Consider the following 57,671-nt stretch of genomic DNA (forward strand, 5'->3'; position numbering starts at 1 on the left):
GCAAGAGCGGCTATGCGTTGATCGCTAAAGTGAGCAACAAAACCTCGGATCTGGTGAGCCAGGCCATCATTACTAAATTAAACCCCATGACCCCACTCGTTAAAACCCTGACTTTTGACAACGGGAAGGAATTTGCCGAACACAGCAGAATTGATACTGCCCTCAAATCCACTACTTACTTTGCTGATCCTTTTGCTAGTTGGCAACGCGGATCGAATGAAAACTTCAATGGCTTGCTTAGGCAATACATCCCCAAGAAAAGACTGTTATCGACTGTGACTGACGAGGAGCTTAGAATGATCCAAGACCGATTAAACAACCGACCCAGAAAACGATTAGGATTTAAAACACCGAGTGAAGTCTTTATGCAATCTTTAAACCGTGTTGCACTTCGTGTTTGAATTCACCTTTTAAATATGATTGCTTAGTTATAAATTTAGCGCCAGCCTAAAGAATATTTTATGATTCATATAGTATCTTAAAAAAATAATTGCTATTAAATTTAATTTATTTTCTGGTGGTCATGCTGATTTAGATTGATGGTTGGCCTCTGGCAACCTAGGATCAAAGCTAAACAGTGTTTTTCTGCAATAAAGCATTGCGGCGAAATTGAGGGTCTCTTAAAGTAACACTCAAATAGTTCGAATCCCTAAGGCCCGTACCGGACACATGCTTTACGTCTGGTACCGACCACATGGTTTACACGCCGATAAAGCCCATCTTCGTACTTTCATTCCACGGCATAGAGTGGTCCCTCCTATGCCAAAAACTGTAAAGTATGTGTCCGGTATAAAGTGTTAACTATGTGTCGAGTCGTACATATTAAGCCTCGCTCTGCGGGGTTTTTTTATTTTCCAAACTATTAGGCATGGATTGTGATTCTCATACCTAAGGCACCAAGGACCTTGGATACAGTATCAAAGCGAGGTTTTGTATTAGGCTTTAGAGCTTTATATAAGGCTTCTCTAGTAATGCCGCTTGATTTAGAAATCTCAGCCATGCCTTTTGCCCTAGCGATATGTCCCAAGGCAGTCGCCAATTCGGCATCATCACCATCAGCAATAACTTGATTCAAATACTCAGTCATCGCGCGCTTACTTTTCAGATGGCGAGTCATGTCAAATTCAGCTAAACCACTGACTTTTATTTTCTTTTCTGTTTTGACGGTTTTCATTTAATCCTCCAATAGCTTGGCTAATTTTTTTACCACTTTAATATCATTCGATTGACTGGACTTATCCCCGCCACCCAGCATCACAATAATCGTTTTCCCCCTCAATACGTAATACATGCGCCAACCAGGCCCAAACTTTTCCCGCATTTCATAAACGCCATCAGTCAAAGCCTTAACATTACGCTTTATCAATGCCGATCTCATTGCCGCTGGCCTAGCGCCCTTTGACCCTGAATCCATTTCATTCAAAGCAGCTCGGTTGATGTTAAACGAATTAGATGAACATGCTAAAGCTGGAGAAAGCTTTGCTTTTGAGACCACTTTATTGGAGCTCATTACCACTCAACGTATTCAGGAATGGAGAGATTTGGGCTATGACGTCAAACTCTGGTTTATTGCACTAAGCTCCCCTGAATTAGCCATCTCTCGCGTAGCTGAGCGGGTGGCACAGGGAGGTCACAATATTCCTGAAGATGTTATTCGAAGGCGATATAAGGCGGGATTAGAAAATCTCTCAAAATATCAAAAAGTTGTAAAATCATGGGTATTGTTAAATGGCGACAAAACTCCACCGGAGCAAATTGACCAAGGTTAACTATGACTATTCCAAATAACGACATTCGTAATTCACCAGATCCCGATATCGCTGGATCCTACTATGCTATGCAACGCGCCGGTCAAGCAGCGATTGACCTAGCCATTCAAACGAACACCGCAATCGTAACCATGGTTGATGGCAAGATAGTTCGGATCCCAGCTTCTGAGCTCATTAAAAAGCGCCAGCCTGGCGTCTAAGTACCGTTGGCCGCGAGTTCGACTTTGAGCAAAGCGAAAAGCGGTGGACACTAACTTTGTGTAGCAAAGTTATGTGGAAGTCAATCCCGCCCGACCCACTAAGCTGGAACTCAAGCAATAAATTTGTCGGTTTACCCAACCTACCAGATATATGAAAGCCCCTTGAGAAAAATAAACCTATCGTTATTGATAGGTTTTTTCTTTTAAAGGCATTTGTAGAACTAGTAATTCAGCATAGCCATCTAATACTTTTATTTCAAAGGGCTTTTCTTTGGCCGAGGCAAAAATATTTTGCTTAGCACCAATAACAACACCATCAATATAGACTGCTCCACCAATTACAACTAAAAATATTCCATCTACATTATCTGCAGGCCTTACTAAATAAGATGTGAAGCTAGGCATCCTTAGTAAACCAATGCCAAGACCAACATCAACCTCAAAATGATCCCAAGAAAATTCGGGAGACTTCAGACCCCATATCGATTGGGGTACCGATGGTAAAAATTGCCTGCTAGTAAAATGATGTTTTGGCCCTTGAATAAATTGACTCTTTTTTTCCGGCAAGAATTTTGCCCCTGGATCATGCATGGATCTCAACGTTAAGTAATCGAGACCCAATGGGCCGGCAACTATCGGGCCATATCCAGTGTAGGCACCAGCATAATGAACAATGTATGGTCCTATGGCATGCCGACCAAAATATCCAGAGCCCTCTATAAATACCTGGAATTGATTCTGCACATGAAAATGGAGAGGGTTAGTAATGTTAGGCAGTTGCTTGATTAAATATGACTGAGGAGATCGACTATCGTCAATCTCCCTCTCAAAATAATCCTGCCGATAATATTTAAGACCGTTAGGTTGCTCATGATATGAAAGAGCCTCCTCTTGGTTTGCAATCTTTATCATTAAGATTCTTTCAGATATTTACTCTATTTTGGCGCCTGAGTCTCGAACTCTTTGCCCCCACTTCGTGTACTCCGTCTGAATGAATGCTGAAAATTCTGCTGGACTATTACTCTTAAGAGACTCAGATCCGAGTTCATTCAATCGCTTAATTACATCTGGGTCGTCCAAGATGGCATTTAATTCCTTATGTAGCTTATCAATAATGGGCTTAGGGGTTCCGGCAGGCGCCAAAAGGCCTAACCAAGCACCACCATTAAAACCAGTAAGGCCCTGCTCATCTAAAGTTGGCACATCTTGCGCAAACTGTGAACGAGTCAGACCACCCGTTGCTACAGCCTTTAATTTCCCAGCCTTAATATGTGGCATCAGAGTTAACATCGTGTCAAAGGTCATATCGACCTGTCCAGACATTACATCAATTTGAGACTGTGCACTTCCTTTGTAGGGAATATGTGTAACATTAATTCCAGCTTGGCGCGTCAACATACTCATCAATAAGTGACTAGTACTTCCATTACCAATCGATGCATAGGTTAGCTGACCTGGATTTGCCTTGGCCTTTTCAGTTAATTGCTGAATTGTATTAATGCCAGTTTTAGGGCTAGTGACAACTACATATGGTAACCATGACACCAATCCAATAGGAGCAAAGTTCTTACGTGGATCATAGGTAAGATTGGTGTATAGATTAGGGTTAATCGCTAACGGGGCAGTTGCACTCAATACCAAGGTGTACCCATCTGGCGCTGCTTTGGCAACAAATGCAGAACCCATACTCCCACCTTGGCCCGCTTTGTTGTCAACAATAAAAGTCTTGCCAAATTTATTGGTAAATCTTTCTGCCAAAACACGAGCAACAGTATCGGTAGCAGTACCCGGGGGAAATCCAACTATGATAGTAACCGTTCTATCAGGATAATTTGCAATCGACTGCGCGGCAACATTACCACCAAACAAAAGAATGCAGCTGATTACTACAAAAGATTTTATTAGCCTCATATACGCCCCTTTTTTTAGGATTTTATTTACTTTCTACTATCGCCACAATTTGTCCTTCTGCAACCGTATCTTCCTCGGAAACCTTTAATTCAATTAATGTCCCTGGCTCTTCAGCAATCACTGGAATCTCCATTTTCATGGACTCAAGAATCATAATAATGTCACCCTCCAGAATTTCTTCTCCAACTTGTTTTTTTATTTTCCATACTGAACCAGTTACCTCAGAGCATAATTCATTTTTTTTCATCATATCCTCTTAATTGTTATTTTTAGCCATAATTTCAGATAGCGAGTTCGTGTGAATCTTTCCACACTTAAATTCACTAGAATTTAAGGCCTGCAATAAAGCAGGGATATTATTTTTAACACCCTCGATTTCAAATTCCTTTAAAGCCTCTTTTAGACTTAATATTGCTTGCTCTCTTGTATTTTCGTACGCAATGACCTTAGCAATCATCGGATCATAAAAAGGCGTTACATCTCGGCCTTGTGCATATCCAGTCTCTACACGGATATTTTTGCTTGTCGGGGGACGAAAAATAGTCAATTTACCAGGTGATGGGAAAAAACGTTTGGGGTCTTCCGCATAGACTCTTGCCTGTATTGCATGACCTTCAATAGAAATATCTTTTGGCAAAACTACGTCCAATCTTGCACCTGCAGCTAATAGGATTTGTGATTGCACTAAATCCACACCCGTGACCTCCTCTGTAACGCCATGCTCCACCTGAAGGCGAGTATTCATTTCCAGAAAGGCGAAAGATTTATCTTCGCCCATTAGCATTTCCACAGTACCAATGTTGTCATACTGCATCTCGCTCATCACTCGAGTCACATTATCAGCAACCGAATCAATTACTTCCCTATTTATTCCTGGGGCACCAGCCTCTTCTATTACCTTTTGATGCCTTCTCTGAATAGAGCAATCACGTTCATATAAGTGACGTACCGAACCGTATTGATCGCCTAATATTTGTATTTCTATATGCCTTGGGCGCTCCAGGAGCTTTTCTAAATACACTTCGGGGTTGGAAAAGCCTCTTTCAGCCATAGATCTCGCTCGCTCAACTGCCTCAAATAATTGAGCTTCATCATAAGCTGGAAGCATACCTATGCCGCCGCCGCCAGCAGCTGGCTTAACTAAAACGGGATATCCAATCTTGCGCGCTGCTGCTGCAACTTTCGCCTGGTCAGGGGGTAGAACCTCTGAACCTTGCCCTACTGGTAATCCATATTGTCGAGCCAATTCTCTTGCTTTTGTCTTATGCCCCATCGCCTCAATCCATTTTGGACTAGGCCCTATAAATACTTTATCTAAGGCGACTACACCTGAGGCAAACCCAAAATTCTCAGATAAGAATCCATAACCAGGATGAATCGCATCAGCATTTGATTCTTGTAAAACTTTTAATATCCGGTCCTGATTAAGATAACTCTCTTTTGCGGGTGAGGCTCCAATATAATAGCTTTCTGAAGCATAAGCCAAATAGGGCGCTCCAGCATCAGCTTCAGAATAGACGGCAACTGAGGGAATCGACATTTCATTCAATGCTCGTAATACCCTAGCGGCAACCGCACCTCTATTAGCAACCAAGACCTTATTTAATATCATAAATTTAATATGCTGTAGGCCATGTGCGCATTAAATGCTCACCTACGCCATTACTCAAACGCATACGATGCACTTCAAGCATGCGAATAAGGTAATCGCGGGTTTCGCTCGGTAAGACTACGGATTGAACTGCATACATTGAGGCAATATCCCAAACATTACTCCCCTTAGCCATCTCAGTAACAGCTTCTTCATAGCCATCATCCCCTGGATTTAAGCCATGGACAATGCTAGTCGCAAAATTTGGATCCATAAAACTAATCTCAGCAGTTGGCCAGGCTGCAAATTCATCAGAATTTCTCCCGCCACCCATATTCAGATAAGCCTGTCCATAACTCTTACGCATAACTACTGTGATTTTTGGGACTGTTGTGAGTGATACTGCGCTCATAAAATTAATAATTTTTCCTGGCGCGCGTTTACGCTCCGCATCTAATCCAATAATGAATCCAGGTGTATCAACCAGCATAACAATTGGGATATTGAAGGAATCGCACATCACGATAAAATTTGTTGCCTTCTCGCAAGCTTCGGTATCCATCGCACCACCCTTCACCAAAGGATTATTAGCAATAATCCCAACTGAATACCCATTTAAGCGCGTTAGCGCTGTTACTAAGACCTTACCAAAACGAGGTTTCAATTCAAAATAACTGCCAGTATCAACAATTGTCAGGATTACTTTGCGAACGTCATATACCTGAGTTCTTTTTTCTGGCAACAAATCCAAAATATTAGTCATTTGACTACCAGAATCTTTCGGCACAGGATAAACAGGTGGAGCTTGTTTATGATGGGCTGGCATATAAGATAAGAATTCCTTGATTGCATCCAAAGCTTCCTCATCTGTTTCTGCAACTCTATCAATGAGTCCAGTCGTTTCGCTATGAAGCTTCCATCCACCAATTTCCTCTGGATCAACTTGCTCTTTAATTGCCAAAGAGACCAGCTGAGGACTAGATACGGCCATAATGGCGCCTTTGCGCATCACACTAAAGTCGGAATACCCCGTATACCAAGTAGAAGATCCGTAGCAATATCCCAACACAGCACTTGCCCAAGGTGTTTCGCGCATTCTTCGGTATTGTGTAGGGTCATTACCCAACATAGAGCCCATACCTTTTGAACCCATCGTATCTGGCATCCTTGCACCCGAGGATTCGCCGAGAAAAACAATTGGCAAACCTCTTTGGGTTGCCACTCGCTTCATTTGCCCAATCTTTTTGCCGTTTGTAGCACTACTTGAAGCACCCTTTACTGTAAAGTCATTTGAGACAACTGCAACATCTCGACCGTCAATTTTTGCGTATCCAGTGATCTTCCCATCTGCTGGGGTCTTTTCTCTATCGGACTCAACAGCTGATGATGTCCCAAAGAGTCCAGACTCTATAAAACTATCCTGATCTACCAAATAAGAGATTCTCTCTCTTGCATTTAGGATGCCATCGTTTTTTCTTTGCTCAAGCTTTGCAGCAGACCCCATGGCCAAGGCTTTTATTTTTTTCTCATTATATTCTTGCAAAATTTTTTCAAATGCCATTGCTTTAATCCTGTTCTACGTTAAATTTTCATGTGCATAAATAATATGGTTTGCTTGAAGGCGGCTTAATTCCTCTTTCGAAAAACCACCAACTCGAGCAAGCACGGAAAGAGTATCTTCACCAATACGCTTTCCTGTATGCCGTATTTCCCCAGGAGTTCTTGAAAGTCGCGGGACTGGTGCAGCCATAGCAACTGCCCCTAGCTCCTCATCACTCACTTTTGATATCGCGTCTCTATCCTTGTAGTGAGAATCCTGGAAGATATCCGCCATATCAAAAATACGAATTCCTGGGACACTTGTAGAGTTGAGTTTTTCTTCAACAGCGTCAACACTCAAACTACTGGTCCATTGATTGATTAGGCGATCCAATTCCAAATAATTTTTAGAGCGTTCTATTGCGCTATAAAAACGAGGGTCACTAACTAATTCTGGTTGCCTCATGCAATCTTCAGCTAATCTTTTAAATAAAGAATTTCCCATTGCCGTGATATGAACAAAGTGACCATCATTCGTTTCATATAAATTATTTGGAGTACTTCCTGGCAAACGAGAGCCTGTTCTATTAGCTATAACACCTAATTGGTCAAATGCTGAAATATGGGGCTCCATAAAACTAAAGGCGCACTCATATAACGCAGTATCTATAGTCTGCCCTTGCCCATCTTTAGCTCTTGCCAATAGTGACATCACTACGCCAAATGCTGCATAAAGCCCGGTGATGTAATCAGTCAAAGAGACTCCAACCCTTGTAGGAGGGCGATCAGGATCTCCAGTGATATGCCTTAATCCACTAAGCGCTTCACCAATCACACCGTATCCAGTCCGCTGGCTATATGGGCCCGTTTGACCAAATCCACTAATCCTTGCCATGATCAAGCTGGGATTAATAGTCTTTAGATCCTCATAGCCTAAACCCCACTTCTCTAGACCGCCAGGTCTAAAGTTTTCAACGATCACGTCGATCTTTGGAATCAGCTTTCGAATAACTTCTTGACCTTCAGATGTTCTAAGATCAACTGAGATAAGTGACTTATTTCTAAAAATACTAGATGCATATAGTGACTTATCTTTAACGTGATGTCCCATCGTACGAACTGCATCTCCTTCAAAGGGCTCAACCTTAATTACCTCAGCCCCAAAATCGGCCAATAATCTTCCACAAAAAGGACCAGCAATAGTTGATCCCATTTCGAGAACTCTATATCCCGATAATGGTCCACAGGTTTGATCTAATTTATTCATATTTAGCCCTACAAGACGAAACTTTCGTATCGTCGTAATGCATCCTTAGCGCTGCGAATGTTTTGTCTTCTTAATTGTTCTGCAAGATCGGCATCACCACTTCGCATAGCTCCTAAAACAGCTTGGTGCTCCATTAGACCTATAGAAGCGCGTCCGGGTAAGATTAGAATTCTGCGGATAATTGCTTGGGTTTTTTCATAAACCATATCGAGCATATTGGTTAAAACCGGATTATTTGCAGCTAATAACATGCGTCTTCTAAATAGTCCATAGCCCGCTAAAAATGATTCGTAATCCTGATTCTCAATGTAGCGCATCATTTTGCCGTTAAAAAGATCCACGAGATCTTGCCATGAATCTGGAGAAGCATTTTGGGTTGCTAATCGAGCGCACAGTCCCTCTAAAACCTCTCGGGCGTCATAAATTTCGAATACTTGAGAAAGGTCTAGGCGAATTACAACTGCGCCACGGTTTGGAATACGCTCAATTAATCCGCGTTGCTCTAAGCCAATAAAAGCCTCGCGAATAATATTACGGGGCACTAGAAACTCTTCGGCTAACTCACTCTCTCCTAATTTAGCGCCAGGTGCAATCTCTTGCTTAGCGATGCGTTCACGCAAGATATTCTGAATATCCAAACTTCTTTTATTCGAAACAACAAGACCCAGAGCCGGCTTATCTTTGCCCGCTCTGATATTGCTCTGCGTTCCTTTTTCTTTGGAAATGACCATTTGTTTACCTTTTAGCCACTTTAATATTTTGATAACAATATTGTCAACAATTTTGTTAATATTTTGAGAAAGATCAATTATCCACCCTTATATTGATTTTTTACTTGCTAAGCTATTGTTTTTAATGAATTTATTATTTAGAGAAACATCTAGGTTCAGTTGATAATTTGTCGGTTTACCCGACAAACTAGCATCGATGCCACCTGACTCCAATATTCCGCTTTCTGCTCCCAAAAGACCCACTGTCTATGCCTCACCCAAGACCAGGCAGAAATAGGCCAATATCTTGCGTACTTTTTTAAAACAATTAGACATCTTTTAATCCGTTGGTCGTGGGATCGACTTTGAGCAAAGCGAAAAGCGGTGGACACTAACTTTGTGTAGCAAAATTATGTGAAAGCCAATCCCGCCCGACCCACCAGCATTACCGAAGCCTCACTTCTGCAGGGCTTTTATTGCTTACATCATCCCTCCAAATAGCTCTTTAAAGCCTGTTTTAGAGCTATTTTTTGGCTAGGAAATCAACCCCAAATCCATTAAAAAAATAGACATGCCGATCTGGAAGAAACTAAACAACGTTATGTCACGTTACGACGCGGATGACACTTACTACTACCTTGGTGCAGAAGTAATTCGAAATAATGCAGATTCTCTTTAACCATTACTTAAGTAACCTCAAGAATGAGGTTGCCCTCTGTGCTGCCTCGTCGTAACTTGGCCTGTAATTCAGTACATCAATTTCAGAAAACTGGGCTTTTAGCACTGCCGCCCTGCTAGCAATTTGGTTAATAAATTGCTCAGCATTCTTTCGCAAGAACTTAGCCGCTTTTACTAAGGCTTCAGGCTCGCGCTCAATAACTAAAGACAGATCAAATAAATCACGGGCAGTAGTCCTGTCACCTCGATGCCATAATTTCTTTGCCACAATCTCTGTAGCAGTTTCTACTCGAATAGGCTGCCCACTAATATTCCATATTTCAAATGGCGCTTCAGTTAAGTTTGGGGATACCACAAAGTCGATCTCCCCTTCTGGACGAATTAACTTAACGAAAGTGCTTTGATCTTCAACATAGTCCGTACTTACCGCTGCAGCGACATCGCTTAAGCGCGGAGTAACAAACCCTAGATACTGAGGGTCTGGCATAAAGATATCAATATCTTTGCTAAGGCGATGCTGATAGCGAATCATCAACACTGTGCCTCCGCCAAAAGTCCAGTATGGATCAGGAGTTCCGTGATTCTTGATATCTTCAATAATCGAAAGCGCATGGGGTAATAAATCTTTCCACACACCTTCAGGAAGCTCGCTCTCTATAAAATTACTCATAGATTAAGCCCAAGCCGATCTTGGTGAATGCATCTCATGCGCCCACCGATTAATATTTTTCCAGATGAACTTAGGCGCCACATGATTCATCGCTGCCGCCTCTTCAACTGCAGCCACAATAATTTCTAATGGCGCTTCATCCAATAAAGTTGCTACATGGGGGTAGATGCTCTCGGGTAACTCTCCACATGCCAACGAATGAGATAAGTTCCTGCTTTGCAACTTAGTCTTATAACTAACACTAGCCGTCTTACTGGCCATATCTAAGCCACGATGTTTTTTACTGTGCTCTTGAGTAATCACATCCAAACCCAGCAACGATAGCAAAGATAGCAACTTAGCTGCGCCCAAATCATTCAAACTACCCTTCTCCAGATGATGGATAGTCGATCTTGAAAGGCCGCAAAGCTTTGCCAACCGGTCTTGGGATAAACCCAGATCAGTACGACGCTGCCCGACTTTGAGACCGATTTCGCGTAAGTTCATAAATGTACTATAGCATAAATTGTGTAATATATTACACATTATTTTAATGAGGTTGATCCAGCAATCACCAAGACTTTGAACTTTGCACCAATTTACAATCGCACACTCATTTTTTGTCGTATAGAACAATGATTTATATAGGGTGTTGAATTGCACGCAAACTAATCCAATTAGCGCCCTAATTTGCTACCAATTTCAGCCCAGTATCCGCTCAATATAGGCTGCCACTCACAGATAACCTGATCATTTAGATGGATTAAAGTTAAATACAAATGCTAGATCAGCTTTGGACGCAAATTAACATATCGATGGGCACCGATTTAATAAAAACCATAGAATAGCGTTAATTTCTATTTTTTGAGAGTTTATTCATGAATCATTATCTAGATAGCTGCTTAATTACTTCACCTATTTTTAGCCGAGCAAAAGTATGGTTAAAGCTACGTGAAAGCGCCTTCCAATGAAAGCACCTGATAAGCGCTGCTGCGGATCGGGTGTTTGCATTATTAATGATCTGGGCGAGTGCTGGTGCGGCCAGGTATGGAATGGAGAGAAGATGGTCGCCCCTAGTTTAGGCATAGATACGATCAGCAAACAAACACAAGAATCAGATCCCAAGAAATTGACGTCCAAGTCTTAAATAACTGCACCCTATATTCAAATAAATTACGATTATGTATGTTAAAAAAGGAATGTCACTATCCTGAACTTGCTTTTGTTGATATTGAAACTACGGGATCTCATTTTGAGCGTGATCGGATTACAGAAATAGGGATCAAAACCTTAGCTAACGAAGAAATCAGCACGTGGGAGGCATTAGTCAACCCACAAATTTTTATTCCTCAGCATATTCAACGTCTTACCGGTATATCACCATTAATGGTGGCAGATCAACCTATTTTTGAGGAACTTGCTACAAAAATAAAAGAGGGGTTACAGGGTAAAGTCTTTGTGGCACATAACGCCCGTTTTGACTATGGATTTATCAAAGCCTCTTTCAAGCGAATAGGTATTGAATTTAAGCCTAAAGTTTTATGCACTGTAAAGCTTTCAAGGCTACTATTTCCTGATCAGCCGCGCCATAATTTGGATACCATCATCAACGTACATCAATTGAGCGTGAGCGCTAGACATCGTGCATTGGGAGATGCGGACTTACTTTTACAGTTTTGGCGAGTATGTGAGCAAGCAGTTGGAAAAGAGCGCCTTCTTGAGGCCTTAAATCAATTAATAGGTAACGCTAGTTTGCCATCAAATATAGATCAAGTATTAATTGACTCAATTCCAGATGGCCCAGGCTGCTATATCTTTTATGGCGAAAATAAGAATCCACTTTATATTGGGAAAAGCATTGCTATGCGAAGTAGGGTAATGGGACATTTTCAAAGCGCCTTAACACAACGTAAGGAAATGAAGCTTTCACTCCAAGTTAGAGACATAGATTGGATTGAAACTAGCGGAGAATTAAGCGCTCTAATTTTAGAGTCAAGATTAATCAAAGAACGTATGCCTAGCATGAATATAAAGTTACGTCGCTCTAAGGACCTATGCGCTTGGAGTTTAGAGAGGGATGCAATTGGAGTACTCAGGCCATCACTAATAACTCACCATAATTTATCTCCAGGACTGCAAGAAAACTTATATGGTTTGTTTTATAGCAAGAGGGATGCAAATGCTTATTTAAAGGCAATTTCGAAAAAGTATCGACTTTGCGAGGCATTACTTTGCCTAGAGAAGCAGATTGAAGGCAAGTCTTGTTTTGGATATCAAGTAAAACAATGTAGCGGAGCTTGTGTAGGTGTCGTACCAATCGAAATACATAACCTACAGTTAAAAACAGCTATGGATTTATATAAGGTTCAAATCTGGCCTTATTCTGGAGCGATAGCAATTCAAGAGGGCAATGAAATGATCGTAATTGATAAATGGTGCTACCTAGGTGTCGCTATTAATCAAGATGAGCTATACGAATTAGCCGCTTTTGGGGATGCCGAATTTGATCTTGATATTTATAAAATTATTAAGAAAGCTTTATCTGGGCGATATAAAAAACAAGTAATACTCTTAGATTTAAAGCAAAATAGCGACAACTAATACAAAGTAGTTAGTTTATTTTGAGACGAGCGCTTTTACGGGTTTTTTCATAAAAGTAATTAGGTTTAGATTTGACCCAACTAATAAATTTTTTAATTTCAGCTTGGTTCCTAAGGCTTGAGGCGTTATTTAATTCTTTTGCTAATTCAGTTTCTGTAAAGTGAGCATGAATTTGTTGGTGGCAAATACGGTGCAGGTATTCAGTCGTTTTGCCACCTTTAGATTTTGGAACCAAATGATGGGCATCTTTTTGTGAATCGGGAATAGGACGCTCACAAATTGGACAAATTAATTCGTATATCTGCTTATTAATGGGTGATGAATGCAAAATCATTTTCTGACGAATTTTCCCGATCATTTAGAATTTTTTTAATTAGGAATTGAAGGGTTTAGCAGTTTATGGGGGTTTTAGGCCATTTTTCTATACCGTACTAGTTTAGTAAATAAGTCTTAAACTTGCACGATGCCAAAATTTTGCGTTAATTGATGTATTTCTGGAAAAAATGAAAAATTTAAATAGGCTGATCTTAATTCTGGGCGATCAATTAGATCTTCAGGGGTCGGCGCTCAAAGACTTCAACGCAAAAAATGATGAAATCATCATGATTGAATCGATAAACGAGGCCCAGTATGTTTGGTCACATAAGGCTAAAATTGCATTATTTTTATCTGCCATGCGGCATTTTGCGCAGGCCCTAGAAGAGCGGCAATATCCCCTTACCTACATAAAGGAATCTACGCTACCCATTGTGGAGGTCTTGCGGCAGCAGCTTATTCATAAAAAAATTTCACGCCTAGTTTGCGTTCTGCCAGGGGAGTGGCGCTTAAAGGTTGCTATAACAGAGCTAGCACAGGACTTAAGCTTAGAACTTGAGATGCGGGAGGATGAACATTTCTTTTGTTCACGCCAAGATTTCGTCAACTGGACTGCTGGTAAAAAAGAATTAAGGCTCGAATACTTCTACCGTTTGATGCGTAAAACTCACGGCATCTTGGTCGATGCTGACGGCAATCCCGAGGGCGGGCAATGGAATTTTGACCAAGATAATCGTAAACCCTATCCTAAAAAGGGCCCTGGAATAATTGATCCTCCACCTACATTTGAGCCAGATCCGCTCACTCGGAAGGTCTTGGCTTATGTAAATAAGAAATATAAAGATCATCCTGGAAATTTAGATCAATTTTATTGGCCCGTAACAAGAGATCAGGCCCTAAAGGCCTTAAATTATTTTGTTAAATATCGCTTGCAGAATTTTGGAACTTTTCAAGATGCCATGTGGACTGACACCCCGTTTGGTTGGCATTCACTGCTGTCTAGCGCACTGAATCTTAAGTTACTGAATCCGCGCGAGGTTATTGCGACCGTATTAATTGCTTGGAAAAAATATGGCTTAGATTTATCTACTGTTGAAGGATTTATAAGACAGATTTTGGGTTGGAGAGAATTTGTACGAGGCATGTATTACCTTGACATGCCACAAATGAGCCAAGCTAATTATTACAACCATCAGCGTCCTTTACCGAAGTGGTATTGGTCGGGTAAAACTAGTATGGCCTGCATGAACGATACGATTAAACAAACACTTGAGTATGGCTATGCACACCATATTCAGCGTTTAATGGTTACTGGTAACTTTGCTTTGCTAGCCGAAATACTCCCAAGTGAAGTTAGTAATTGGTATTTAGCTATTTATGTTGATGCCATTGAGTGGGTTGAGCTTCCTAATACAGTTGGCATGGCTTTATTTGCTAATGGGGGAAGATTTACAAGTAAACCCTATATTGCGAGCGGTGCATATATTAAGCGAATGAGTAATTATTGTGGTTCATGCAAATATAAACCAGAGGTTCGTTTTGGTGAAACTGCTTGTCCAATAACAACGCTCTATTGGAATTTTCTGATCAAGCATCGCGCACAGTTTGATGCAAACCCTCGGACTAGATTAATGACGGCGAATTTAAAAAAGATTAGTGATCCCGATCAAAAGGCTATAAAAAAGCATGCTCAAGAATTATTAAGTCAGTTGGATGGGCTTTAATCTAGCTACCAGCCAATTTAGTAAATAAGTTTTACACTTACTAATTAATGTCCTTAGTTATTAATTTATAGGAGTTATGGTGAGAATAGAAGATACCGATCCAGCCAGACATGCTGGTATTGAATACCCAATGGAAGTTGGTGCCCCAGTTTTTGCACCGATTAAAGTGGTTGAAGAGAAAGATAAAGCGGTTAATGTTGCACGACAAAATGCAAAGTTAGAGTATGACCGCATTATGGAGCAGGCTGAAGTTTTGATGAAGCAGGCCAGAGCTTTACAGGCAAGACTAGATGCAACTGAAATGGTGCATTGTGCAAAGTTTAGCTTTAACCCAATTCATGGAAAAACTTATCATCTTTATTATGATGAACGTAATTCTGTGAATCTATTAATTCAGAGTGGGCCTAAAGATTGGAGCTGTGGAATCCCTAATAAGTGGATTTATTCAATGGCTGTAAAAAAATTAGGCGATAGTACTTGGGCAATCGTTGAAGACGAGTAAATCCTATGCGCTATTTTTTTAGGACGGCGTCAGCAACACACCGAAAGCCAATATAAACCACTGCTATATCACTTGGCTTTGATTCGACATCAGATTCTTGTTGCCGCTCAGGCCCGTACCACCAAGAGGCACCGCGGGTAATATATCCACCATTACGCTCAGTAGCGGTCCACTCCCAGACGTTACCACCCATGTCATATAAACCATTAACACCGGGTTTAGTTGTACCAACCTGAACATGACCTGTGCCACGATTGAGTGCGCCCGCTGGAGCTAAGCCCCTATAATCACCGCAGCCACTTAAACAATGAGAAGTAGTCGGATTCACCCCTCCTGGATATGAATAGCGCTGCCCTTTGATATATCCAGTTGGCGGGTTAGCTCGCTGCTCTAAAAATGCCGCTGAAGTCCACTCTGCATCTGTTGGCAAGCGCTTGCCATAGAAACGGCAAATAGAGTCAGCCTCCTTTTGATTGAGATGTACTGCGGGCTCAGTTTCTTTTGCCGGTACCCCATAAGGCGTTTTCCAGGTCCAGCCAGGTTTTTTTACAAATCCCCCTTCATAAGAAAGGCCACCTCCATTTTTCTCGGCAGCACTGACAAAATTAAAGCTAGATGCAAAACCTTTGACATCCCCAATAGTCATCTCGGTCTGATCCCAAATCAAATTACCAATTTGTACTGTAGGGATCAAAGAAATAGGCGCGCTTTGGCTAGGAGAAGAGCCAAGGAGGAAATACAAGGCACTGGCCATAAGAACAAAGCTAAAAAGAATATGGGTGTGATCGACTTTTTTCATAAAGAAATCATAGTGTTAAATTGCACGCTACATTGCAGCGAATTTCAGCTCACCATCTTTTTAATATAGGCGGCTTGCGAAAAAAAATCTCATCATGAGGGTGAATCATAATTTGCTGCAAATGATGGATTAATTTTGATTGCAAACCAACATTACGGCATCCTTGAGAGGATAAACCATTACTTTAGAAGCGCTTTAAAAGACAAACCCCACCAATTCTAGTGAGGGTTTGCTTTGCTGATGGGGCACTAGGTCTTGAACTTGGGACTAAATGGGATCTCTAGGGCTAACACCCCCTACAATGAGGAGATGTTGATACAAATCATAAACCTACTACTTCAAGTATTTGTAAGCATTGTCGCCGGAGCCTGTCTTTTGCGATGCTATATCCAATGGCTTGGATCTAATCTTGGGGCTGGTCAAATTAAATCCATTGGGTCTTATTTGTTCCCTCTCACCAATTGGATCATTCTGCCAATTCGCCGAATTATCCCTAGCCCAGGCCGATTCGACACTGCTAGTTTTCTTGCTGCCTATGTTCTAGTTTTAGGCAAAACAATTATCCTATCTTGGATATCTGGGCTAATACCTTTGACTGCATCTTCGCTGATTATTACCTCGATTGAGCTTTTAGACTTAACCATTTCAGGTCTCATTTGGCTAGTTTTTGCAAGCGTCATTCTCTCTTGGATCAGTGCTGGCTCTCCAATCCAATACCTTATATCTCTTTTAGTTGAACCACTTCTTAGGCCTATTCGACGAGCAATACCCAATCTAGGTTCACTTGATTTATCACCTCTCGTCTTATTATTAATTTTGCAAGTATTGCAGATTATTTTAAGTAATCTAAAGTAGAAAAAATAAATTGGCGTCACGCATAATGCATAAACTAGTTCGCCTTGGGTTTTTAATTCCCCCTGGCAACCCTAATGCTGAAGGTGAAGTGATTAAGATGGCGCGCCCAGCTAATTGAAACGCTAATTTGCCCCTAAGGAACATTTTTTATTCATTTGGGCACAAATTTTTAGTATCGATGCGGCTGCGGTTGAGGTACTTGATGCATCTCCATCAGCGGGGGCACTCGCTGAAATCATGATTTCAGCAGATTGGTCACTTAATGGAACAACTTTTAAGGTAATGCTTTTATTATTTTCTGACACTTTCAGTTTTAAAGTTGAAGCATCTTGAGAAACGAAAGTGATTGCTTGGTTTTGCTTAGCTAGATTAATTGCTGTTGCATAAACTTTACTTGCTGGGGCATTTAAAACAACCGTAGCCATTTGAGCTGCAGGCTTTCCATTTTGATCATCTTGAGTTAGTTGGTTAATCCGACCTTCTATATGCTTAGCAGCAAAAATCCATTGGGCTGATACTGGTTCACTAACTAAAAATAATGAGCTAACAACTAACCCCACTGTTGCAATTCTTAACGCCGGATCTTTGATGGCCATGGCTTCCCCTAATTAGAGCTCCATTATGACACCTACTTGAATCGATACCAATTTCCTAGATAAGCCCAAATTTGAATTTGTTGTACATCTGCTCTCCTTAGGTTAAAAGATGAACCCCTATTTGTCTCATAGTTGCTGACGTTGGACACCAAACCCGTCGCCAAGTAGCCCCAAAATCTGTTGCACACTTGGTGATTTTTGCTTATTTTTTTAGAAAATTTTCTACAGATTTACGGTGCTCGACAGAAGAAAAACAGATGCCTAGAGCCATGTTACTTAGGGAAAATATTTCATCAAGTGTCGACTCAAAACTTTGATTTACGATACGCTTACCCAGTACAAAGGCGGGCTTAGCAGTGTCTTTGAATGAATTCGCCCATTTTTCAGCATTCAATAGTAAATCACTAGATGCTGAGTAACGATCTGCAATACCGATTTTCATTGCCTCTTCAGATTTGATTCTTCTCCCTGAAAAAATTAGATCTTTAGCCAAACTCATTCCTACCCGTCGAGGCAAAAAATACATTCCACCTCCATCTGGAATAACAGCTCTCTCAATATAAGACCAGCAAAATACTGCATTTTCACTAGCGATGATGAAATCGCATGCCAATGCTAAATCGGCCCCCAATCCAAAAGCTGGCCCATTTACTGCTGCAATCATTGGCTTTGGCATATTGTGAATTAGGGTAATTAATCTCTGAATTTCTTGATGCCGCTTCCAGCCTTTCATGGCTATTTCCCCGGGCGGTAACTCTAGTCTTTTAGCCATCACCTCAATATCACCGCCCGCACAAAAACTAGTCCCATTACCACTCAAAATAACGGCATGAATTTTTTCATCGATTGTTATTGACTCAAGGGCAATAAGAAGCTCATGCCTAATCTGGTCATTCAATGCATTATGCTTATTTGGTCGGTTAAGAAAAATAAGCGCTACACCATCCTTCATTTTTAAATCGATACATTCATCATTCATAGCTATGTCCTTATTTAGATAAATATTTAGTAATCAACTTAATATTTCCTACTGATAAAAATTCTTCCGCTATCTTTCTCAATATTATGTTTTGCTTCTAACAAGTGAGGAATGATAGTTTGATGTATCTTTAGTTCGGTCAACTTTGAGCCACTTAATGTGCAATTTAAAGCGACAGCCGGATCATCGCTACTTCCAACCCTCAGCGGCACAGCTACAGCATAAACTTTTGACTCCCAATCCCCAAGACTAAGGCAATAGGAATTATTTGCATAAAATATTTTATCTCGATGAAAGTGATGTAAATCTTTACGGTACTGTATTGGGTAAGTAATTTTTAATCTATTCAGAATAGCGAGTTGATCTTTTTCAGAAGATGAGAGCAATAGCGCACGTCCTATCGAAGTTGTTAAAAGGGGTCTACTACTACCAATGTCAGGCTTTAAAAAATTCCGTCGATCAAGACGCATTGCATCTATATACACAACCTCAAGACGCCCAAGCATCCCTAAATTAACCGTCCACTTAGTTTTAGATGCTAATTTCTCCATATGAGGGCGCGCCAAATGACGAATTTCCATTCCAGCTAACATGGGATAGCCCAGCATCAAAACCCCCGGACCAAGCCGATACTTTTGCAAGCGATCTACTTTTAGTAAGTATCCTAATTTTTCAAGCGTATAAGTTAAGCGTGAAACAGTTGCCTTGGGGAGCGAAGTTTTTTCACATAACTCTCGATTCCCTAATAATTGATCAGCCGGATTAAATGCCCTTAACACCTCTAGGCCCCTACTAAGGTTAATTGCAAACTGACGATCGATCATTTCTTTACCCCTCTTCAAGAACTTAGATCCTCTTTATGGTCATTGGGGATCACAATATATTCTAACAACTGTTTCGCTAGGCGAAACACACGGATAGCCCTAATTTTCTCTGATTCAATAGAATTGCTTACTAAAACGCACTTAAATCAATATGCACACGCCACAAATACATAGTAGTAATAAAGGTCCTTTATCTGGTGTTCGCATTCTGGATATGGCCACCGTTATTGCCGGTCCATTTGCAGCGACGCTGTGTGCCGACCTAGGCGCTGAAGTCACTAAATTAGAGTTGCCTGCGAGCAATGATCCCTTAAGAACTTTTGCCCCAATGAAGGATCATCATTCTTTATATTGGAAAGTCACTAATAGAGGTAAACAAGGCATTACTTTGGATGTGCGCAAACCTAAGGGACGAGAAACTTTTCTAAGGATGCTGCCCCTTTTTGATGTTCTAGTAGAAAATTTTAGAACTGGCACCCTCGATCAGTGGGGGCTTGATATCAAAACCTTACATCAAGCTAATCCGCAACTTATTATTCTTCGTCTCACTGGGTTTGGCCAAACTGGACCCTATGCCAGACGGCCAGGTTTTGCTCGAATATTTGAGGCGATGAGCGGCTTTACAAACCTAACGGGAATGGCAGAAGGCCCCCCTCAGCACATGAATTACCCATTAGGAGATGTAGTTTCTGGCCTATTTGGAGCCTTTTCTATTGCGGCCGCTTTAGTTGAAAGCTCTCAGTCGAAAAATAGAGTCGGTCGAGAAATCGACCTGTCAGCAACCGAAGCAATGATGCGCCTACTTGACCCTCTCGCAGCTGAATATGAACAATTAAATTACATTCGAGCGCGCACTGGATCACGGGCGACATATACGGCGCCTTCTAATATTTACAAAACATCAGATGATGTTTGGATTAGCGTCGTAGGCTCATCCGAACCAATATTTAAGCGGTTCTGCTCTGCAATGGGAGTGGATGAATTAGCAAACAATTCTAAATTTTCTAATAATCAGTCGCGCCTAAAAAACTTGGATGAATTAGACCAAATTATTTCTAACTGGTGTTCTTCTCAGACTTTTGAACACTTAGCAGTAATTCTTAACAAGAATGAGGTGCCCTTTACCAAAGTTTATGGGATTGATGATGTATTAAATGATCCCCACTTTAAAGAACGTAAAGCCATCATCCGACTTCCCGATGAAGATCTGGGCAGTATTCCAGCGCCTTGCATAGTGCCGCGCTTTTCTGGCGTTGCCGAATATATTCCCCATAGCGGCTCAAAAACTGGTGCGCACAATATTTCTTTTTATTCTGAACTTGGTTTGAGCAACGAAGAAATTTCCCAACTAAAAGCTGACAAGGTTATCTAAAAGGAATATTGCATGCATAAAATTAAACTTAACTCTCTTAATGAATTAAAAAATTGGGTTGGTAAACAACTTCCTCCCTCCGATTGGCAGACGATTACTCAAGAGCGTATTAATTTATTTGCTGAGGCTGGCGGAGACGATCAATGGATACACGTAGACCCAGTAAGAGCAGCAAAAGATTCTCCCTATGGAGTCACTATTGCTCATGGTTTTTTAACCCTCTCATTATTAAGTCGTTTTTTTACAGATACTGTTCTCATCGATGGCGTTACCCTATCTATTAATTATGGAACTAACAAAGTTAGATTTACGGATCCAGTTTTAGTTAATGCAAGGGTTCGCGCTCATTTCACCTTAATGTCTTTAGAGGCATTTAAAGGGGGCGTACAAATTATTTGGAATGTTTCTATGGAACAAGAAGGTAAAGAGCGGCCTTGTTTAATCGCAGAATGGGTAAGTCGACGGTATGGGGAATTTAGTAATGAAGCTTCGTAGTGCATTTCACTATTTTGATTAAGGAGGCACTATGATTCGCAACCCAAACGAATTCTCTTCTTTTTTAGATTCACTAAAAAAATATTGCAAAAATAAGCTTATTCCTCGAGAAGCAGAGGTTGCCTTACGCGATGAAGTACCCACTGATATCGTGAGCGATATGGCTGAGTTTGGACTATTTGGATTTTCAATCCCAGAGGCCTATGGTGGATTTGGCATGACTACAGAAGAACTAGTCTTAGCTGCAATAGAACTATCTCAATGCTCTGTTGCCTTTCGTGCGCGGGTGGGGACCAATACAGGAATTGGGTCGGAAGCATTAGTTGCTGATGGATCAGAATCACAAAAAGCATTATATTTGCCTAGATTAGCTAGCGGAGAAATTACTGGCTGCTTCGCTATTACCGAGCCTGACGCGGGTTCAGATGCAGCCTCTTTAAAAACTTCGGCACGTAAAGATGGGGGTGATTTCATCCTAAATGGTATTAAATGCTTTATTACTAATGCACCTATTTCCGATCTTTTTACGGTCATGGCAAGAACAGATCAAAATAAGCCTAAAGCTGATGGCGTCTCTGCCTTTTTAGTAGAAAAAAATACACCGGGCCTTACTGTTGGCAGTCCATACAAAAAAATGGGGCAAGCAGGATCCCCAGTTTCAGAAGTATATTTTGAAAACTGCCGCATTCCTGCTAGCAACCTTATTGGGGTAGAAGGCGCAGGCTTTAAAACCGCAATGAAAGTATTGAATAAGCAACGCATCCATTTGGCAGCACTTTGTATTGGTCCTGCTATTCGAATGTTAGATGAAATTGTGAAATATACATCCCTTAGAACACAATTTGGTAAGTCCATCGGCGCCTTTCAGTTGGTGCAAGCCATGATTGCAGATTGTCAAACCGAAATTTATGCCGCTAAAGCACTTGTTTTAGAAACCGCTCGCAAACGAGATGCAGGAGAAGATGTCACGATGGAGGCCTCCATTTGCAAATATTTTGCCTCTGAGATGTGTGGAAGAGTTGCCGATCGATGTGTGCAGATGTTGGGGGGTTATGGCTATATTGCTGATAATCCGATTGAAAGATTTTACCGAGATGTTCGTCTATTCCGCCTTTACGAAGGAACAAGCCAAATACATCAACTGAATATCGCTAGAAATACGTTTAAACATGCTGGACTTTCCCTGAACTAATACTCTTATTTTGGAAAAATTATGAAAATCAAATTTTATTCAACTATCGTCTTTTTACTCGGCTTAGTTAGTCCCATTACAACTTGGGGACAAACAGCTAACTACCCCAATCGCCCTATTAAAATCATTGTTCCTTATGCTGCTGGTGGTGGCACTGATTCTGCAGCAAGAGCAATTAGCCAAAAATTAGGGCAATTACTTGGCCAACCTATCATTGTTGAAAATAAACCTGGAGCTTCTACGCAAACTGGTACCCTTTCAGTCGTCAAAGCTCCTGCAGATGGCTATACCCTATTGATGGGAACAGCCAACTTAGCAACGAATGTGGCCTTGTTTGATAAATTGCCATACGATGCTCAAAAGGATTTAATACCGGTTAACCTCATAACTAAGGTACCTGTTTATATCTTCGTACCTGGTAATTCTAGTATTAAAAATGTTCCTGATTTAATCGCTCAATCGAAATTAACTCCTAATGGCTTATCTTATTCATCACCAGGAAATGGCAGTAGCGCACATTTGGCGGGTGAGCTTTTTAAAAGCGACTCAAAAAGCAATCTTCAGCATATCCCCTACAAAGGAAGTTCAGAGGCAACGACGGCCCTCATTGGGGGTCAAGTTCAGCTAAGCTTTGATAATTACGGCCCAGTAATGGCTCAAGTCAAGGCTGGAAATGCAATGCCAATAGCAATTGCTATGCCGGCAAGGTCTAGTTTTACGCCCAATGTACCCACTTTGAAAGAATTTGGTTATCCAATGGAAGCATATGCTTGGTGGGGAATTTTGGCGCCTGCCGGAACCCCAAATCCCATTATTGAGCGGCTAAATAATGCTATACAAACTGCTCTAAAGGATCCTGAAGTACGTGATAACCTCCAAAAACAGGGGGTCGAGATTATCGGTAGCACCCCAACTGAATTTGCTGACCACATTAAAGCAGAGACTATTAAGTGGTCACAGGTTACCAAGCAAGCCAATATTAAAGCTCAATAATATGCAAGGCATTTTTAAAGCTTTTCGCCTTCACTCCATTGACGGTGTGGTCACTAGAAAAATTGAGTCCATCCAATTGGATTCTTTGAGTCCTGGCAATGTGATTATCAAGGTGGCATTTTCTAGTATTAACTACAAGGATGCACTCGCTTCAAAAGGTCTTAACAATATCGTACGTGAATGGCCAAGAATTAGTGGCATTGACCTAACTGGAATCGTTGTCGAGTCACATGATTTACGCTTTAGCCCAGGAGATGAAGTATTAGTAAATGGCTGCGGAATTGGGGTTGATCATGATGGTGGTCATGCAGAATACGCGCGAGTGAACGCAGATTGGGTTATGAAGTTGCCGTCAGGCCTCACTCTACTTGATGCTGCCACTATTGGTGTTGCTGGATATACGGCAGGGCTATCTTTAGACTTAATGGAACTAAATGGTCTAAATACCCAAGGCGGTCCAATCCTAGTAACCGGCGCAACAGGAGGTGTCGCTACTATTGCCATCGATATGTTGTCTCAAAGAGGTTACCAAGTTACCGCCATGAGTGGAAAGCCGAACGAGACGGCATATCTTAAAAACCTTGGTGCCTCAGAAGTCATTGGCCGCATTTCGCCAGAGAGCTCATTTAAACCCCTTGAAAAAGCCCAATGGGCTGGGGCGATCGATTCTGTCGGTGGATATACCCTATCTTGGCTTACTCGTGTCATGCAAACAAGCGGAATAATTGCTGCCTTTGGAAATGCTGGTGGAGCAGAACTAGATACTACTGTTGTACCCTTTATTCTTAGAGGAATACGTTTAATAGGCATTAATGCTAATTCTCCCATGAATATAAGAGAAAAAATCTGGAAGAAGATTGCCAACGAATATCGCCCTACCCATTTAAAAGAAATCGCCAGCATAATTGGCATAGAAAAGTTAGCACATCACCTAGATCTCACCTTGGCAGGAAAATCAAAGGGCAGAATAGTAATTGATATGACTAAATAAGATTTGCAAATTAGAAAAAAGAAAGCTAGGAGCCAATATGAAGCGTCGAGAATTTCTCATTACTATCCCCAGCATTGGTCTTTACCCTTTAACATCTTATGCTGAAGCAGGTTTTCCAAGTAATTCGATCAAAATAGTTTGCCCCTACGCAGCAGGTGGTGGTCCTGATATTCAGTTGAGACAAGCAGCGCCTTATCTAGGAGAAGCTTTCAAACAAACAATCATTGTTGAGAATAAAGTTGGGGCTGGCGGAGTGCTTGCGACTCAATATGCGGCCCAGTCAGCGCCTGATGGCTATACACTTATGCTTGGATCAAACATACAATTAATTCAAAAAATCATTAAGCCAGAAATTTCAATTAATCCATTGGCGGATTTTGCACCCATTAGTAATATGTACTCTTTCCCAACAGTGATGATGGTTGCTGCAGATTCGCCTTACAAGCGAGCTGAGGATGTGATCGCTGCTGCCAAAGCTAACCCAGGTTCCATGAACTATGGATCAGGCGGTATTGGAACTTCAGCGCATATTGCAGGCGCCACCTTCGTCACACTGAACAATTTAAAGGTAACACATATCCCATTAAAAGGATCAGTAGAAATTGCTACATCTCTAATTCGAGGTGATACACAGTTTGCATTTCCTATAGCGGGAACAGCTGTTCCGTTGGTAAAGGGTGGAAAAGTCCGTGCACTAGCTGTGACGAGTAAAAATCGACTAGCTCAATTACCGGAAGTTCCAACCCTCAATGAGATTATGAAAAATGAACTGACAATTCAAGAATCATGGTTTGGAATGTGGGCTCCGGTCAAAACACCTCGAGATAAGATCGACACATTATTTCAAGGAATCACCAAAGTCCTGAATATCAAAGCCCTTAAAAATACCTATGAAGATGCTGGCAATTTAGTCACACCAAGTCAAAGTCCGCAAAGCTTTGCCCTATATATGATTAACGAAAATAAAAAATGGGCTGAAATTATTCGCCTTACCGGCATAACCGCTGAGTAACAGATTGACTAAACTAGTCACCTTGACACTTATAAACCATTGAATTAATAAGGGTTTTAAGTGGAACAACATTCTTTTAATTCGTTGGTCGTGGGATCCTACAGTCTTTTGCTGGCCTAAATATACGGTTGCATGTTTTAATAATATTATATACAATATTATCAATCGTACTATTAAGGAGGTTATTATGGGTGCTGTTGTAGCTAATGACTTAAAGACCAAGGGCATCAAAGCAATTGAAGATGCTTTGCTGGGCCAGCTCGAAGCATCCGTCTCTGTGCGTGGACAAGTAAAGTATGTGGTGATGAGTCAGCAGCAATATCAATATCTTCGCGAATGCGAGCTTGAAGCTGCACTAGCTGAATCTAAAAGTGACTTGGTACAAGGTCGCTTTGTTAAAGAAACAGTGGCTCAGCATATTAAACGCCTAAAGCAAATCAATAAATCTGCATAATGATTTGGCAGTTAATCTTTACTGAGCAGTACAACAGGCGGGCGGCTAAGTTCTTAAAGCGTCACCCCGATGTAGAAAGTCAATACGCCAAAACATTAGAGTTATTAGAACTCAACCCACATCATCCTTCACTACGCCTGCATGGCTTGACTGGAAGACTAGACGGGTTACAAAGTATTTCCATCAACTTGAAATACCGCATCACCATTGAAATGATTATTACTGAAAATGAAATTGTTCTGATCAATGTTGGCGATCACGATGCAGTGTATTGAGAGAAGTGTTAGGCAACTAGAAAATAAATTAATTTTTCCTATCTTGAAACCAGATGCTTAGACTGCCCTCAGTTAATCTTATTACGACACTTAGCAACCATTACTGCAGCTAGGCCATCATCAAACCGAAGTACTAAATCCTCATAAATGACGAGTGCCTCAACATAAGAGCCATTCATATAGAGATCAAATGCTTTCTTGGTAAAGATGCAAAGCTCTTTTTCAATCTCTGTTGGGGCGGTTTCAGCATCGCCATCCTGAATCCCCATTAATTCATAAATAATTAACTCGCCCTTACGGCCTTTGACGGTAATTTGGTCAATTGGCCTAACCCATAATCTTTCACCGGCCTCCTTAAAGAGGGAGTGGCTAATACATATGTCAGTATTAAATTCTTTATTGATACCCTCTAGGCGTGCTGCTATATTGACTCCATCGCCCATGACGGTATAGCTTAAGCGCTCAGCTGAGCCAATATTACCCACCAAAACCGCATCAGAATGAATACCAATGCGCACGACTAAGGGGGGCTTTTCTTCTGCAACTAGTTTTTCATTTAAGAAAACCATGCGTCTTTTGGTCTTAAAAGCAGCTACGCAGGCATGGTAGGCGTGATTTTGATCCAATAAAGGGGCGCCCCAAAAGGCCATGACTGAATCGCCAATAAATTTATCAATTGTTCCGCCCTCTTCCTTAATGGCATACGTCATTAACTCTAAATACGAGGAAACTCGTAATAGTAGCTCTCTGGAAGGGGTGATTTCAGATAGCGTGGAGAAGTCTTTTAAATCTGAGAATAAAACAGTGAGATAACGACTCTCACCACCTAGCTCAATAGCTTTGCCTGAACTTAACAGGTCATTGACAAGGTCCTTAGGTACATAGGAAGTAAAGGCAGCTATTGTCGACTTTAACCTTTTGATAGCATTAGATAATGTACTAATTTCATAAATACTAGAGGTAACCTGTGGATAATCATCACTTTTAAAAGTGAATATATTTTGAATTTCAGTTGTGAGGGATTCTAAAGGTTTAGATATCAGTTTCGAAAAATAGAATGTCAGAAATGTAATTAAGATAAATGCAAAGATACCAAAGATAATTAACCTTTGATTGATTATATTAAGCTCAGCCATAAAATCATCTAGAGGAACAACTGTCATGACGATCCAAGGCTTTATATAATTGGCAGGAAAAGAATTAAAATTTGCAAGATAGGGAACTTTATTTTCCCCAAAAGTAAATTCAATCTGTTTCGATCCAATTTGGTCATATATTTTTTTAGCTACCGAAGCAGGAGATGAATCTAGATCTACAATCTTCCTAGGTACTAAAGTATCTTTTTCTTTAATAAAACCTAAATTTACTTCAGGGTGAACAATTACATCGCCCTGTTCGTTAAAAATAATAGTCTGACTATTTTTGCTAATTTTATTTTTGAGTAAAAAATCAGCAAATGATGCAACTTTAACTTGAGCAGTGACGCTTCCTAATAGTTGATTACTGACTGTAATAGGATGGCTAATGCTAATAACTGCTTGTTTGGTGCTATTAGTAAAATATGGGTCCTCTATTAGAGGTATATCAAACTTTCCTTCTGAGAAATTTTTAGTTATGCCTTTATAAAAAGGTCTTTCTCGAGGATCATATTTGTTTGGGGATGTGAACTTTGCTATCACATCACCCCAGGACTTAAAAAAGGTATAGGTAGACTCTCCATTCTGATTTTTACTACGATCAATCACCCAACTCACATATTGTGATCCATCCGGAGGAACACGTCCTGCAATGGGAATGGCCTGATTAGTCCTTTGTACCTGTCTAAATGAGCCATCTTTTGAAGATAAAAAATAGCTTACTACATTTAAATTATTTTCTAAATTAACAATACTATGCTCAGTAATCTTTTCTTGATTTATCAACTCAGGATTGGAGGCAACCATCTTTGAAGTCACTCTTACCGCATCCACTATTGGATCAAGAAATTCAATTAAACTATGAATTGATTCTTCGTTTGCCCTCACAACTAAATTAATTGCATTTTGCTTATAGATTAAATAGTTAGTGCGATAAGAATAAAAAATAAAAGTAATAAATGCAGGAATAATTAGCATTAGAAATATAACGCTTATGCTAATCCTTAGATTTATATTTTGTTTTATAAAATTTGGTAAAAACTTTTTATCTTTGCTCATAAGAAGAATATTTAATAAAGCCTATTTTAAGATCAGATTTTTGTAACTGAAATAGTGGTTTGATCTTCCCTTTTTTCACCAGCAATCAACTTAGGCATCATGCTACCAGCTTTTCCGTTCCTAGCGGTTATATTGAGGAGCTTGGCTGATGTTTTATGTAAATTCATGCATAAATTAGATCAGTTTTAGAGACAAATTAATAGAGTGTGCTCCAGAGCTTTACACACGCATTTTCATCTGCTCTGCTAATTGCTCCGCCTGCTTAGTAATGGCGCTCGCGGCTACGACATCGCCCAAACTGCCCATTGTGGCTGGACCAATTAGCCACAAGTTCTCCCATGCTTTTTGATTCGAATCGAGCACTCGGAGATTGTTGTCTACTGCAATTGATTGCTGTAGATCGTCAGGTATGGCAAGTTGGCTAGTGATCAAATTGCTCAATAAAGGATCGACCCCAACACCCGTGCAATTAATTATTCTCTCACCTACTGCCTCGTAACCATTATCTAGTAGCACTTTAATATTAGGTTCAGCACAGCTAATTAGCTGTGCTCGACCCAAGATGAAATGAATCTGATTTTTTGCTCTTAATTGCTCATAGCTAGCAATGGTTTGAGGTGAGGCCCGAAAGCGGTATAAAGACCAGATCCAACCTACCCGTTTCAATAAAATAAGACGCTGTTTAGAAGAAAATTGCTGCCAAATCGTATTTAAATTAACCCTCAATTCTTCCCAAGAACATTGCCATTCTGAAGTAGCTGCATCAACAGAGGGAAGATACTCACGCATAAACCGGATAAAGCGTCGTGGGCTTAACTGCTTAGGCCATTTAGGCTCCTGCTGTCTTTGCCACGGCGCTTGAACTGGAGGAAAGATTTTTCGTGGGCTAATTACATAAAGCATGCCGCGGTGACCCTGCTCTACAAGCGCGTTTATCGCATCAAGCGCCGTTAATCCGCCGCCGAGCAAAATAATATCTTCATGAGATCCTACTTCTTGCAGATACTCGCCGGCCCATGGATTTTCTACCAGATGAGTATGAATCCAAGTTGGGGAAGCAAGCTTTGTATTTACATTACAAGGCCAGCTAGGTGGCGCATTACCTGTTGCAATAATGAGCTGTTTAGCGATGAGCTGATCCTGATTACTTAGACTAAGAGTCCAATCATCTCCTCTACGAAGAATTTGCGTAACCTTGGTGGGGATACGTTTCAGTTGCCGCAAACCTAATTCATGCGACACTAGTTCAGAAATATAACGGCCAAAATCATGCCGCCTATAAAAATATCCAGCTGTCGTTTTTGCTTCTGGGTCATGAATATGGCTCTGTGCCCACCTTGCAAAATGCAAAGGATCATCTGAAAAAGTAATGAGTAGATCCTCGCGAACATTAAGCCGATACGATTGGCTCGCACAGGAATAGGCATTTCCGCGTCCGATTTCTCCTGGCCCAATAAGAGTAATAGATGAAGCAGGGACTCCCTTGCGTAAAAGATGGATAACCATGATGGCGGCAGCAAATCCGTCTCCTACAATTACAATTTCATTCGATTTATGCAATAGCTCTTCTTTTTCAATTTAATGTTAATAATATATTTCGCTTTTAATGTGATCGATTCTTAAACTGGGATATTCGAGAAGCATTAATCATGCAAAATAAATTTCTTACGATTCTTCTAATAAAAAACCCCCACCATTTCTAGCGGAGGATTACTGGTTTAGCTCTTGATAACTCTAAGACTTATGAAACACTTAAAACTTATATCCTACGCCAACCAGGAAATTTAAAGTGCTCATCCCATTGGTGCCAGAGGCTGTTAAGGTATCGACAGCCCCCGTACCTGTAGCGCCAGTATTTACTCTTGCACTAGTAGAAACAGTTTGGTTGCCGTAATTTGCATAATTTACTTCGCCAAAACCATAGAGACCGCCTGAAATGATTTGCTTATATCCAAGACCCAATGAATAGCCAGTGTAATTAGACGATAAGGATGTAAATTGCTTGTACTGCGCGCCGCTATAACCAACCTTCAAATACGCTAAGCCATTCGTGCCAACCACCATGGCAGGAGAGAGAAAAATATTATAAGAATAGTTTTTTTGGTAATAATAATTTCCCGAACTATAAGTTGTACCTCGTATGCTCCCTGACTCCGTATAATTTTGCGCGCTACCTCCTAAGGTATATTCGGCGCCGACGCCTAATAAATACCCTTTAGCAATATCGGCGTAATAACCCACCGAACCTGTGCCAATTAAATAACTTGAATTTCCCATGGATGAGTTAGCGGGAATGGCGTATCCATTAAATGCGGCTGAGCTACTAACTGAACTTGGCGATGATTGCTCATATCCAATACCAAGCTGCCCAAATGCGCCATTAAAGCTTGAAGCTTGTGCATGCACTGCACCAGCGCTAAGTATTAGAACTGATCCTAAGATAGATTTATAAAAATACATTGTGCTCTCCTCTTGTTATTTTTTTACTTATTTTTACCCATAAGATATGGAAATTCTTAGTCTAACTGATAAAGCAATTTTTAACTTAAGCCGTAAAACTCCTTCGCCCCCTTCAGCAGCAAATCAAACTCTTTAAGATTGGGCGTATTTGGATTGCCTCCCTCAATAAATGTGCCGCCTATAACCCCAATATCTTTGGGTGTTGAGTTAGCTAAGCGTTTAGGAAAAATATAGAACGAGCGTTTTACCTTTTGATTCGCCTCAGTCTTGCCTTCGCCAAAGTAAACCAAAATCATATAATTCATGTTTTGTGGTATTTGATTTTTTAGCATAATTAAATGCCCTTGAACTGGCACTACTTCGGCATCGTTTGCTAATTGATTTGATCCTAGGCCGCTACAGTTAAAAATAAATTTTTGCTGAACCTCTGCAAAAGAATTAATTTTCTTTTTAACAATTTTAATCTTGTGAGCCTTAATATATTGGTGCAATTCTCCCATCAGGGTAGCTGTATCCATATATATATACCATCGTCATAAACCACCATGGGTCTGGTGGTGCCGTTTCCAAAATCCAATATCACCTCTTTTGCTGGCTGCATAACAACTCCAACATAGGGCTCTAATCCTGAGTCTTGGCGATTATTAAAATAAGTTGGCACAATTAATGCGCCCCCTTTAAAGTCTTTATTCTTATTTTTAGCAATGCCATCGTAAAAGCGATAAGCTTCTACCCCGATTCGGTCGATGGTGACCTGCATCTCAGGTGAATTATCCATCGATACTGGCGCGAGTAGACCGCCAGCATTATGAGAAGTTAATGAATCGACTCGATCAGCATAGATAGTAATATTGCTAAAACCCCGCTTGTTTAAATCATATGCCGTGAAAAGGCCAATTACGCCGGCGCCAATGATGGCGATAGGCGTAGCTTTATTAGCAAGGTCCATCGCATACTGAGAATTGATCAGTAGCTCGTTTACATAGTTTGCAGAACCGGGGCCTAAAGTCCAACCACTGCCCCCATGGCCATAATTATGGGCAATGATTTTATTTCCCTCTTTTACTACACTTAAATTAGGTGAGCCATGTCTCATGGGGCGGTAGCATAGAATTCGCTGGCCTAAATAAGCGTCATTAAAATTCGGTGGGGTAATTTTGCGAATGTCAGGAGTGCTCCCGAGTGCCGAGTTGCCAATTAAGGCAGCAACTCCAACTGCGGACGATTGTAAAAAGTAACGGCGAGATGAATGACTCATGCAGCGACCTTGATATAATTTAAAAAATATAGAATAAACTATTTTTATCAAATTAATTCTTTAAATTCCAATGAAAAAAGTCATTTGCAGTATTTACTTTCTAATTTCTAGCTTGTTTTTTCTACAGCTATTTAGCCCCTCGGCCTTAGCCGTAAACGTATCTGAGTTGAACAATAGTTCTAAAACAGCCCTCACTAATTTACTGAAAGAAAATGCTGAAGCGAGAAAGTTAAATGCATCGGCAATAGCTGTTCTGGTCTTTCCAGTAATTACTAAAGCAGGCTTTATGATTGGTGGCCACTATGGTGAAGGTGTGTTGTGGAAAAAAAATAAGCCGACTGCTTACTACAATACTGCTGGCGGCTCATTTGGATTACAAGCTGGAGCTCAACAATATGGCTATGTGCTATTTTTTATGAAAGAAAGTGCGCTTGACGCGCTTGATTCGACTCAAGGCTTTGAAATTGGTACTGGTCCGAGCATTGTCGTCGTCGATCAAGGATTTGCGACATCAATGACTTCTATCAACACACAAGTTGATATTTACGCATTTATCTTTAGTCAAAAAGGATTGATGGCTGGCATAGGCATTCAAGGCAACAAAATTACCAAGCTTGACCAATAAAAGAACGGAACAAGACCCCAGTGGAGCTGGTTTTAACTCTGTAACAATAATGAATTTTGGGCATTGACTGACAGTACTTATCTCTGCAGCTTAGCCTGTGTTTACCAGTATTCCGCTGGAGGGGATTTCCCCCGATCTCACCAGTTTGTCTCTGGCGGTTAACTACGTATTACTTTTGAGAGGCCGGGCATCCTTGACAATAGCCTATTGGTTCTAGCTCCGACCTCTTGGTCAGAACGAGTCCTGACCAGAACCTACACTGTATCTGAATCATTGCTAATTGTCAAGTAATTTAGTCAAGTATTTGCAGAATTGAAGACATTCAGTAAGGCCTTAAACATGTCCATATTTTTTTAACGCTTCTGCAAGACTAAGTCCGCTGGCAATTTCAGTGCGAATATTTTTCTCGATCACAGTTAAACGCTCTGCCTCGATTAAGACACTTTCTACTATCTCGACCGGAATCACAATGCCACCATCTTCATCTGCCAAAATGAAATCGCCAGGGCGTACGGTTACATTGCTACCATCATGGCCACGAAGATAAACTGGTATCTGCCAAGCATTCACCTTCCATCTTCCTATTGATTGGACTGAGGTTTTATAGCGTGCAAATACAGGAAATTGATGCTCTCCAAGCCAACGCACATCACGAATGCCCCCATCAAGTAATGCGCCTACACACCCTCTTTCCTTCATGCCGAGCGCAATTAACTCGCCAAAATAACAAATGCCTTCGCCATTGCCGCTCCACACGCTAATCTCGCCCGGAGACAAGCCTTGACATGCTGCCATCTTATCGGCATCACCACCTTGAGCATAAGGAGTCATTTGCCCTCGAATGGTATAGGCCCACCCTGCCAAGCGCTTGCAAGTTTCAGGGTAAGGTCTAAAGTCAGCCGCTAATCCTTGCTGCAATAAATTCAGATTATCTAAAACATCAGCAACATTTGATGTGTCCACCTCTAAATACCGTAAGCGAATCGATTCTTTTTGTTCCGCAGTTAAATTCATTTGAAGCCTTTATGAAACCTATTAATAGGCATGATTTTAAAATCGCTTAAGTTCCCACCTGAAAGTGGGAGGTGAGCTTTCTTAGCATTGCAACTACACTCTGTGCCACGATACGTCCAGTGCGTGGATTTTCAGAGGGAATATTTTCCATCGTCATACTAAATTTTGCTGAATCTGAATCAACCGTAATGGTATGAGTATTGTGCGTCACCGTCGGATCAGCCCAAATTTCTAAAAATGTATTATCTGGTCCGATACCAGCTAATGCTAGTGCCACAACCACGTTCAGATTAGCTGGAAATCCCTTAGCTGCTTCTTTGGCATTCCCGGTAAATACTTTTAGAGGCTCTGTTAAGCCCTCTACAGAAATACGATTCTCAATTAAATAAGGTGCGCCCTCAAGACCCTTAGGTGGTTTACGGGTAATCATTCGCACAGAATGAATTTTGCCTTCGGCAGCGGCAACCATGGCATCTAAGCCAATTAAGGCGCCAGTAGGTACCATAATTACTCCACCAGTTTGCTTAGCCAATTCAACTAAATCAGGTCTAAACAAAATTGCGCCAACCGATAATACTATTGCTTTCTTTTGTTGCCTTAGAAATGGGCCAATAATATCGCCCAAGAATTCAGCTGGTGCGCACTCCACTATCACATCTGCGTGTGGTTCTAGTTCGTCGATACGCAATACCTTCACGGGGTGTGCCAATGTCTTCACAAAGGCTTGCGCTTTATCGTGATTCTTAGCCGAAACTGCAGTGAGCTCAACTCCTGGAACGACTCCTGCTGCTAATTTAGTCGCCAGTGATTTTCCAATTGCCCCAAGCCCAGCAATAGCTACGCGGATTTTTTTAGGTGTACTAGTCATCTTGCTATTCATTCAAAAATAATTCATTAACAGAGCCGCGCAAATCCATCTCAAACTCCAAGCCCGCGACAGGTGGTCTTGCAAAATGCCAACAAAGTCCATTCGGTATTAAATCAGGCTTAGATAGTAACTCTCTCACTAAATCAGCAATATTATGAATCGAATAAGCTTGTACTTTAGTAACATCTTGCCATGTCAAATCCAGTGCCGTTAATCTAGAATTCATTTCTGCAATAACGAAAGCCATTTTTTGTCTGAGGCCAGCCTGCGAGATATCGCCATAAGCAATGATCCGATCCCTATAAGGTTCAGCGCCCTTTCTCGCGTCACCGCCGCCGGATAAAACAAAACTAGTTTTGGACAGAGGATCTGGCACGGTATAGGTAAAAGCCAACATGGAAACGACTTGTGGAACATGATGTTCTGGGCATACATTGGTTCGGGCAACAGGATTAATAGCGCTCTTCCCATCTACTGGGGCTTGATAAATTCCCCAGGCCGCCAATTGTTTAACATACTCCTGATTAAATGCAATAAAGCCTTGATCATCGAATTGCTGAGGTGAGCGCAGTTCACAATGAGCAAAAGCAGTCATTGGGCGCCCTATCTGACGCAAATGTTTTTCGATTGCGCTAAAGCCATCCTGCAAGGGTATGGCGCGCTCAAAGCGAATTTGCTCAAGGCGATATGTAGGAAGCGCGGCTACTCCTGCAGAATATTGAAAAACACTAGGCAGGTAGCGATAATTGCCTGCTGTAAATTCGATTGCTGAATTCATGTTCTGCGCTAATCAATCGTCATACTAGAAGCTTTAACAATTTGAGCATACTTAGCAATTTCAGCCTGAATATGCTCGCCAAATTTTGCCGGTGTACCGCCAATAATTTCTATACCGCGCTCGGAAAAACTCTTTTTAATAGCGGGATCTTGTAAAGCACGATTAATTGCACTATTGACTTTATCTACGGCATCCCTTGAAAGGCCTACGGGAGCAACAATACCGTACCAAGAATCGGTCTCAAATTTTGGAAAACCTTGCTCGGCAATAGTTGGAATCTCAGGGGCTAGTGGTGCAGGAGTTAAATAGGTAGTACCAATCGCCTTGAGCTTTCCTGATTTAATATGCGGCAAGAAATCGGGTAGATTGCCGAACATCATATCGATATTACCCGCCAATAAATCGGTTAGGGCTGGACCTTGGCCCCGATAAGGAATATGCACAACATAAATTCCGGCTTGGGACTTCAGCATCTCACCGGCGAAGTGTGCTGTAGTGCCATTACCAAAAGAACCATAAGATAGCTTTCCTGGATTCTTTTTGGCATAAGCAATAAGTTCTTTTAAATTATTCACCGGCAAACCTGGGCGCACAGCCAACACGTTTGCAGTTTTAGCCATCAAAATAACCGGCTGTAAATCCTTATTTAAGTTATAAGGTAAATTCTTCACCAAACTCTGATTTACCGTAAAGCTATTAGCAACGCCACCAACAGTATGGCCATCAGTTGCTTTGGCAGTAGCATCTACTCCAATTACCGTTCCCGCTCCAGGTTTGTTATCAACAATGATAGATACACCCAAAACCTTTCCCATATCTGGTGAAATGGCGCGAACCACCGAATCTAATGTACTCGCGCCACCTGGAAAAGGCACAATAATGCGAACGGCTTGCCCATTTGGCCAAGTGCTAGTCGTTTGCGCATGACTAAGACCAAAATACAAAGTACAGAAAAAAGTTAATAAACCAGTAAGGCCGATACTAAATTTTTTAATCTTCATGTTTTCTCCGCTTTGATTAGCCTATAGTTTAGCTTCTCAATTGAGACTATGCGCTGACTTAAATTGATTTAGGCTTTATCAGTATCTACAAAAGGGAAACGCGCTTTCGCTTTGGTTGCATGCTCGCCATGCTTCAGCCCCCCACCCCGCACATAACGGATGTCATCATTTGCCTGCGCCTTCCAATTCCAGCGATAAGGGTCTGCCCATGCTTCATCCGCTGCACGAATGAATAGACGTCGTGCTTGACTTTGGCAAACTTGCTGGTGAATTTTTTCAGCATCATAATCCTTGGCCATCATCGCTAGCAATTCATTTAAGATTTTTTGTGAGCCTGTGTCGTTAGATAAATCATTTAATTCATCGGGATCAGCGAGCAAATCAAATAGCATCGGAGGATGACCGCCAGTATGAATTAGTTTCCAGCGTCCATACTTCAACATTCGTAAAGGCCCTGGAACGCCTCCAGCCGTGAAGTCAGCGACCGCAATATCTGGCCACTGAGGATCATGGCCTACTTCAAGTATCTTTCGTAAAGAATGCCCCGCAAGATTTTCAACAGGGGAAATATGTTCTTCTGCATATTCTCCACATATATCTAGTAAAGTTGGCAACAAATCTACTAGGGAAACATTCGAGTCGATGCGCCGTGGGATAAAGTGGTTTGGCCAGGAAATCATTAATGGGACTCTAACTGACCATTCATACATACACATTTTGAACCACATCCCGCGCTCACCTAACATCTCACCATGATCAGAAGTAAAAATAACAATCGTATTTTCATCCAGCCCTGCGCTTCTCAGCGTTTGCAATAGCTCGCCTATTTGCCGATCAATCCAACTTATCATGGCATAGTAAGCCCGCCTCGCTCTAATAACCTGCTCTTGCGAAACTGGCATTTGATTACGTCGGTGATTGTAATAAAGGCCTAAACTCGCCGGATCCAATTTTTCTGGAGGTAGCTCTGCCACTTGAGGCAAATTAATTTCAATGCCTTCATACAGATCCCAAAACTCTTGCTGTGCATCAAAAGGTGGATGAGGATGCGTATAAGAAACAGTTAAAAAAAAGGGTTTATCATCGCTCCGATTTCGAGCGTGATCCCAAAGCCATTGTTTAGCTTGATATTGCACCTCTTCGTCATAGTCAATTTGCAAATTTCTTAAACATGGGCCTGCCTCTAAAACTGGTCTCATACTCACTCCAGCCGGATTTGGATCTGTAGGGGGTCTACTCCAATTAGCAGTCCAACTAAAGTCCGCTGGATAAATGTCGGTAGTTAATCTAGCTTGATAGCCATGCAGTTGATCAGGGCCAATAAAGTGCATCTTTCCAGCTAGGGTCGCGCTGTACCCCAATTTTCTTAAATAGTGTGCAATTGTTGGTAGCTCAGAGTTTAATTCCGCACCGTTATCCCAGGCACCGATAGCAGTTGGTAAACGCCCAGTAAGTAAGGACGCTCGAGCAGGGGCACATAACGGCGAATTTGTATAAGCAGAATTAAATATCACGCTTTTCTCAGCTAATGCCGAAATATTAGGAGCCTTTACAACCTCATTGCCATAGCTTGGCAAGGCCTGAGGAGCTAACTCGTCAACCATAATGAGTAAAACATTAGGTGCTTCTTTTGATTTAGGCATCTAGATTTCTTTAAGAGAATGAATTTTAGTCGTCGGCTAATGCTGCGTAATACTCTTTTAAAAAGTCAATTTCCTGATCGTCCTCGACCTTAACAATAATCTTTTTTAAATTTCCATTGAAGGTATTGGGGCAGGAGTAACTCTCGCTAACGGGGCTGCCATCATCGCGTCCACAGTGTATTCCTGTGGCATTAGGCAATAAAGGCCACATTCTTTCCATTGTCAAACTAGCTACCTCAATACCATCGCATGACAATGTACCGCTGCCTGCTAAAGAACCGGTTTTTTTAAAGCCGAAGGAAACATGATGCTTACCTGCAGAAAGTTTTGATGGTGACTTTAAGATTAATCGTCGCTCATCACCGCAGTTATATTCATGAATTAATTGATTGTCCTTAATAAAAAGTACGTATCCGCCAAAGCGTCCGCCTGCGGCAAATAAAACTCCATTAGTCCCATGCTCATCAATCTCAATCTCAGCCTCAATTTGGTATGACCGATTGGCAACATTGGGAGCAGATAATCTATCTACGCGTGCCATACCTGGATAATAAGTATATATTTTTCTACTGGTAGCTTTTAAGCTTGCTGCAGTTCTTTCGCGGTCGCGATCATCGAGTGGAAGCACCGAATACTTCTCCGCTTCAGACCACCATAAATCTATTAACATCTTCAATTTTTCTGGAAACTGTGACGCTAAATTATTACTTTCAGAAAAATCATATTCAACGTGATAAAGCTCCCATATATCAGCCTCAAAATCGGTCCCTTTTTTATGCCGAGTTACCGCCTTCCATCCCTCGTGCCAAATGCCTCGATCGCCTAACATTTCAAAATACTGGGTTTTTTTCTGCGTGGGTGCTTGAGCATTATCAAACGCATAAACCATACTTTTCCCATGGATGGGAAGCTGCTCGATTCCCTGATGATTTTGAGGGGCATCAATATTTAATAACTCAAGTACGGTAGAGACAAAATCCACGCAATGGTGATATTGTCGTCTAATACCGCCTTGATCTTTGATTTTATTGGGCCAATGAATAATTAACGGATCTCTAATGCCTCCACCAAAGGTATCCATCTTGAACCATTTAAGTGGAGTATTGCCAGCAAAACCCCAACCTTTCGGGTAATGATTATAGGTATATTCACTGCCTAACTTATCAATATTGGCAATTAATTCTTCAATTGGCTCGTCAACAAATGCATAGTGTTTGCGAATATTAATATTTCCATGATCGCCACCTTCATCACTTGCTCCGTTATCTGAGAGGACAACAAATAAGGTGTTGTCTAATAAATTCATCGACTCTAAATAATCAACTAATCTACCCACCTGCTCATCGGTGTGCTCTAAAAAACCAGCAAATACCTCTTGCATGCGAGCGCAAACCCTTTGTTCATCGCTAGATAAAGAATCCCATGCTATGACCTCATTATTTCTTTCAGTTAAGACGGTATCTGGCGGAATAATGCCTAATTCAATCTGCCTCTTAAACCATTTTTTACGAATCTCATCCCATCCACAGTCATACTTCCCTTTGTAGCGCTCAATATATTTAGGTTCTACATGATGAGGAGAGTGGCAGGCGCCCAATGCAACATAACTAAAGAAAGGCTTTCCAGGTGCTGCGCATTGCTGGTCACGAATTAATTCAATCGACTTGTCAATTAAATCCTCGGTTAAATGATAACCAGGCTTAACCGGTCGAGAAATTGGATGATTGTCGCAAAACAGCTCTGGATTCCAATGGTCTGTCAATGAGCTTAAAAAACCATAATACCGATCAAAACCCCTAGCTAATGGCCAGTAGTCAAAAGGGCCTGCTGCTGTGGCATCCGTCATACGCATGAGATGCCACTTCCCCAACGCATGCGTGTTATATCCATGGGGCCTAAGCATATCTGCTAGTGTCGCGGCTCGCTTAGTAACTTGACCCTGATAACCTGGATACCCCGTACACCACTCAACAATTGTCCCCATGCCAGCAGCATGGTGCTGTCGCCCAGTGAGTAAAGCTGCTCTGGTGGGCGAACACATCGCAGTGGTATGAAAATTCGTAAACCTTAAACCCTTGGCTGCAAGCGCATCGATCCTGGGGGTATTAATATCCGAGCCATAGCAACCCAAATGCGAAAAACCTACGTCATCTAAAACTAATAAAACAATATTTGGATGATCTGGTGAAGCTTTTTTTGCTTCTGCCCAATGTGGCTTGGAATCACGGTATGTCTTACCAATCGATCCTGCGAATTTTTCAGCTGGCAAAATTTCTTCCATTGAACTATGCTCTTGAATTAAGGTGGGTCATTAATCCGCTTTTTTTATAGCAGCATTACGAATAACCGCTTCCCACTTTGTAGTCTCATTTCGGATCATGAGGTCCATTTCTTCTGGGCTTGAAGGAGTTACGGGCATCCCTCGATTACGCATTGTGGTTTGGTATGCAGGATCTGCAGAGCTCCGCTGAACCGACTCGTTAATTTTTTTAATAACTTCTTTAGGCGTGCCTGCAGGCGCCGACAGCGCCATCCATGTTAAAGCCTCAAATCCAGGAAGTCCTGATTCTTGAAAAGTGGGGACTGATGGAGTAATTTCAGAGCGTTTTTTCTGGGCAATAGCCAAGCCAATCACTTCGCCATTCGCTAACGTTTGCACGTGGCTTGGCAGAATATCCATTAACAATGGGACTCTTCCACCTCGTAAATCAATCATTGCCGGAGAAGATCCGTTATAAGGAATATGAATGACATCTATCTTAGCAGTCGTTTTTAGTAACTCAATTGCCAGATGCGAAGGTGTGCCATGGCCAAATGAGGCAATTGCTAATTCACCGGGCTTGGCCTTGGCTTTAGCAATTAAATCACTAAGACTGGTGATACCAGAAGATTTAGATGCTACTAAGATCAAAGGATTGGTACTCACCGTTGAAATGGGGATAAAATCTTTGCTGGGATTAAAAGGTGGATTTTGCATTAATAAAGGGCTAGTCACCATATTAGCTACTACAGAGGCTAGAAGTGTGTAGCCGTCTGGTTTAGCACGCGAAACATATTGCGCCCCCAGCATGGCCCCGCCGCCCGGTTTATTTTCTATAACTACGGACTGACCCAAATCCTGAGACATGCCTCTAGCCAAATCTCTAAATGTCGCATCAGTTGGGCCTCCAGCAATATAAGGCATCACAATGGTAATTGTTCGAGAAGGATAATTTTGCGCAAATGCCACAGAAACACAAATACAGGTAAAAAAAATAATGGAAAAGGTCTTTACCCGCTGATGCCATAGCGCTGTGAAGATAGCTGATGTATTAGTCATATAAACCTTTTTTGGGTTAATTATTAAAATTGCCCCTCTAAACAATCTAGCTCGATATTTGCCTATGAACAATCCTTTGTCCAAATTTATCTATCTTAGCAATTATTGTCAATCAAAACTTCATTTGACCATACTTTTAACACCCTAGTAAAAACACTTAGATCAAATAAATTGACTTATAAATTAAATTTAGTTAGATTTAGAACAATCGTTTGTTCAATTTAGGCTTGTTTTTTATATAAGGGCTGTTTTCATGGCTATTAGCACTGCTGTAAAGGCGCCAAAAATAAGCGCTAAAGACATCCCCATATCTGCAGAATTATCAAAGAAATTACAGGCAATTATTGGGGACAATAAGCTTTTATTGGGCAAGGCTGATCGTTATGCCTATTCTAGGGATAGGCTGCCGCATGGGCTTTATCGAATTCGAGCTGGTGCCTTACCTGGCACCCTACCTAGCGCAGTAATACTGCCAGAGTCGACTGAAGATTTAATTAGCATTACTCAATTTTGCTTGGCCAATCAAATTGCTTTAATTCCCTTTGGCGCCGGATCCGGAGTTTTAGGTGGAACTATCCCATTAAATGGTGAAATGATTATTGACTTAAAGAAAATGAACCGCATTCTCGACATCAACGAAATCAACGGCACTGTAACAGTTCAAGCTGGAATGAATGGAATGCAATTTGAGGAGGCGTTAAATAAGCGTGGCTTTACCGCTGGGCATTATCCCCAATCTATTGCAATGTCAACGGTGGGCGGCTGGGCTGCTTGTCGGGGGGCTGGTCAAGCCTCCTCAAGATTTGGAAAAATTGAAGACATGGTTTTAGGGCTGAAAGCAGTGCTGCCAAATGGCAAATTGTTAGACGTTCGGCCAGTTGCTAGAAGATCCGTAGGTCCAAGTATTAAAGATATCCTAGTGGGTTCAGAAGGGGTATTTGGGTTCATTACAGAAATTACCTTAAGGATTTGGAAAAAATCGCTTCTTAGTGAAGGTTGTGTCCTAGCTTTCCCCTCTCTTCAGGTTGGCTTCAATGCACTACGAGAAATTATGCAAAGTGAATTAAGGCCGGAAGTGATTCGTTTATACGACGTAGAAGAAAGCCATCAGCGGACTGAAAATATAGCTGAATTTAAGGAAAAGCCAATTTTATGCATTATGAAATTTTCTGGCTTGCCAGAGCTATTAGCTGTAGAGAAAAAACTCTCAATTGAGATTGCGCAAAAATATGGCGCATCCTTAGCTAGTCTCGCTCCTTATGAGCATTGGCAAAAAACGCGCTATCAATCCTACTCAACTCAATGGCAGACGGATGATTACTATATGGATACGGTTGAGGTGACGGCAAGTTGGAGTGAAGTTGAGGCAATGTACAAAACCATCGCTAAAGAGGTCAAGGTCATCTATCCAGAACTGCATTTTGGAGCGCATTGGTCACATATTTATCCTGAGGGTCTCTGTCAATATATGACTATTAGGCTACCCCCAATGGATAATTTACAAGCGCATCAATTGCATCTACAGTTGTGGGACAAAATTGAATCCATTTGCCTTCAATTTGGTGGTTCAATCGCCCATCACCATGGCGTTGGCTTGCTTCGAGGTAGATGGATGAAAGATGAATTAAATGAGGGCATGCATCTTCTTGAGGCTCTCAAGCTTTCGCTTGACCCAGGGAATTTATTTAACCCTGGAAAACTAGGTCTGCCCCTAGCAAATGGGGCTCATGGGCTTACAACCAATAACTAATTTAATAACTTTGATAGATGGATTATAAAAATGGGTGAAGCAATTAAATCTCTCAAAATCTGTGCTTTTTGCCCCAATACTTGTCGCTCCAGTTATGCGGCCACTGAAGCGTTGCAAATTGAGTCACAAACCCCATCGGCACTGTCTTTCATTTGTCTAGCTGTGCATCAGGGAAACCTCGAATGGGATCAAGAGACAAAAGATGTCCTAATAAGACGCAATGCCGTTAAAGCCAGCGTTGGTCATTGCACATATGGACTAAATATGACGCAAGTTCTAGATGCTGCAGTGCAATCCTTTAACTCCCAAACTTAAGTGTTACTGGAATCCCTCATTAGCAGAACAAAAGATGGTTACAGAAAATAATAATCCTTCACCCAAAACGTGCTTGATGGGCATCGATATTGGTGCAGGTAGCCTAAAGACAATGATTATTGATCTCCATGGTCACGTCTTAGGGACGGCAAGTAAAGACCTGAAGACCCATTCTCCCCACCCAAGATGGAGTGAACAAAACCCGCATGATTGGTGGGATGCAGTGAAAGAAACTGTACCCAAAGCAATCAAGCAGGCAAACATCACCGCAAGTGAAATCGCCGCCATTTCATTCAGCGCGGGTGCCCATACTCCTGTTTTAGAGGATAAAAATGGCGCCCTTCTTAGGCCAGCAATTTTATGGAATGATCAACGTAGCGGCAAAGAAACACAGGAGTTAAAAGATAAGCACTGGGACCGAATTCTTGAATTAGGATTTAACTCCCCAGCCCCCACTTGGACCTTACCCCAATTTTTATGGCTCAGCAGAAATGAACCCGAAGTTCTGCAAAAAACCAAGCGTATTTATGTCGCCAAAGATTGGCTCAGGTCAAGATTAACCGGAACCTGGGAAATGGATGCAACAGAGGCGGTAGGAACGCTCCTATTTGACGCCAGAAAAGGCGCATGGTCGAAGGAGTTATGCGATCTGGCAGGATGTCCAATTGAAGCGCTGCCCCCAATTGTAAAACCCACTGATATCGTTGGTGTTGTGACCAGTAAGGCAGCAAAAGAAACTGGTTTGATGGAAGGTACGCCAGTAGTATGTGGTACATCAGATACTTCAATTGAAACTTTTGGAGCAGGCTCAATTCATGCTGGCGATGGAACGGTCAAACTAGCAACCGCTGGCACTGTAAGTGTGGTCAGCAAAAAGCCCAATCTTCATAAAACCTTGATTAATTATCCATTTGTTATTCCAGATCATTGGTATACGATTTCAGGAACAAATAGTTGCGCATCAGCACACCGCTGGTTAAGAGACACTTTCTTTAGCTCTCATGATGGTATTAATGGGTTTGATCTGATGGATCAATTGGCAAGTGAAATTCAACCAGGTGCTGAAGGCTTATTGTTTCATCCCTACTTACAGGGCGAAAGAGCCCCGTATTGGGATCCCTTACTTCGGGCTGATTTCGTAGGCATCACCTTCCGCCATAATCGCGCTCATTTTGCGCGGGCCTTGTACGAAGGAATTGCTTTTTCCCTAAAGGATGTACTTGAGCAATTTAAGGATCAGGGAATTGAAATTCGGTCAGCTCGCATAATTGGCGGAGGGGCTAAAAGTGCAACCTGGAGACAAATTGTGGCCGATATACTGGGTATCGAAATAGTTTTATCTGAGACAACAGATGCCTCTTTTGGTGCGGCCCTAATTGCAGGTGTTGGGGTAGGAATTTTTAGTGATGAACTTTCAGCTGCTAATAAATGTATTAGGGTGGCAGAAAAAATTCAGCCCGACCCAACTCGGGTTGCTTTTTATGATCGCCTTTTTGTTATGTATAAAGCTGCTCAGGCTGGTCTAAAAGATGTTAATCATGAATTATCAGCATTGATTGGTTAAAGAAATATGGCTTCAATTATCTTAAAGAATGTCAATAAAAATTTTGGTAATACTGTAGTAGTCGTCGATTTAAATCTCGAGATAACTGATGGCGAATTTATTGTCTTGGTAGGTCCATCTGGCTGCGGTAAATCTACGACCTTACGAATGATTGCTGGGCTTGAAGAAGTAAGCTCGGGAAATATTTTTATTGGTCAAAAAGATGTTACTCATTTAGAGCCAAGCGAACGGAATATTGCGATGGTTTTCCAAAACTATGCCTTATATCCACATAAAACCGTTTATGAAAATCTCGCTTTTGGCTTAAAAATGCGCAAGGTGCCCGCAGATGAAATTAAGAAAAAAATTAAATGGGCTGCGGAGATATTGCGCATTGAAAATCTATTAGAGCGGAAACCCAAGCAGCTTTCCGGCGGGCAGATGCAGCGGGTTTCCCTAGGTAGAGCGCTTGTTAGGTCGCCTGAAGTTTTTCTATTGGACGAGCCATTATCAAATTTAGATGCCAAGTTGCGAATCAGAATGCGGGAAGAAATTGGTCAGCTCCATCAACGTATTGGGATTAATATGGTTTACGTTACCCATGACCAAGTGGAGGCCATGACATTAGGGGATCGTATCGTCGTAATGAACCAAGGCAAAGTTCAGCAAATTGGAACCCCACTAGAGGTTTATGATCATCCAGTGAATTTATTTGTTGCAGGATTTATTGGCGCACCTGAAATGAATTTAATTGAAGGATCTATTTCTGAAGATAAAGGACAGTATCTATTTAAAAGTAACGGATTAGATATTATGCTGGGTAAAAATTTAAAATTGGATTTAAAGCAGGCAGATAAAATTGTTTTGGGAATAAGACCAGAACACTTTGAAATATTAAGCGTATTAAATTCACAAGAGCCAAGTCAAAATCAAAGTATTTTTACAGCTAAAATTTCAATGATTGAGCAAATGGGGGCGCATACTCTTTTTGTTTGTGAGTTGCCTAGTAATCAAAAAATTCGAATTTTAAGTGGTCGCGAGGACAGATGTAAAGTTGGAGATGATTTAAATATAGCGTTAAAAGAATCTAAATGGCATATTTTTAATGGTTTATCTGGGGAAAGTCTTATTTAATGTAGTTCTTCAAATGGAGATAAAAATGAAAAAAAATAATGAATTAATCAATGACACTAGCAAGCCCACTCAAAGCATCAACCAGGGGAAAATTCAACGTCGCGAAATTTTAAAAGCTGCAGTTGCTGGTGCCGCCTTATTTGCTGGCGGCGCACCGGCTATTCATGCACAACAAAAAACCATTCGCTTCCTGAATGCTGAGCCCTCTAGGGATTCTGTTAAGGCCTTGCGTGTAGCCGCCGCGGAATATGAGCGAATCTCAAAAGTAAAGGTTGTAATAGATACCGTAGTGCCTGACGAAGCTTACAATAAATTACAAGCTTCTATTGCAGCAGGAACACCCTATGATATTGGGACTCTAGCTTTTGCTGGACATGTCTTCATTCTTGCCGACGCAGGAAAATTGGTACCACTTAATACGCTGGTCAATAAACACAAATGGGGGCCTCGAATTCTATTTCCAATAAAAGGCCAAAATTACTGGTATCCGTATGATTATAATTTTTGTTGGATGTACTACCGCAAAGATTTATACCAGCAAAAAGGCTTAAAAGTTCCAACCACCTGGGAACAAATGGCTGAAAATGCTAAAGCTTTAACTGCTGATGGCAAATTTGGGGTTGCGCAACCGCTTGGTAATAATGCCGCCGCCCAATGGATGTCTTTGGGATATATGTGGGCTGATGGCGTCAGAATGTTAGACGATAACTTTGCATTAGTGCTAGATAACCCGACAAATAAGCCTAAGGTAATGGCTTACTTCGAGTTTATGAAAAAAATGTCTCCGAGTATGCCGCAAGGAATGACTCAGGCTTTGTTTGGCACAGTCTTAGGGCAATACTCAGGAGGTCAGGTTGCTCATGCCCCCTATGCTGGAAGATTGATGGAAGTGATTGAAGATAAGGCCCCCGATCTAGTCTCTAAAACAGGGTTTTTTATGTACCCAGATAGCGCTGGTAAAGGTCAGGCGGTTAATCATGGCTATGACGGCTGGGTTGTCTTAAATACACCCATGAAAGAGGAATCTCTGAAATTTATGGAGTGGTTTACAGAAAATCAATATATTAATTTCTTACACTCAGCGCCACTACACTTTCAACCAGCTAGATTAGATGTCTATGACGATGCTCGCTGGAGAGCCCATCCTTTAGTAGAAAAACATGCCGATTTAGTTGAGTTTATGAAAGGCTTACTAACACGCAAAGACGTCATTATTAGATCTGTTGATACTGAAGGTCCGCGTATTGATTCGCGCCCTGGAAAAATGTTTGAAACTTTTGCAATTACCGAGGGATTGCAAAATGTGATTTATAACGGCATGCCCGCATCAGAGGCTGTTGATGTAATGTCAAAAAAATATCGAACAGTTTTGTAGTTCTTAAATGCAAGGATTCAGAACCCCTAGCGATAAAGTCCTTAAATGGGCTTTTATCGCTTCGGTTTCTGTTGTTTTATTACTTATCCTGCTGCCTGTTCTGCATGCAATTCAGTTAAGTTTTTATCATTCGGAATCTTTTGTTTCTAATAAAAATTGGGTTGGAATTGGAAACTATGTCCGCATTCTGAACGAAATCATATTTTGGAAGGCGCTCTCAGTTGGCCTTATTTTTGGTTGTTTAACGATCATCCTGCAAGTTTGTCTCGGCATTGCCTTTGCATTATTCTTAGACCGAAATTTTCCAGGCCTCCCCATTATTAGGGGTCTAGTAATTTTGCCCTACCTACTTCCAACCGTCGTAGTGGCTTTGGCATTTCAATGGATGCTGGATGGAACCTTAGGCTTATTTACACTCTGGTCAGAGCAATTAGGCATGGGCAGGCCAAGCTGGTTTGAAAATCCCTATCTTGCAATGGCGGTTGTAATAGTTGCTAGTGTATGGACTTGGACTCCATTTGTAACAGTTTCTTTTTTGGCGGCCCTACAAACTATTCCAAAATCGCTCTATGAATCTGCAAAAGTAGATGGCGCTGGAATGTGGGCAAGATTCTGGCACGTCACTATTCCCATGCTTTTACCCATGCTAATGGTAATTATTTTGCTAAGAAGTATTTGGATGTTTAATAAATTTGACATTATTTGGTTATTAACTAAAGGTGGTCCTTCTTCTGCCACAGAGCATCTACCGATATTGGCTTATCGACGCGCATTTTTGCAGTATGACGTCGGCGGAGGAGCCGCGGTTGCAACATTATCTTTTTTGCTTCTCTCGCTCTTGATTTTGGTTTATTTTTACTATTACCCACTGGAAGAGAAAGGGGGCTCTCATTGAAAGTAAAGGCTGGTCCAGCGCTATTTACACTAGTGTGCTTGGTGCTACTGGGTATCTGGTCATTTTTCCCCATATATTGGATGATCATCTCGAGTCTCCGTCCAGAAAAAGAGTTATTTGATATACCCACTTTAATTCCAAAAACAATCGACTGGCAATTCACCTCATATAGAAACCTTCTAGAATTAACAGACTACCCCCTGCAGTTCATGAATAGTATTATTGTGGCGCTGGCAGTTGTGGTTATCACTTTAATTATTTCGATCATCATTGCCTATGTCGTAACACGCTATCGCGTGCCAGGTAAAACAATGATTGTGGGTAGCATGTTATATGCGTATATGTTTCCACCCTTAATGTTAGCCATTCCTTTACTATCAATTTTTGCGACTCTTGGCCTTGCTGATAGTTTAATTGCTGTTGTTTTAGCTCATTGCACCTTAACAATTCCACTGGGTGTGTGGATGCTTTGGGGGTTTTTTAAAGTGATGCCTTTTGATTTAGAGGAAGCTGCAATGGTCGATGGCTGTTCTCGTGCTGGCGCATTCTTCCGGGTTGTGCTCCCCCTATCGCTCCCAGGAATTATTACCGTTTCTATTTTTTCATTTCTATTGTCTTGGACAGATTATGTATTTGCATTTGTACTAGTGAGTAGCGATCTCAATAAAACCTTACCAGTGGGTCTGGCCTCCTTAATCGGCTCATTTGATGCGCGCTGGGGTGAATTAATGGCTGGCGCAACTTTAATTGCCATTCCTTTATTTCTAATATTTGTATTTTTAGGGCGTTATTTCATTAAAGGCTTGGCAGCTGGTGCAATTAAAGGATAAAGATGAATTTTGGCTTAACTAATAAAGTCTGCGTTATTACGGGTGGTGCTAAAGGCATTGGCTTAGCAGATGCTTTTACATTGGGCGCAGAGGGTTGCAAGATCATCCTAATTGATATTGATAAAGCAGCTGGTCAAGCAGCCATTAAGGAATTAAAAGCCAAAGATATTTCTGCATTTTTTTATTTGGCTGATGCTTCTAATGAAAATCAAGTTAAAGAAGTAGTAAAGGAAATTGAGAATATCTTTCAACGGTGTGATGTACTTGTTAATAATGCGGGTATAGGAGTTAAGCCGACCTATTTACTGCGAGACATGCCTGTGAGTGCATGGGATCAAATGATTAATGCACACCTCAAAAGTACTTTTTTATGGTCTCGAGCTATGATTCCTTTAATGGAAAAGAATCATTTTGGCAGGATTATTAATATGTCTTCTATGAATTTTACTGGCGGAGGTAGAGCTGGTATATCTCATTATTCCGCTGCGAAAGCAGCAATTGCTGGGCTTACAAAAACTCTAGCGAAAGAAGTTGGCGGGTTAGGCATAACCGTCAATGCGATTGCTCCTGGATATGTTGAAACTGAGTTAATTGCCCAATTCACCCCTGAAATGAGGGAAATTTTGCAAAAACAAAATCCCGTCGGCCGCACTTGCCTGCCCGAGGAGGTTGCTGCGCTAGTTACCTTTTTAAGCTCAATACAGGCAGCCTTTATTAATGGCGAATTAATTTGCATGGATGGTGGACGCAGAGATTTCTATTGGGGCAATTGAATTCATGACAATAAAAACCATGGGGTTTCCTGGCAGATATATTCAAGGCCCAGGGGCGCTAAAAGAAATTCCTGAGTTACTAAAAAGCTTTAATGTAATTAACGTTGTTGTTATTCTGGATGAAGTAGTCAATAAAATGAATGGGGAATGCCTGCAAAATACGCTTTCCCAAAAGGGCTTTACTGCTAATTTCGTTTTATTTCCTGGCGAGATAACGCCTGAAGTTGTCTCTCAACTCGCGGCCCAAGTTAGCGACTTGAATGCCGATATCGTGTTGGGATTTGGTGGCGGGAAAACCATTGATTGTGCTAAGTGGATTGCCTTTAACTGCAAATTACCTCTTTTCATTCTGCCTACGATCGCCTCTAACGATTCCCCTACAAGTAGATTAATTGTTTTATACGATGAGCACCATCGGATTGCCCGTGTTGACTATATGGCTCGAAATCCAGATGTCGTTATTGTTGACACCAATATTATTTCTCATGCCCCATTAAGGTTTTTTGTTGCAGGACTTGGTGATGCGTTGAGTAAAAAATTTGAGGCAGAACAATGCTTTTTTAACCAAGGGAAAAACTTTTTTGGCACCCCATCACTAGCTACTGCTCGTCTACTGGCAGATAAATGCTACGAAACTATTCTGGAATATGGTGAAGAAGCCGTAAAGCAAATAAAACAATATCAATCACCTAATGAAGCAGTTGAGAGAGCAACTGAGGCATCAGTTCTTCTCAGTGGTTTAGGCTTTGAAAGTGCAGGACTTTCGCTGGCACATGCCCTCACAAGGGGCTTTACAGCGCATCCCATCATGACTAAATTTCTGCATGGAGAAATTGTTGCCTTTGGTTCTATTGTGCAACTGATAGCTGAAAATCGTTCTTCAACTGAAATTAAGACTCATGCAAAATTTTGTCAGTCCTTAGGTCTGCCTGTTAGCTTTAAGGATTTTGGTGTAGAAGGATTGAATCCCTTGGAATTAGAAGATATTGCCTCTAAGACCATGATGGCGCCTTATATTAATAACCTATCCCCAAAAGCAACTGATGCCAGAATTATTGAGTCGCTAATAAGGGCCAATGAAATTGGCATGTCGCTATAAAAGTCTTATTTATTTTTTGATATATTTTTTACTGATTCTCTAATAATTAACTCCCCTGGTAGAAGCTCTACCAAGACTTTATTTTGATTTTTTTCAATTAAGTTAATTAGCCCTATTGCACCTTCATAACCCATTTTTTGGGAAGGCATTTGTACGGTAGTCAAAGGGGGATGAAGTGCACTAGCAATTGGGCCATCATGAATGGCTACTATAGACATATCTTTAGGAACGCTAAACCCGTTTTTTTGTAAAGCCATCATCGCCCCTACAGCAACATTCAGTGTTAAGGCAAATATAGCGGTAGGTTTTGCCTTTGGGTTGACTAAAAGCTTCTCTGTGGCCTGCGAACCCCCCAAAATTGAATAGCCACTTACCTCTACTAAATTAGGGTTAAACGGAATCATTGCCTGTTCTAACGCCTCTTTATACCCATAAAATCGGCCTACTCCTGATGATGAATTAACTTGACCAGATAAATGTGCAATATGCTTATGGCCCTGTGATATTAAATACTCAGTGGCAATTTTTGCGGCTCGCGAACTATTAAAATAGACTGAGTTTATTAATCCTGGAACTTTGCGATTGAGAACTACTACTGGTACGGTTGATTTTTTTGCCGCCCGAAGAATTGCACTATTTTTATTTAAAGTAGTTACTAAAAGACCATCAACCCGATTAGATTGAATTAATTTTTTATATGGCTCGCCCTTAGATGGGCCATCCTCTAGATAAGAAATAACCAGGCTATAGCCTTTTTCACTCGCGCCTCTTTCGGCGCCCTTGATAATTTCTGAAAAAACAGGGTTATCAAGCTGTGGTACCACTATTCCAATCGAAAAAGTTTTAGACACCCTGAGACTACGTGCACTAATATTAGGCTGATAATCTAAACCCTTCGCAACCTCTAAAATTTTCTTTTTTGTTTTGCTGGAGACCCTTTGATTAGGATTTTGTGACAACACTCTTGAAACTGTTGATGGATCTACCTTTGCCTTAAGAGCAATATTTTTTAATGTTGCTCTAGCGCTTGGTTTAGCTTTATTTTGTTTCATAGGTTGAGGTTATTGTAACTATAGTAACTCCACACTGCCACTAAAATCTCATTTATACCCCACCCGATCTAGCAATCTTTGTGCGGCAATTTGGTTCTTACCAATTGCCGCAATTGAAATATTTTCGGCCTTAAATGACCCGAGCATTTTAAGTCCTTCATTTTCTAACTTTACTGACTTAACGACTGGCCACTCATTATTTCCATTAGCAAAATACTCTTGCGCAGAGTCACTTGCCAAGTAGTCTAGAAATTGAATTGCTGCTTGAGAATGCGGCGCATTCTTCGCTACCCCGCCCCCAGCAATATTAATGTGTACGCCAGAGGTCTGTTGATTGGGCCAGACAAAGCCAATTTTAGAAACAATGGCCTGATCCTCTGGATTTTTAGAGCGCAATAATCTCACTAAATAATAAGAATTAGTTAGGGCCACACCACACTCACCCGCAGCAACGGCCTTAATTTGATCGGTATCACCGCCTCTTGGGGGTCGTGCCATATTGGCTACCATTCCTTTGGCCCAAGCTTCGGTAGCCTCTTCTCCGCGACGCTCGATCATCGCCCCAATGAGCGACAACATATAAGGATGTGCGCCTGAGCGGGTGCAAACCTTGCCTTTATTAAGGGGTTCTGCTAATTTTTCGTAGGTATCCACATCCTGAGGCTTCACTGTAGATTTGTTATATACAACTAAACGCGCTCGAGTCGAAAAACCAAACCAGGTCGTGCCTTGTGCATCAGGCTTCGCGCGTAAATTTGCTGGAATTCGGCTTTCCAAATAGGGCGATTGAATGGGTTTAAAGAAACCATCAATTTGTGCCCGCCAAAGACGCGCTGCATCAACCATCAAAATAACATCGGCTGGACTTTTGTTGCCTTCGCTCTTTAATCTTTCAGCTAAGGCATTGTCATCTGCTTCAATCCGATTGATTTTAATTCCCGTCTTCTTAGTAAAGTCGCTGTAAAGAGCCTCATCGGTTTGATAGTGTCGAGCGGAATATAAATTAAGCTCTTTTGTTTCATTCGCTGTTTGTGCAATCACAGGATTAGTAGCCCAAAAACTGATGAGTAATAAAGCAATAATTAATGTGCTAGCACTTAAGGCGAGCGGAATCTTTTGCGTCAAATTTTGTTTTCTCATTTCTATTACGAATGCCCTATTCTCAAGCTAGATTTAATTAGATTTGAACTAATATATCACAAATAAGAATGATTATCAATTAAGAATTAGGGCTTAGACATGAGCCGAGATAGCACCAAGACCGGCAAAAGACCAGCCAGCACAATAGTTAGCGATGGTAATGCTAGCTCTGCCAAGCGCTCATCAGCCGCTAATTGGTAGGTGGCTACGGCTAAGGTATCAAAATTAAATGGGCGTAGCAGTAAGGTGGCAGGTAATTCTTTCATCACGTCAACAAAAACAAATAATCCAGCGGTAAGCAGACTCCGCTGGAGTAACGGTACGTGCACCCTTCGTAAAATCTGTAACTGAGATAAGCCAAATAATGCTGCCGAGCCATCCATTGAGGGGGTAATCCGCGCTAAACCTGCTTCAACAGTTTGCAAGCTAGAGGATAAAAATCGTACTAGATATGCGTAAATCAAAATAAGTATGCTGGCAGAAACCCACCAAGCAATCTGAAAAATTTCTAAAAAAGAAAGTACCCCAATGGCCAAAACTGCGCCTGGTAAGGCATACCCAAAGCTCAATAAACGATTAACCCAAGCCAAGCGTGCATGTAATCTCACGGCATAGGCAAAAAATAAGGCTAATAAGACTGAGGTGAAGGCAGTGATGAAAGACACTGATAAGGAGTTACCAAGCCATGCAAAATATCGTATGTCGAGATTAAAGCCTTGTTTGTAAAGCAGTTGCAGTAGTGCAAATGCGGGCAATAGAAAACCGCAGGTGATGGTTAGACCGCAAAATAAAAACGCTAGTAATGCACGTCTACCATGTAAGGTCTTAGCCAAAGGCTTACTTTGGAAAGAGGATGAATAGCGCAGTTGAGAACGACTACGCTGTTCAATAAAAAAGATGAATAAAACAAAACCGAGTAAACCCAGTGCCAGCTCTATTGCGGCCATACGATCACCAAAAGATAGCCAAGCTTTAAAAATGCCAGTGGCAAAAGTTTGCACCCCAAAGTAAGAGACTGCACCAAAGTCAGCCAAAACTTCCATGAGGGCCAACGCCATTCCCGCAAAGATTGCGGGCCTAGCCATCGGTAAGATCAATTTCCATAAGGCCTGCATCTCACTGTAACCTAAAGTTTCAGAAACTTCGATCAAACGACTGCTTCGCTCTAAAAAAGCGGTGCGAGTAATTAAATAAACATACGGATATAAGCAAAAAGAAAAAGACCATATTGCGCCACTTAATGATCTTGGGTCAGGAAAAAACCATAAAGAATCTAATCCCCATAAAGATCGAATTGCGCTTTGCACGGGCCCTGAAAATTGCAATAGATCGACAAAAAGATACGCCATTACGTAAGTCGGTACAGCCAAAGGCAAAATTAATGCCCATGCAAAAAATTTCTTGCCAGGAAATTGATAGCTTGCAATTATCCAAGCGTTCCCAACTCCAAGAATAAATACGCCAATTCCCACCCCGAAAATTAATGCCAATGTCGATACGAGGTAATCCCCAAGGACAAAATGCCATAAATGAGCTAGCGTGCTAGTCACTAGCGTGTTACTTGCACTATCAGCGTTGCCGCTGAATTCTGGCAATAAAAATGGGAGTGCCAAGCCAAACAGGGGCAAAAACAATAAGAGTGCCAGCGGTACGACGATTCGACTCATCAAATCCACAATCCGTTTAGACTTTAGTTATGTATTAAACCATTTACATTAATGAGAAAATTATAGGGATGAACGTGAATTGCCCCCTGCTTTCAATAAAACACCTTGAAATTGCCTATCCTAATCACACTGGGCAGGGGCAGGTTATGGCTGTTAATGATCTAGATCTAGAGCTGCAGCAAGGTGAGATTGGCTGTTTATTAGGCTCCTCGGGCTGCGGTAAATCTTCTGTGCTGAGGGCCATTTGCGGCTTTGAACCCTTACAAAAAGGCGAAATTCTGCTTCGTAATAGCGTTGTTAGCTCGCCTACCACTCATATCGCGCCAAGCCAAAGACGGGTTGGTATGGTGTTTCAAGATTTTGCTCTCTTCCCACATCTGACAGTTTTAGAAAATGTCGCTTTTGGTTTGCAACATTTTCCCGGCGCTCAAAGAAAATCCCTAGCTATAGAGTGGTTAAAGCGGGTCTCATTGGCAGATAAAGCCAATGTCTTTCCTCATGAGCTTAGTGGCGGGCAACAACAACGTGTAGCCCTAGCTAGAGCAATGGCCCCCGAACCCGACCTCATTTTGCTTGATGAACCATTCTCTAGTCTAGATATTGAATTAAGAGAGCGCCTTGCAGGGGAAATGCGCGCCATTCTCAAGGCCAATAAGATAACCGCTCTATTGGTCACTCACGATCAATTCGAAGCGTTTGCAATTGCCGATCAAATTGGGGTGATGGTTGATGGCAAAGTGATGCAATGGGATTCCCCTTATGAGCTGTATCACAAACCGATTAATCGTTATATCGCCGACTTTATTGGTCGCGGCGTATTTGTCAAAGGAGTGGTTCAAGCTAGTGGAAAAGTAAATATCGAGCTGGGCGAATTAGATTTAGATCCCGGCCACAGTAACGCAGTCGGCGAAGAAATTGATGTACTACTTCGTGCTGACGATATTCAACATGATGATGCTAGCCCAACGCAAGCTGAGGTAGTGAGAAAAACGTTTCGAGGTGCCGATTTTCTCTATACTCTAAAGCTTGCATCAGGCACTGAAATTTTTGCCTTTGTTCCCAGTCATCATGATCATGCCATTGGTGAAAAAATTGGTATTCACTTAGTTGCCGATCATGTCGTCACATTTAATCAAGAAGCAGATTAAGCTAAATCATAACGGTCTAGGTTCATCACTTTATTCCAAGCTGCGGCAAAATCATTGATAAACTTAGTTTGCGCATCAGCACAAGCATAAACCTCTGCTAGCGCGCGTAACTGTGAATTAGAACCAAAAACAAGATCGACCAGCGTTCCAGACCACTTCAGCTTTCCTGTGGCTCGATCCATGCCTTCAAGCACGCCAGTAGCTGCATCTCTTTGCTGCCACTTAGTATTCATATCCAGTAAATTAACAAAAAAATCATTCGTTAAGGTCTCGGGGCGCTGCGTGAAAATACCATATGCTGACTGATCAAAATTGGCATTGAGAACCCGCATGCCGCCAATCAATACCGTCATTTCAGGTGCTGTCAGGGTCAACTGATTGGCGCGGTCAATTAAGCGTTCGGCGGCTGCAGCCACATTGCCATCGCCCATGTAGTTACGAAACCCATCGGCACGTGGCTCCAGTACAGCAAAAGAATGTATGTCAGTTTGCTCTTGCGATGCATCAGTCCGACCAGGAAAGAATGGTAGCGTTAGCGCTTGATCTGCTTTCTGGGCTGCCGATTCAATCGCTGCATTCCCGCCTAGAACAATTAAATCAGCCAGTGAAACTTTTTTTCCAGAAGTCTGTGAAGCATTGAATTCTGTTTGGATAGCCTCTAGTATTTGCAAACTAGTGGCCAACTCGGCGGGCTGGTTGACTGGCCAATCTTTTTGCGGCGCCAAACGTAAACGAGCGCCATTAGCTCCACCACGTTTATCGCCTCCCCGAAATGTGCTTGCTGATGCCCAAGCCGTTTTTACTAACTGTGCAATTGAGAGCGGTGATGCTAATATTTTTTGCTTTAAGTTAGTTATATCTTCTACATCGATCAAGGGGTGAGTGACTGGAGGAATCGGGTCTTGCCACAATTGCTGCTGCTTTGGTACAAGGGGACCAAGATAACGTGAGATAGGTCCCATATCACGGTGGGTTAATTTGTACCAAGCCTTAGAAAAAACGTCCGCCAATTCTTCTGGATGGGCATGAAACCGCTCCGAAATAATGCGGTAACTTGGATCCATCTTCAAGGCCAGATCGGTGGTAAACATCATCGGTGCATGTTTCTTAGCAGGATCATGTGCATCAGGTACGGTGCCGGCTGCCGATGCCTCTTTTGGCGTCCATTGATGAGCACCTGCGGGGCTCTTTGTTAACTCCCACTCATAACCGAATAGATGATCAAAATAGTTGTTATCCCACTGGATAGGATTTGTTGTCCATGCGCCTTCTAAGCCGCTAGTAATCGCATCATCCCCAGAGCCAGTTCCAAAAGTATTTTTCCAACCAAAGGCTTGTTCTGCAATCGGTGCAGCTTCGGGCTCTGGGCCAACATACTTTGCTGGATCAGCAGCACCATGGGCTTTACCAAAGGTATGTCCGCCAGCAATGAGAGCGACCGTCTCAGTATCGTCCATCGCCATACGGGCAAAGGTCTCCCGTATATCGCGCGCAGC

58 protein-coding genes (1 of these 58 running past the window's edge) are annotated in these 57,671 nt (G+C 41.6%); 26 read left to right on the plus strand and 32 right to left on the minus strand.

Features of this window, described 5'->3' with window-relative positions:
* The coding region (locus LZT22_RS10430) for an IS30 family transposase (RefSeq protein WP_233925157.1) at positions 1-401 on the plus strand (401 nt) is incomplete at its 5' end.
* Between the two features lie 461 nt (positions 402-862).
* On the opposite strand, the gene LZT22_RS10435 is transcribed toward LZT22_RS10430, so the two are convergent.
* Both LZT22_RS10435 and LZT22_RS10440 read right to left on the minus strand, forming a co-directional pair.
* The gene (locus LZT22_RS10435; RefSeq protein ID WP_233925158.1) at positions 863-1,174 is read right to left on the minus strand and encodes an addiction module antidote protein; all 312 of its coding nucleotides are present in this window, start codon (positions 1,172-1,174) and stop codon (positions 863-865) included.
* Positions 1,175-1,414, minus strand: coding sequence for a type II toxin-antitoxin system RelE/ParE family toxin (locus LZT22_RS10440; RefSeq protein WP_370635224.1), 240 nt, complete (start codon positions 1,412-1,414; stop codon positions 1,175-1,177). It lies immediately after the preceding gene.
* 22 nt (positions 1,415-1,436) lie between these two features.
* On the opposite strand from LZT22_RS10440, the gene LZT22_RS10445 reads away from it, so the two are divergent.
* Positions 1,437-1,769, plus strand: a complete 333-nt coding sequence (locus LZT22_RS10445) for a zeta toxin family protein (protein WP_233925160.1) — start codon at positions 1,437-1,439, stop codon at positions 1,767-1,769.
* A gap of 2 nt (positions 1,770-1,771) precedes the next feature.
* A complete protein-coding gene (locus tag LZT22_RS10450; RefSeq protein WP_233925161.1) occupies positions 1,772-1,969 on the plus strand; it encodes a hypothetical protein in 198 nt (65 codons plus the stop codon).
* A 183-nt stretch (positions 1,970-2,152) separates the two neighbouring features.
* On the opposite strand, the gene LZT22_RS10455 is transcribed toward LZT22_RS10450, so the two are convergent.
* From LZT22_RS10455 to LZT22_RS10495, 9 genes are all read right to left on the minus strand, one after another.
* Positions 2,153-2,881, minus strand: a complete 729-nt coding sequence (locus tag LZT22_RS10455; protein WP_233925162.1) for a hypothetical protein — start codon at positions 2,879-2,881, stop codon at positions 2,153-2,155.
* Positions 2,882-2,899: 18 nt separating this feature from the next.
* Complete coding sequence (locus tag LZT22_RS10460) at positions 2,900-3,880, minus strand: tripartite tricarboxylate transporter substrate binding protein (protein ID WP_233925163.1); 981 nt, start codon at positions 3,878-3,880, stop codon at positions 2,900-2,902.
* Positions 3,881-3,902: 22 nt separating this feature from the next.
* Positions 3,903-4,127: a biotin/lipoyl-binding carrier protein gene (locus LZT22_RS10465; RefSeq protein ID WP_233925164.1), complete on the minus strand. Its 225-nt coding sequence runs from the start codon at positions 4,125-4,127 to the stop codon at positions 3,903-3,905.
* Positions 4,128-4,136: 9 nt separating this feature from the next.
* Positions 4,137-5,492, minus strand: a complete 1,356-nt coding sequence (locus tag LZT22_RS10470; protein WP_233925165.1) for an acetyl/propionyl/methylcrotonyl-CoA carboxylase subunit alpha — start codon at positions 5,490-5,492, stop codon at positions 4,137-4,139.
* Between the two features lie 4 nt (positions 5,493-5,496).
* On the minus strand, positions 5,497-7,032 hold the full coding sequence (locus LZT22_RS10475) for an acyl-CoA carboxylase subunit beta (RefSeq protein ID WP_233925166.1): 1,536 nt from the start codon (positions 7,030-7,032) through the stop codon (positions 5,497-5,499).
* Between the two features lie 15 nt (positions 7,033-7,047).
* Positions 7,048-8,277 (minus strand): CaiB/BaiF CoA-transferase family protein, encoded by a 1,230-nt coding sequence (locus LZT22_RS10480; protein ID WP_233925167.1) that lies wholly within the window; start codon positions 8,275-8,277, stop codon positions 7,048-7,050.
* An 8-nt stretch (positions 8,278-8,285) separates the two neighbouring features.
* Positions 8,286-9,008, minus strand: coding sequence for a GntR family transcriptional regulator (locus LZT22_RS10485; protein ID WP_233925168.1), 723 nt, complete (start codon positions 9,006-9,008; stop codon positions 8,286-8,288).
* 661 nt (positions 9,009-9,669) lie between these two features.
* Positions 9,670-10,335 (minus strand): nucleotidyl transferase AbiEii/AbiGii toxin family protein, encoded by a 666-nt coding sequence (locus tag LZT22_RS10490; protein WP_233925169.1) that lies wholly within the window; start codon positions 10,333-10,335, stop codon positions 9,670-9,672.
* A 3-nt stretch (positions 10,336-10,338) separates the two neighbouring features.
* On the minus strand, positions 10,339-10,821 hold the full coding sequence (locus LZT22_RS10495; protein ID WP_233925170.1) for a helix-turn-helix transcriptional regulator: 483 nt from the start codon (positions 10,819-10,821) through the stop codon (positions 10,339-10,341).
* 678 nt (positions 10,822-11,499) lie between these two features.
* On the opposite strand from LZT22_RS10495, the gene LZT22_RS10500 reads away from it, so the two are divergent.
* Complete coding sequence (locus LZT22_RS10500; protein ID WP_233925171.1) at positions 11,500-12,915, plus strand: exonuclease domain-containing protein; 1,416 nt, start codon at positions 11,500-11,502, stop codon at positions 12,913-12,915.
* A 10-nt stretch (positions 12,916-12,925) separates the two neighbouring features.
* Here LZT22_RS10500 and LZT22_RS10505 read toward each other — a convergent pair whose 3' ends face one another.
* A complete protein-coding gene (locus LZT22_RS10505) occupies positions 12,926-13,273 on the minus strand; it encodes an HNH endonuclease (RefSeq protein WP_233925172.1) in 348 nt (115 codons plus the stop codon).
* 145 nt (positions 13,274-13,418) lie between these two features.
* Here LZT22_RS10505 and LZT22_RS10510 point away from each other — a divergent pair, with 145 nt between their 5' ends.
* Together LZT22_RS10510 and LZT22_RS10515 are read left to right on the plus strand one after the other, a co-directional pair.
* The gene (locus LZT22_RS10510) at positions 13,419-14,954 is read left to right on the plus strand and encodes a cryptochrome/photolyase family protein (RefSeq protein ID WP_233925173.1); all 1,536 of its coding nucleotides are present in this window, start codon (positions 13,419-13,421) and stop codon (positions 14,952-14,954) included.
* Positions 14,955-15,030: 76 nt separating this feature from the next.
* Positions 15,031-15,456, plus strand: coding sequence for a DUF2452 domain-containing protein (locus LZT22_RS10515; RefSeq protein WP_233925175.1), 426 nt, complete (start codon positions 15,031-15,033; stop codon positions 15,454-15,456).
* Between the two features lie 10 nt (positions 15,457-15,466).
* On the opposite strand, the gene LZT22_RS10520 is transcribed toward LZT22_RS10515, so the two are convergent.
* On the minus strand, positions 15,467-16,255 hold the full coding sequence (locus tag LZT22_RS10520) for a formylglycine-generating enzyme family protein (RefSeq protein WP_233925177.1): 789 nt from the start codon (positions 16,253-16,255) through the stop codon (positions 15,467-15,469).
* A gap of 309 nt (positions 16,256-16,564) precedes the next feature.
* Between LZT22_RS10520 and LZT22_RS10525 the strand changes: the two genes are divergently transcribed.
* Complete coding sequence (locus tag LZT22_RS10525; protein ID WP_233925178.1) at positions 16,565-17,110, plus strand: YggT family protein; 546 nt, start codon at positions 16,565-16,567, stop codon at positions 17,108-17,110.
* 122 nt (positions 17,111-17,232) lie between these two features.
* Here the strand turns inward: LZT22_RS10525 and LZT22_RS10530 are convergent, their stop codons facing one another.
* The 3 genes from LZT22_RS10530 to LZT22_RS10540 form a co-directional block, all read right to left on the minus strand.
* Positions 17,233-17,706, minus strand: a complete 474-nt coding sequence (locus tag LZT22_RS10530) for a hypothetical protein (protein ID WP_233925180.1) — start codon at positions 17,704-17,706, stop codon at positions 17,233-17,235.
* A 202-nt stretch (positions 17,707-17,908) separates the two neighbouring features.
* On the minus strand, positions 17,909-18,685 hold the full coding sequence (locus LZT22_RS10535; protein ID WP_233925182.1) for an enoyl-CoA hydratase/isomerase family protein: 777 nt from the start codon (positions 18,683-18,685) through the stop codon (positions 17,909-17,911).
* Positions 18,686-18,723: 38 nt separating this feature from the next.
* Complete coding sequence (locus LZT22_RS10540) at positions 18,724-19,509, minus strand: IclR family transcriptional regulator (RefSeq protein WP_233925183.1); 786 nt, start codon at positions 19,507-19,509, stop codon at positions 18,724-18,726.
* A gap of 151 nt (positions 19,510-19,660) precedes the next feature.
* Between LZT22_RS10540 and LZT22_RS10545 the strand changes: the two genes are divergently transcribed.
* The 8 genes from LZT22_RS10545 (at position 19,661) to LZT22_RS10580 (ending at position 26,293) form a co-directional block, all read left to right on the plus strand.
* Positions 19,661-20,881 (plus strand): CaiB/BaiF CoA-transferase family protein, encoded by a 1,221-nt coding sequence (locus LZT22_RS10545; protein WP_233925184.1) that lies wholly within the window; start codon positions 19,661-19,663, stop codon positions 20,879-20,881.
* 12 nt (positions 20,882-20,893) lie between these two features.
* Positions 20,894-21,376: a MaoC family dehydratase gene (locus LZT22_RS10550; RefSeq protein WP_233925185.1), complete on the plus strand. Its 483-nt coding sequence runs from the start codon at positions 20,894-20,896 to the stop codon at positions 21,374-21,376.
* Positions 21,377-21,407: 31 nt separating this feature from the next.
* Positions 21,408-22,568 carry an acyl-CoA dehydrogenase family protein gene (locus LZT22_RS10555; protein WP_233925186.1) on the plus strand — a complete coding sequence of 387 codons (1,161 nt, stop codon included), beginning with the start codon at positions 21,408-21,410 and terminating at the stop codon, positions 22,566-22,568.
* Between the two features lie 21 nt (positions 22,569-22,589).
* On the plus strand, positions 22,590-23,561 hold the full coding sequence (locus tag LZT22_RS10560; protein WP_233925187.1) for a tripartite tricarboxylate transporter substrate binding protein: 972 nt from the start codon (positions 22,590-22,592) through the stop codon (positions 23,559-23,561).
* A gap of 1 nt (position 23,562) precedes the next feature.
* A complete protein-coding gene (locus tag LZT22_RS10565) occupies positions 23,563-24,552 on the plus strand; it encodes an acryloyl-CoA reductase (RefSeq protein ID WP_233925188.1) in 990 nt (329 codons plus the stop codon).
* Between the two features lie 37 nt (positions 24,553-24,589).
* On the plus strand, positions 24,590-25,564 hold the full coding sequence (locus LZT22_RS10570) for a tripartite tricarboxylate transporter substrate binding protein (protein WP_233925189.1): 975 nt from the start codon (positions 24,590-24,592) through the stop codon (positions 25,562-25,564).
* Positions 25,565-25,751: 187 nt separating this feature from the next.
* A complete protein-coding gene (locus LZT22_RS10575) occupies positions 25,752-26,018 on the plus strand; it encodes a hypothetical protein (protein ID WP_233925190.1) in 267 nt (88 codons plus the stop codon).
* A complete protein-coding gene (locus LZT22_RS10580) occupies positions 26,018-26,293 on the plus strand; it encodes a hypothetical protein (protein WP_233925191.1) in 276 nt (91 codons plus the stop codon). Before LZT22_RS10575 ends, LZT22_RS10580 begins: the two co-directional genes overlap by 1 nt.
* A 68-nt stretch (positions 26,294-26,361) precedes the next feature.
* Here the strand turns inward: LZT22_RS10580 and LZT22_RS10585 are convergent, their stop codons facing one another.
* The 5 genes from LZT22_RS10585 to LZT22_RS10605 form a co-directional block, all read right to left on the minus strand.
* A complete protein-coding gene (locus tag LZT22_RS10585) occupies positions 26,362-28,488 on the minus strand; it encodes an adenylate/guanylate cyclase domain-containing protein (RefSeq protein ID WP_233925193.1) in 2,127 nt (708 codons plus the stop codon).
* A gap of 219 nt (positions 28,489-28,707) precedes the next feature.
* Positions 28,708-30,048 carry an FAD/NAD(P)-binding protein gene (locus LZT22_RS10590; RefSeq protein WP_233925194.1) on the minus strand — a complete coding sequence of 447 codons (1,341 nt, stop codon included), beginning with the start codon at positions 30,046-30,048 and terminating at the stop codon, positions 28,708-28,710.
* Between the two features lie 192 nt (positions 30,049-30,240).
* Positions 30,241-30,948 (minus strand): outer membrane beta-barrel protein, encoded by a 708-nt coding sequence (locus tag LZT22_RS10595; protein WP_233925195.1) that lies wholly within the window; start codon positions 30,946-30,948, stop codon positions 30,241-30,243.
* Between the two features lie 80 nt (positions 30,949-31,028).
* Entirely contained in the window at positions 31,029-31,466 is a 438-nt protein-coding gene (locus LZT22_RS10600) for a hypothetical protein (protein ID WP_233925196.1), read from the minus strand.
* Positions 31,448-32,206 carry an FAD-dependent oxidoreductase gene (locus LZT22_RS10605; protein ID WP_233925197.1) on the minus strand — a complete coding sequence of 253 codons (759 nt, stop codon included), beginning with the start codon at positions 32,204-32,206 and terminating at the stop codon, positions 31,448-31,450. The genes LZT22_RS10600 and LZT22_RS10605 overlap by 19 nt, the downstream gene beginning before the upstream one ends.
* A 70-nt stretch (positions 32,207-32,276) precedes the next feature.
* Here LZT22_RS10605 and LZT22_RS10610 point away from each other — a divergent pair, with 70 nt between their 5' ends.
* A complete protein-coding gene (locus LZT22_RS10610; RefSeq protein ID WP_233925198.1) occupies positions 32,277-32,831 on the plus strand; it encodes a YSC84-related protein in 555 nt (184 codons plus the stop codon).
* Positions 32,832-33,164: 333 nt separating this feature from the next.
* Here LZT22_RS10610 and LZT22_RS10615 read toward each other — a convergent pair whose 3' ends face one another.
* The 7 genes from LZT22_RS10615 to LZT22_RS10645 form a co-directional block, all read right to left on the minus strand.
* On the minus strand, positions 33,165-33,845 hold the full coding sequence (locus tag LZT22_RS10615) for an RraA family protein (RefSeq protein ID WP_233925200.1): 681 nt from the start codon (positions 33,843-33,845) through the stop codon (positions 33,165-33,167).
* A gap of 46 nt (positions 33,846-33,891) precedes the next feature.
* A complete protein-coding gene (locus tag LZT22_RS10620) occupies positions 33,892-34,713 on the minus strand; it encodes an aspartate dehydrogenase (RefSeq protein ID WP_233925201.1) in 822 nt (273 codons plus the stop codon).
* Positions 34,714-34,717: 4 nt separating this feature from the next.
* The gene (locus LZT22_RS10625) at positions 34,718-35,491 is read right to left on the minus strand and encodes a hypothetical protein (protein WP_233925202.1); all 774 of its coding nucleotides are present in this window, start codon (positions 35,489-35,491) and stop codon (positions 34,718-34,720) included.
* Positions 35,492-35,499: 8 nt separating this feature from the next.
* Complete coding sequence (locus tag LZT22_RS10630) at positions 35,500-36,492, minus strand: tripartite tricarboxylate transporter substrate binding protein (RefSeq protein ID WP_233925203.1); 993 nt, start codon at positions 36,490-36,492, stop codon at positions 35,500-35,502.
* Between the two features lie 68 nt (positions 36,493-36,560).
* The gene (gene betC / locus LZT22_RS10635; RefSeq protein WP_233925204.1) at positions 36,561-38,135 is read right to left on the minus strand and encodes a choline-sulfatase; all 1,575 of its coding nucleotides are present in this window, start codon (positions 38,133-38,135) and stop codon (positions 36,561-36,563) included.
* A gap of 25 nt (positions 38,136-38,160) precedes the next feature.
* Positions 38,161-40,416: an arylsulfatase gene (locus LZT22_RS10640; RefSeq protein WP_233925205.1), complete on the minus strand. Its 2,256-nt coding sequence runs from the start codon at positions 40,414-40,416 to the stop codon at positions 38,161-38,163.
* Positions 40,417-40,446: 30 nt separating this feature from the next.
* Positions 40,447-41,454: a tripartite tricarboxylate transporter substrate binding protein gene (locus tag LZT22_RS10645; protein ID WP_233925206.1), complete on the minus strand. Its 1,008-nt coding sequence runs from the start codon at positions 41,452-41,454 to the stop codon at positions 40,447-40,449.
* 253 nt (positions 41,455-41,707) lie between these two features.
* Between LZT22_RS10645 and LZT22_RS10650 the strand changes: the two genes are divergently transcribed.
* The 9 genes from LZT22_RS10650 to LZT22_RS10690 all read left to right on the plus strand — a co-directional run bounded on the left by LZT22_RS10650 (position 41,708) and on the right by LZT22_RS10690 (position 51,168).
* A complete protein-coding gene (locus tag LZT22_RS10650; protein WP_233925207.1) occupies positions 41,708-43,204 on the plus strand; it encodes an FAD-binding oxidoreductase in 1,497 nt (498 codons plus the stop codon).
* Positions 43,205-43,234: 30 nt separating this feature from the next.
* Entirely contained in the window at positions 43,235-43,519 is a 285-nt protein-coding gene (locus LZT22_RS10655; protein ID WP_233925208.1) for a hypothetical protein, read from the plus strand.
* Between the two features lie 34 nt (positions 43,520-43,553).
* Positions 43,554-45,083 carry a xylulokinase gene (gene xylB / locus LZT22_RS10660; RefSeq protein ID WP_233925210.1) on the plus strand — a complete coding sequence of 510 codons (1,530 nt, stop codon included), beginning with the start codon at positions 43,554-43,556 and terminating at the stop codon, positions 45,081-45,083.
* Between the two features lie 6 nt (positions 45,084-45,089).
* A complete protein-coding gene (locus LZT22_RS10665) occupies positions 45,090-46,196 on the plus strand; it encodes an ABC transporter ATP-binding protein (RefSeq protein WP_233925211.1) in 1,107 nt (368 codons plus the stop codon).
* A gap of 25 nt (positions 46,197-46,221) precedes the next feature.
* Complete coding sequence (locus LZT22_RS10670; protein WP_233925212.1) at positions 46,222-47,571, plus strand: ABC transporter substrate-binding protein; 1,350 nt, start codon at positions 46,222-46,224, stop codon at positions 47,569-47,571.
* A 7-nt stretch (positions 47,572-47,578) separates the two neighbouring features.
* Positions 47,579-48,466: a carbohydrate ABC transporter permease gene (locus LZT22_RS10675; protein WP_233925213.1), complete on the plus strand. Its 888-nt coding sequence runs from the start codon at positions 47,579-47,581 to the stop codon at positions 48,464-48,466.
* A gap of 209 nt (positions 48,467-48,675) precedes the next feature.
* A complete protein-coding gene (locus LZT22_RS10680) occupies positions 48,676-49,296 on the plus strand; it encodes a carbohydrate ABC transporter permease (RefSeq protein ID WP_233925214.1) in 621 nt (206 codons plus the stop codon).
* Between the two features lie 2 nt (positions 49,297-49,298).
* Entirely contained in the window at positions 49,299-50,069 is a 771-nt protein-coding gene (locus LZT22_RS10685; protein WP_233925215.1) for an SDR family NAD(P)-dependent oxidoreductase, read from the plus strand.
* Positions 50,070-50,073: 4 nt separating this feature from the next.
* Positions 50,074-51,168 carry a glycerol dehydrogenase gene (locus LZT22_RS10690; RefSeq protein WP_233925216.1) on the plus strand — a complete coding sequence of 365 codons (1,095 nt, stop codon included), beginning with the start codon at positions 50,074-50,076 and terminating at the stop codon, positions 51,166-51,168.
* 5 nt (positions 51,169-51,173) lie between these two features.
* Here the strand turns inward: LZT22_RS10690 and LZT22_RS10695 are convergent, their stop codons facing one another.
* The 3 genes from LZT22_RS10695 to LZT22_RS10705 all read right to left on the minus strand — a co-directional run bounded on the left by LZT22_RS10695 (position 51,174) and on the right by LZT22_RS10705 (position 55,027).
* Complete coding sequence (locus tag LZT22_RS10695) at positions 51,174-52,220, minus strand: LacI family DNA-binding transcriptional regulator (RefSeq protein WP_233925217.1); 1,047 nt, start codon at positions 52,218-52,220, stop codon at positions 51,174-51,176.
* A 48-nt stretch (positions 52,221-52,268) separates the two neighbouring features.
* On the minus strand, positions 52,269-53,360 hold the full coding sequence (locus LZT22_RS10700) for an extracellular solute-binding protein (RefSeq protein WP_233925218.1): 1,092 nt from the start codon (positions 53,358-53,360) through the stop codon (positions 52,269-52,271).
* Between the two features lie 86 nt (positions 53,361-53,446).
* Positions 53,447-55,027: an iron ABC transporter permease gene (locus LZT22_RS10705; protein ID WP_233925219.1), complete on the minus strand. Its 1,581-nt coding sequence runs from the start codon at positions 55,025-55,027 to the stop codon at positions 53,447-53,449.
* A 146-nt stretch (positions 55,028-55,173) separates the two neighbouring features.
* Here LZT22_RS10705 and LZT22_RS10710 point away from each other — a divergent pair, with 146 nt between their 5' ends.
* Positions 55,174-56,175: an ABC transporter ATP-binding protein gene (locus LZT22_RS10710; protein WP_233925220.1), complete on the plus strand. Its 1,002-nt coding sequence runs from the start codon at positions 55,174-55,176 to the stop codon at positions 56,173-56,175.
* Here LZT22_RS10710 and katG read toward each other — a convergent pair.
* Positions 56,172-57,671: the 3' portion of a catalase/peroxidase HPI gene (gene katG, locus LZT22_RS10715; protein ID WP_233925221.1), read on the minus strand. 696 nt of this gene lie beyond the right edge of the window; 1,500 of the gene's 2,196 nt are visible here — the last part of the coding sequence; the start codon falls outside the window, past its right edge — the gene reads right to left on this strand; it ends in the stop codon at positions 56,172-56,174. The two genes, LZT22_RS10710 and katG, sit on opposite strands and share 4 nt — an antisense overlap.

It is taken from the genome of Polynucleobacter sp. IMCC 29146 (assembly GCF_021395195.1).
GTDB lineage: Bacteria > Pseudomonadota > Gammaproteobacteria > Burkholderiales > Burkholderiaceae > Polynucleobacter.

Bases quoted from the DNA above. Each gene is read 5' to 3' on its own strand.
- LZT22_RS10435 (WP_233925158.1), bottom strand. From the start codon at position 1,174: ATGAAAACCGTCAAAACAGAAAAGAAAATAAAAGTCAGTGGTTTAGCT.
- LZT22_RS10440 (WP_370635224.1), bottom strand. From the start codon at position 1,414: ATGGATTCAGGGTCAAAGGGCGCTAGGCCAGCGGCAATGAGATCGGCA.
- LZT22_RS10445 (WP_233925160.1), top strand. From the start codon at position 1,437: ATGTTAAACGAATTAGATGAACATGCTAAAGCTGGAGAAAGCTTTGCT.
- LZT22_RS10450 (WP_233925161.1), top strand. From the start codon at position 1,772: ATGACTATTCCAAATAACGACATTCGTAATTCACCAGATCCCGATATC.
- LZT22_RS10455 (WP_233925162.1), bottom strand. From the start codon at position 2,881: ATGATAAAGATTGCAAACCAAGAGGAGGCTCTTTCATATCATGAGCAA.
- LZT22_RS10460 (WP_233925163.1), bottom strand. From the start codon at position 3,880: ATGAGGCTAATAAAATCTTTTGTAGTAATCAGCTGCATTCTTTTGTTT.
- LZT22_RS10465 (WP_233925164.1), bottom strand. From the start codon at position 4,127: ATGAAAAAAAATGAATTATGCTCTGAGGTAACTGGTTCAGTATGGAAA.
- LZT22_RS10470 (WP_233925165.1), bottom strand. From the start codon at position 5,492: ATGATATTAAATAAGGTCTTGGTTGCTAATAGAGGTGCGGTTGCCGCT.
- LZT22_RS10475 (WP_233925166.1), bottom strand. From the start codon at position 7,032: ATGGCATTTGAAAAAATTTTGCAAGAATATAATGAGAAAAAAATAAAA.
- LZT22_RS10480 (WP_233925167.1), bottom strand. From the start codon at position 8,277: ATGAATAAATTAGATCAAACCTGTGGACCATTATCGGGATATAGAGTT.
- LZT22_RS10485 (WP_233925168.1), bottom strand. From the start codon at position 9,008: ATGGTCATTTCCAAAGAAAAAGGAACGCAGAGCAATATCAGAGCGGGC.
- LZT22_RS10490 (WP_233925169.1), bottom strand. From the start codon at position 10,335: ATGAGTAATTTTATAGAGAGCGAGCTTCCTGAAGGTGTGTGGAAAGAT.
- LZT22_RS10495 (WP_233925170.1), bottom strand. From the start codon at position 10,821: ATGAACTTACGCGAAATCGGTCTCAAAGTCGGGCAGCGTCGTACTGAT.
- LZT22_RS10500 (WP_233925171.1), top strand. From the start codon at position 11,500: ATGTTAAAAAAGGAATGTCACTATCCTGAACTTGCTTTTGTTGATATT.
- LZT22_RS10505 (WP_233925172.1), bottom strand. From the start codon at position 13,273: ATGATCGGGAAAATTCGTCAGAAAATGATTTTGCATTCATCACCCATT.
- LZT22_RS10510 (WP_233925173.1), top strand. From the start codon at position 13,419: ATGAAAAATTTAAATAGGCTGATCTTAATTCTGGGCGATCAATTAGAT.
- LZT22_RS10515 (WP_233925175.1), top strand. From the start codon at position 15,031: ATGGTGAGAATAGAAGATACCGATCCAGCCAGACATGCTGGTATTGAA.
- LZT22_RS10520 (WP_233925177.1), bottom strand. From the start codon at position 16,255: ATGAAAAAAGTCGATCACACCCATATTCTTTTTAGCTTTGTTCTTATG.
- LZT22_RS10525 (WP_233925178.1), top strand. From the start codon at position 16,565: ATGTTGATACAAATCATAAACCTACTACTTCAAGTATTTGTAAGCATT.
- LZT22_RS10530 (WP_233925180.1), bottom strand. From the start codon at position 17,706: ATGGCCATCAAAGATCCGGCGTTAAGAATTGCAACAGTGGGGTTAGTT.
- LZT22_RS10535 (WP_233925182.1), bottom strand. From the start codon at position 18,685: ATGAATGATGAATGTATCGATTTAAAAATGAAGGATGGTGTAGCGCTT.
- LZT22_RS10540 (WP_233925183.1), bottom strand. From the start codon at position 19,509: ATGATCGATCGTCAGTTTGCAATTAACCTTAGTAGGGGCCTAGAGGTG.
- LZT22_RS10545 (WP_233925184.1), top strand. From the start codon at position 19,661: ATGCACACGCCACAAATACATAGTAGTAATAAAGGTCCTTTATCTGGT.
- LZT22_RS10550 (WP_233925185.1), top strand. From the start codon at position 20,894: ATGCATAAAATTAAACTTAACTCTCTTAATGAATTAAAAAATTGGGTT.
- LZT22_RS10555 (WP_233925186.1), top strand. From the start codon at position 21,408: ATGATTCGCAACCCAAACGAATTCTCTTCTTTTTTAGATTCACTAAAA.
- LZT22_RS10560 (WP_233925187.1), top strand. From the start codon at position 22,590: ATGAAAATCAAATTTTATTCAACTATCGTCTTTTTACTCGGCTTAGTT.
- LZT22_RS10565 (WP_233925188.1), top strand. From the start codon at position 23,563: ATGCAAGGCATTTTTAAAGCTTTTCGCCTTCACTCCATTGACGGTGTG.
- LZT22_RS10570 (WP_233925189.1), top strand. From the start codon at position 24,590: ATGAAGCGTCGAGAATTTCTCATTACTATCCCCAGCATTGGTCTTTAC.
- LZT22_RS10575 (WP_233925190.1), top strand. From the start codon at position 25,752: ATGGGTGCTGTTGTAGCTAATGACTTAAAGACCAAGGGCATCAAAGCA.
- LZT22_RS10580 (WP_233925191.1), top strand. From the start codon at position 26,018: ATGATTTGGCAGTTAATCTTTACTGAGCAGTACAACAGGCGGGCGGCT.
- LZT22_RS10585 (WP_233925193.1), bottom strand. From the start codon at position 28,488: ATGAGCAAAGATAAAAAGTTTTTACCAAATTTTATAAAACAAAATATA.
- LZT22_RS10595 (WP_233925195.1), bottom strand. From the start codon at position 30,948: ATGTATTTTTATAAATCTATCTTAGGATCAGTTCTAATACTTAGCGCT.
- LZT22_RS10600 (WP_233925196.1), bottom strand. From the start codon at position 31,466: ATGGATACAGCTACCCTGATGGGAGAATTGCACCAATATATTAAGGCT.
- LZT22_RS10605 (WP_233925197.1), bottom strand. From the start codon at position 32,206: ATGAGTCATTCATCTCGCCGTTACTTTTTACAATCGTCCGCAGTTGGA.
- LZT22_RS10610 (WP_233925198.1), top strand. From the start codon at position 32,277: ATGAAAAAAGTCATTTGCAGTATTTACTTTCTAATTTCTAGCTTGTTT.
- LZT22_RS10615 (WP_233925200.1), bottom strand. From the start codon at position 33,845: ATGAATTTAACTGCGGAACAAAAAGAATCGATTCGCTTACGGTATTTA.
- LZT22_RS10620 (WP_233925201.1), bottom strand. From the start codon at position 34,713: ATGACTAGTACACCTAAAAAAATCCGCGTAGCTATTGCTGGGCTTGGG.
- LZT22_RS10625 (WP_233925202.1), bottom strand. From the start codon at position 35,491: ATGAATTCAGCAATCGAATTTACAGCAGGCAATTATCGCTACCTGCCT.
- LZT22_RS10630 (WP_233925203.1), bottom strand. From the start codon at position 36,492: ATGAAGATTAAAAAATTTAGTATCGGCCTTACTGGTTTATTAACTTTT.
- betC (WP_233925204.1), bottom strand. From the start codon at position 38,135: ATGCCTAAATCAAAAGAAGCACCTAATGTTTTACTCATTATGGTTGAC.
- LZT22_RS10640 (WP_233925205.1), bottom strand. From the start codon at position 40,416: ATGGAAGAAATTTTGCCAGCTGAAAAATTCGCAGGATCGATTGGTAAG.
- LZT22_RS10645 (WP_233925206.1), bottom strand. From the start codon at position 41,454: ATGACTAATACATCAGCTATCTTCACAGCGCTATGGCATCAGCGGGTA.
- LZT22_RS10650 (WP_233925207.1), top strand. From the start codon at position 41,708: ATGGCTATTAGCACTGCTGTAAAGGCGCCAAAAATAAGCGCTAAAGAC.
- LZT22_RS10655 (WP_233925208.1), top strand. From the start codon at position 43,235: ATGGGTGAAGCAATTAAATCTCTCAAAATCTGTGCTTTTTGCCCCAAT.
- xylB (WP_233925210.1), top strand. From the start codon at position 43,554: ATGGTTACAGAAAATAATAATCCTTCACCCAAAACGTGCTTGATGGGC.
- LZT22_RS10665 (WP_233925211.1), top strand. From the start codon at position 45,090: ATGGCTTCAATTATCTTAAAGAATGTCAATAAAAATTTTGGTAATACT.
- LZT22_RS10670 (WP_233925212.1), top strand. From the start codon at position 46,222: ATGAAAAAAAATAATGAATTAATCAATGACACTAGCAAGCCCACTCAA.
- LZT22_RS10675 (WP_233925213.1), top strand. From the start codon at position 47,579: ATGCAAGGATTCAGAACCCCTAGCGATAAAGTCCTTAAATGGGCTTTT.
- LZT22_RS10680 (WP_233925214.1), top strand. From the start codon at position 48,676: ATGAATAGTATTATTGTGGCGCTGGCAGTTGTGGTTATCACTTTAATT.
- LZT22_RS10685 (WP_233925215.1), top strand. From the start codon at position 49,299: ATGAATTTTGGCTTAACTAATAAAGTCTGCGTTATTACGGGTGGTGCT.
- LZT22_RS10690 (WP_233925216.1), top strand. From the start codon at position 50,074: ATGACAATAAAAACCATGGGGTTTCCTGGCAGATATATTCAAGGCCCA.
- LZT22_RS10695 (WP_233925217.1), bottom strand. From the start codon at position 52,220: ATGAAACAAAATAAAGCTAAACCAAGCGCTAGAGCAACATTAAAAAAT.
- LZT22_RS10700 (WP_233925218.1), bottom strand. From the start codon at position 53,360: ATGAGAAAACAAAATTTGACGCAAAAGATTCCGCTCGCCTTAAGTGCT.
- LZT22_RS10705 (WP_233925219.1), bottom strand. From the start codon at position 55,027: ATGAGTCGAATCGTCGTACCGCTGGCACTCTTATTGTTTTTGCCCCTG.
- LZT22_RS10710 (WP_233925220.1), top strand. From the start codon at position 55,174: ATGGCTGTTAATGATCTAGATCTAGAGCTGCAGCAAGGTGAGATTGGC.